At 40.3% G+C, this 56,447-nt stretch carries 56 protein-coding genes (2 of these 56 only partly in view); 36 read left to right on the forward strand and 20 right to left on the reverse strand.

Going from position 1 to position 56,447, the window contains the following annotated elements:
* The 3 genes in view from ACPUEN_RS16175 to ACPUEN_RS16185 are tightly spaced (at most 54 nt apart) and all read left to right on the forward strand, a layout consistent with a single transcriptional unit that may run on beyond the window.
* Positions 1–280: the end of a response regulator gene (locus ACPUEN_RS16175; protein WP_425636934.1), read on the forward strand. Its footprint begins 347 nt before the window's first position; only the last 280 of its 627 coding nucleotides appear in the window; the start codon falls outside the window, past its left edge; it ends in the stop codon at positions 278–280.
* Between the two features lie 2 nt (positions 281–282).
* Entirely contained in the window at positions 283–1,329 is a 1,047-nt protein-coding gene (locus ACPUEN_RS16180; RefSeq protein WP_425636935.1) for a Gfo/Idh/MocA family oxidoreductase, read from the forward strand.
* Positions 1,330–1,383: 54 nt separating this feature from the next.
* Positions 1,384–1,821 (forward strand): outer membrane insertion C- signal, encoded by a 438-nt coding sequence (locus ACPUEN_RS16185; protein ID WP_425636936.1) that lies wholly within the window; start codon positions 1,384–1,386, stop codon positions 1,819–1,821.
* 73 nt (positions 1,822–1,894) lie between these two features.
* On the opposite strand, the gene ACPUEN_RS16190 is transcribed toward ACPUEN_RS16185, so the two are convergent.
* Entirely contained in the window at positions 1,895–2,596 is a 702-nt protein-coding gene (locus tag ACPUEN_RS16190; RefSeq protein ID WP_425636937.1) for an outer membrane beta-barrel protein, read from the reverse strand.
* A gap of 131 nt (positions 2,597–2,727) precedes the next feature.
* On the opposite strand from ACPUEN_RS16190, the gene ACPUEN_RS16195 reads away from it, so the two are divergent.
* Positions 2,728–4,194: a glycine--tRNA ligase gene (locus ACPUEN_RS16195; protein ID WP_425636939.1), complete on the forward strand. Its 1,467-nt coding sequence runs from the start codon at positions 2,728–2,730 to the stop codon at positions 4,192–4,194.
* A gap of 62 nt (positions 4,195–4,256) precedes the next feature.
* Here ACPUEN_RS16195 and ACPUEN_RS16200 read toward each other — a convergent pair whose 3' ends face one another.
* The 4 genes from ACPUEN_RS16200 to ACPUEN_RS16215 all read right to left on the reverse strand — a co-directional run bounded on the left by ACPUEN_RS16200 (position 4,257) and on the right by ACPUEN_RS16215 (position 8,737).
* A complete protein-coding gene (locus tag ACPUEN_RS16200) occupies positions 4,257–5,297 on the reverse strand; it encodes a hypothetical protein (RefSeq protein WP_425636940.1) in 1,041 nt (346 codons plus the stop codon).
* Between the two features lie 198 nt (positions 5,298–5,495).
* Positions 5,496–5,834: a hypothetical protein gene (locus tag ACPUEN_RS16205; RefSeq protein WP_425636941.1), complete on the reverse strand. Its 339-nt coding sequence runs from the start codon at positions 5,832–5,834 to the stop codon at positions 5,496–5,498.
* Between the two features lie 96 nt (positions 5,835–5,930).
* Positions 5,931–6,770, reverse strand: a complete 840-nt coding sequence (locus ACPUEN_RS16210; RefSeq protein ID WP_425636943.1) for a DUF2490 domain-containing protein — start codon at positions 6,768–6,770, stop codon at positions 5,931–5,933.
* A complete protein-coding gene (locus ACPUEN_RS16215) occupies positions 6,767–8,737 on the reverse strand; it encodes a hypothetical protein (protein WP_425636944.1) in 1,971 nt (656 codons plus the stop codon). Before ACPUEN_RS16215 ends, ACPUEN_RS16210 begins: the two co-directional genes overlap by 4 nt.
* Before the next feature lie 379 nt (positions 8,738–9,116).
* On the opposite strand from ACPUEN_RS16215, the gene crtD reads away from it, so the two are divergent.
* Positions 9,117–10,589 carry a 1-hydroxycarotenoid 3,4-desaturase CrtD gene (crtD, locus tag ACPUEN_RS16220; protein WP_425636945.1) on the forward strand — a complete coding sequence of 491 codons (1,473 nt, stop codon included), beginning with the start codon at positions 9,117–9,119 and terminating at the stop codon, positions 10,587–10,589.
* Between the two features lie 152 nt (positions 10,590–10,741).
* Here crtD and ACPUEN_RS16225 read toward each other — a convergent pair whose 3' ends face one another.
* The gene (locus tag ACPUEN_RS16225) at positions 10,742–11,248 is read right to left on the reverse strand and encodes a regulatory protein RecX (protein ID WP_425636946.1); all 507 of its coding nucleotides are present in this window, start codon (positions 11,246–11,248) and stop codon (positions 10,742–10,744) included.
* 72 nt (positions 11,249–11,320) lie between these two features.
* Between ACPUEN_RS16225 and tpiA the strand changes: the two genes are divergently transcribed.
* The 5 genes from tpiA to ACPUEN_RS16250 all read left to right on the forward strand — a co-directional run bounded on the left by tpiA (position 11,321) and on the right by ACPUEN_RS16250 (position 17,276).
* Entirely contained in the window at positions 11,321–12,082 is a 762-nt protein-coding gene (gene tpiA, locus ACPUEN_RS16230) for a triose-phosphate isomerase (RefSeq protein ID WP_425636947.1), read from the forward strand.
* 5 nt (positions 12,083–12,087) lie between these two features.
* Positions 12,088–12,918 carry a 50S ribosomal protein L11 methyltransferase gene (gene prmA / locus ACPUEN_RS16235; protein WP_425636948.1) on the forward strand — a complete coding sequence of 277 codons (831 nt, stop codon included), beginning with the start codon at positions 12,088–12,090 and terminating at the stop codon, positions 12,916–12,918.
* A 356-nt stretch (positions 12,919–13,274) separates the two neighbouring features.
* Positions 13,275–14,999 (forward strand): single-stranded-DNA-specific exonuclease RecJ, encoded by a 1,725-nt coding sequence (gene recJ, locus ACPUEN_RS16240; protein WP_111609912.1) that lies wholly within the window; start codon positions 13,275–13,277, stop codon positions 14,997–14,999.
* 1 nt (position 15,000) lies between these two features.
* On the forward strand, positions 15,001–15,738 hold the full coding sequence (lptB, locus tag ACPUEN_RS16245) for an LPS export ABC transporter ATP-binding protein (protein ID WP_111609913.1): 738 nt from the start codon (positions 15,001–15,003) through the stop codon (positions 15,736–15,738).
* Entirely contained in the window at positions 15,738–17,276 is a 1,539-nt protein-coding gene (locus tag ACPUEN_RS16250) for a GH3 auxin-responsive promoter family protein (protein ID WP_425636949.1), read from the forward strand. Before lptB ends, ACPUEN_RS16250 begins: the two co-directional genes overlap by 1 nt.
* Positions 17,277–17,382: 106 nt before the next feature.
* On the opposite strand, the gene ccsA (ACPUEN_RS16255) is transcribed toward ACPUEN_RS16250, so the two are convergent.
* From ccsA (ACPUEN_RS16255) to ccsA (ACPUEN_RS16270), 4 genes are read right to left on the reverse strand one after another with little or no spacing between them, the layout of a single operon-like run.
* On the reverse strand, positions 17,383–19,905 hold the full coding sequence (gene ccsA, locus ACPUEN_RS16255; RefSeq protein ID WP_425636950.1) for a cytochrome c biogenesis protein CcsA: 2,523 nt from the start codon (positions 19,903–19,905) through the stop codon (positions 17,383–17,385).
* 26 nt (positions 19,906–19,931) lie between these two features.
* Entirely contained in the window at positions 19,932–20,348 is a 417-nt protein-coding gene (locus ACPUEN_RS16260; RefSeq protein ID WP_111609916.1) for a cytochrome c maturation protein CcmE, read from the reverse strand.
* Between the two features lie 12 nt (positions 20,349–20,360).
* On the reverse strand, positions 20,361–20,603 hold the full coding sequence (locus ACPUEN_RS16265) for a CcmD family protein (protein ID WP_211320444.1): 243 nt from the start codon (positions 20,601–20,603) through the stop codon (positions 20,361–20,363).
* An 8-nt stretch (positions 20,604–20,611) separates the two neighbouring features.
* Positions 20,612–21,286 carry a cytochrome c biogenesis protein CcsA gene (ccsA, locus tag ACPUEN_RS16270; RefSeq protein WP_111609917.1) on the reverse strand — a complete coding sequence of 225 codons (675 nt, stop codon included), beginning with the start codon at positions 21,284–21,286 and terminating at the stop codon, positions 20,612–20,614.
* 227 nt (positions 21,287–21,513) lie between these two features.
* Between ccsA (ACPUEN_RS16270) and ACPUEN_RS16275 the strand changes: the two genes are divergently transcribed.
* Positions 21,514–21,708, forward strand: a complete 195-nt coding sequence (locus ACPUEN_RS16275) for a type II toxin-antitoxin system VapB family antitoxin (RefSeq protein ID WP_425636952.1) — start codon at positions 21,514–21,516, stop codon at positions 21,706–21,708.
* Positions 21,705–22,097: a type II toxin-antitoxin system VapC family toxin gene (vapC, locus tag ACPUEN_RS16280; protein ID WP_425636954.1), complete on the forward strand. Its 393-nt coding sequence runs from the start codon at positions 21,705–21,707 to the stop codon at positions 22,095–22,097. Before ACPUEN_RS16275 ends, vapC begins: the two co-directional genes overlap by 4 nt.
* A 75-nt stretch (positions 22,098–22,172) precedes the next feature.
* On the opposite strand, the gene ACPUEN_RS16285 is transcribed toward vapC, so the two are convergent.
* Positions 22,173–22,838, reverse strand: coding sequence for a heme exporter protein CcmB (locus ACPUEN_RS16285; protein ID WP_425636955.1), 666 nt, complete (start codon positions 22,836–22,838; stop codon positions 22,173–22,175).
* Between the two features lie 177 nt (positions 22,839–23,015).
* On the opposite strand from ACPUEN_RS16285, the gene htpG reads away from it, so the two are divergent.
* The 9 genes from htpG (at position 23,016) to ACPUEN_RS16330 (ending at position 32,618) form a co-directional block, all read left to right on the forward strand.
* On the forward strand, positions 23,016–24,902 hold the full coding sequence (gene htpG, locus ACPUEN_RS16290) for a molecular chaperone HtpG (protein WP_425636956.1): 1,887 nt from the start codon (positions 23,016–23,018) through the stop codon (positions 24,900–24,902).
* A gap of 119 nt (positions 24,903–25,021) precedes the next feature.
* Positions 25,022–25,438, forward strand: a complete 417-nt coding sequence (locus tag ACPUEN_RS16295; RefSeq protein WP_425636957.1) for an RrF2 family transcriptional regulator — start codon at positions 25,022–25,024, stop codon at positions 25,436–25,438.
* Positions 25,439–25,514: 76 nt separating this feature from the next.
* Positions 25,515–25,787 (forward strand): DUF2061 domain-containing protein, encoded by a 273-nt coding sequence (locus ACPUEN_RS16300; RefSeq protein ID WP_111609921.1) that lies wholly within the window; start codon positions 25,515–25,517, stop codon positions 25,785–25,787.
* On the forward strand, positions 25,762–26,466 hold the full coding sequence (locus ACPUEN_RS16305; RefSeq protein ID WP_425636958.1) for a phosphoadenylyl-sulfate reductase: 705 nt from the start codon (positions 25,762–25,764) through the stop codon (positions 26,464–26,466). The genes ACPUEN_RS16300 and ACPUEN_RS16305 overlap by 26 nt, the downstream gene beginning before the upstream one ends.
* A 136-nt stretch (positions 26,467–26,602) precedes the next feature.
* On the forward strand, positions 26,603–27,502 hold the full coding sequence (gene cysD / locus ACPUEN_RS16310; protein ID WP_425636959.1) for a sulfate adenylyltransferase subunit CysD: 900 nt from the start codon (positions 26,603–26,605) through the stop codon (positions 27,500–27,502).
* A gap of 129 nt (positions 27,503–27,631) precedes the next feature.
* The gene (locus ACPUEN_RS16315; RefSeq protein WP_425636960.1) at positions 27,632–28,888 is read left to right on the forward strand and encodes a sulfate adenylyltransferase subunit 1; all 1,257 of its coding nucleotides are present in this window, start codon (positions 27,632–27,634) and stop codon (positions 28,886–28,888) included.
* Between the two features lie 123 nt (positions 28,889–29,011).
* Positions 29,012–31,111, forward strand: a complete 2,100-nt coding sequence (locus ACPUEN_RS16320; RefSeq protein ID WP_425636961.1) for a nitrite reductase — start codon at positions 29,012–29,014, stop codon at positions 31,109–31,111.
* The gene (gene cobA / locus ACPUEN_RS16325) at positions 31,108–31,884 is read left to right on the forward strand and encodes a uroporphyrinogen-III C-methyltransferase (RefSeq protein WP_425636963.1); all 777 of its coding nucleotides are present in this window, start codon (positions 31,108–31,110) and stop codon (positions 31,882–31,884) included. Before ACPUEN_RS16320 ends, cobA begins: the two co-directional genes overlap by 4 nt.
* Positions 31,885–32,039: 155 nt before the next feature.
* Positions 32,040–32,618, forward strand: a complete 579-nt coding sequence (locus ACPUEN_RS16330) for a precorrin-2 dehydrogenase/sirohydrochlorin ferrochelatase family protein (protein ID WP_425636964.1) — start codon at positions 32,040–32,042, stop codon at positions 32,616–32,618.
* A 48-nt stretch (positions 32,619–32,666) separates the two neighbouring features.
* Here the strand turns inward: ACPUEN_RS16330 and ACPUEN_RS16335 are convergent, their stop codons facing one another.
* Positions 32,667–33,278 (reverse strand): hypothetical protein, encoded by a 612-nt coding sequence (locus tag ACPUEN_RS16335; RefSeq protein WP_425636965.1) that lies wholly within the window; start codon positions 33,276–33,278, stop codon positions 32,667–32,669.
* A 179-nt stretch (positions 33,279–33,457) separates the two neighbouring features.
* Here ACPUEN_RS16335 and metK point away from each other — a divergent pair, with 179 nt between their 5' ends.
* The 4 genes from metK to ACPUEN_RS16355 all read left to right on the forward strand — a co-directional run bounded on the left by metK (position 33,458) and on the right by ACPUEN_RS16355 (position 37,824).
* Complete coding sequence (gene metK, locus ACPUEN_RS16340) at positions 33,458–34,711, forward strand: methionine adenosyltransferase (protein WP_425636966.1); 1,254 nt, start codon at positions 33,458–33,460, stop codon at positions 34,709–34,711.
* A 233-nt stretch (positions 34,712–34,944) separates the two neighbouring features.
* Positions 34,945–35,208 (forward strand): hypothetical protein, encoded by a 264-nt coding sequence (locus tag ACPUEN_RS16345; RefSeq protein WP_425636967.1) that lies wholly within the window; start codon positions 34,945–34,947, stop codon positions 35,206–35,208.
* Complete coding sequence (locus ACPUEN_RS16350) at positions 35,192–36,376, forward strand: hypothetical protein (protein ID WP_425636968.1); 1,185 nt, start codon at positions 35,192–35,194, stop codon at positions 36,374–36,376. The genes ACPUEN_RS16345 and ACPUEN_RS16350 overlap by 17 nt, the downstream gene beginning before the upstream one ends.
* Positions 36,376–37,824, forward strand: a complete 1,449-nt coding sequence (locus ACPUEN_RS16355; RefSeq protein ID WP_425636969.1) for a carboxypeptidase-like regulatory domain-containing protein — start codon at positions 36,376–36,378, stop codon at positions 37,822–37,824. Before ACPUEN_RS16350 ends, ACPUEN_RS16355 begins: the two co-directional genes overlap by 1 nt.
* A 58-nt stretch (positions 37,825–37,882) precedes the next feature.
* Here ACPUEN_RS16355 and ACPUEN_RS16360 read toward each other — a convergent pair whose 3' ends face one another.
* The 3 genes from ACPUEN_RS16360 to ACPUEN_RS16370 form a co-directional block, all read right to left on the reverse strand.
* Positions 37,883–38,386: a hypothetical protein gene (locus ACPUEN_RS16360; RefSeq protein WP_425636970.1), complete on the reverse strand. Its 504-nt coding sequence runs from the start codon at positions 38,384–38,386 to the stop codon at positions 37,883–37,885.
* A gap of 354 nt (positions 38,387–38,740) precedes the next feature.
* Positions 38,741–39,724, reverse strand: a complete 984-nt coding sequence (locus ACPUEN_RS16365) for a D-alanine--D-alanine ligase (RefSeq protein WP_425636971.1) — start codon at positions 39,722–39,724, stop codon at positions 38,741–38,743.
* 409 nt (positions 39,725–40,133) lie between these two features.
* Positions 40,134–40,373, reverse strand: a complete 240-nt coding sequence (locus ACPUEN_RS16370) for a hypothetical protein (RefSeq protein ID WP_425636972.1) — start codon at positions 40,371–40,373, stop codon at positions 40,134–40,136.
* 105 nt (positions 40,374–40,478) lie between these two features.
* Here ACPUEN_RS16370 and ACPUEN_RS16375 point away from each other — a divergent pair, with 105 nt between their 5' ends.
* The 3 genes from ACPUEN_RS16375 to atpC all read left to right on the forward strand — a co-directional run bounded on the left by ACPUEN_RS16375 (position 40,479) and on the right by atpC (position 42,987).
* Positions 40,479–40,958, forward strand: a complete 480-nt coding sequence (locus ACPUEN_RS16375) for a C40 family peptidase (RefSeq protein WP_425636974.1) — start codon at positions 40,479–40,481, stop codon at positions 40,956–40,958.
* A gap of 151 nt (positions 40,959–41,109) precedes the next feature.
* Positions 41,110–42,612, forward strand: a complete 1,503-nt coding sequence (gene atpD, locus ACPUEN_RS16380; protein WP_425636975.1) for a F0F1 ATP synthase subunit beta — start codon at positions 41,110–41,112, stop codon at positions 42,610–42,612.
* A gap of 129 nt (positions 42,613–42,741) precedes the next feature.
* The gene (gene atpC / locus ACPUEN_RS16385; RefSeq protein WP_146916634.1) at positions 42,742–42,987 is read left to right on the forward strand and encodes an ATP synthase F1 subunit epsilon; all 246 of its coding nucleotides are present in this window, start codon (positions 42,742–42,744) and stop codon (positions 42,985–42,987) included.
* A 203-nt stretch (positions 42,988–43,190) separates the two neighbouring features.
* Here atpC and ACPUEN_RS16390 read toward each other — a convergent pair whose 3' ends face one another.
* A complete protein-coding gene (locus ACPUEN_RS16390; protein WP_425636976.1) occupies positions 43,191–44,519 on the reverse strand; it encodes an alpha-L-fucosidase in 1,329 nt (442 codons plus the stop codon).
* 159 nt (positions 44,520–44,678) lie between these two features.
* On the opposite strand from ACPUEN_RS16390, the gene rpsU reads away from it, so the two are divergent.
* From rpsU to ACPUEN_RS16410, 4 genes are all read left to right on the forward strand, one after another.
* On the forward strand, positions 44,679–44,873 hold the full coding sequence (gene rpsU / locus ACPUEN_RS16395; protein ID WP_091692504.1) for a 30S ribosomal protein S21: 195 nt from the start codon (positions 44,679–44,681) through the stop codon (positions 44,871–44,873).
* Between the two features lie 128 nt (positions 44,874–45,001).
* The gene (locus tag ACPUEN_RS16400; protein WP_425636978.1) at positions 45,002–45,886 is read left to right on the forward strand and encodes a tyrosine-type recombinase/integrase; all 885 of its coding nucleotides are present in this window, start codon (positions 45,002–45,004) and stop codon (positions 45,884–45,886) included.
* Positions 45,887–45,921: 35 nt separating this feature from the next.
* The gene (gene hpf / locus ACPUEN_RS16405) at positions 45,922–46,227 is read left to right on the forward strand and encodes a ribosome hibernation-promoting factor, HPF/YfiA family (protein ID WP_111610109.1); all 306 of its coding nucleotides are present in this window, start codon (positions 45,922–45,924) and stop codon (positions 46,225–46,227) included.
* Positions 46,228–46,296: 69 nt separating this feature from the next.
* Entirely contained in the window at positions 46,297–47,805 is a 1,509-nt protein-coding gene (locus ACPUEN_RS16410; protein WP_425636979.1) for an ArnT family glycosyltransferase, read from the forward strand.
* Position 47,806: 1 nt separating this feature from the next.
* Here ACPUEN_RS16410 and ACPUEN_RS16415 read toward each other — a convergent pair whose 3' ends face one another.
* Positions 47,807–49,477, reverse strand: a complete 1,671-nt coding sequence (locus ACPUEN_RS16415; protein WP_425636980.1) for an ArnT family glycosyltransferase — start codon at positions 49,475–49,477, stop codon at positions 47,807–47,809.
* Between the two features lie 119 nt (positions 49,478–49,596).
* On the opposite strand from ACPUEN_RS16415, the gene ACPUEN_RS16420 reads away from it, so the two are divergent.
* From ACPUEN_RS16420 to ACPUEN_RS16430, 3 genes are all read left to right on the forward strand, one after another.
* The gene (locus ACPUEN_RS16420; protein ID WP_425636982.1) at positions 49,597–50,583 is read left to right on the forward strand and encodes a glycosyltransferase family 2 protein; all 987 of its coding nucleotides are present in this window, start codon (positions 49,597–49,599) and stop codon (positions 50,581–50,583) included.
* Between the two features lie 22 nt (positions 50,584–50,605).
* Positions 50,606–51,487 (forward strand): lysylphosphatidylglycerol synthase transmembrane domain-containing protein, encoded by an 882-nt coding sequence (locus ACPUEN_RS16425; protein WP_425636983.1) that lies wholly within the window; start codon positions 50,606–50,608, stop codon positions 51,485–51,487.
* 75 nt (positions 51,488–51,562) lie between these two features.
* Positions 51,563–52,738, forward strand: a complete 1,176-nt coding sequence (locus ACPUEN_RS16430) for an ATP-binding protein (protein ID WP_425636985.1) — start codon at positions 51,563–51,565, stop codon at positions 52,736–52,738.
* Between the two features lie 22 nt (positions 52,739–52,760).
* Here the strand turns inward: ACPUEN_RS16430 and ACPUEN_RS16435 are convergent, their stop codons facing one another.
* From ACPUEN_RS16435 to ACPUEN_RS16445, 3 genes are all read right to left on the reverse strand, one after another.
* Positions 52,761–53,207, reverse strand: coding sequence for a hypothetical protein (locus tag ACPUEN_RS16435; RefSeq protein ID WP_425636986.1), 447 nt, complete (start codon positions 53,205–53,207; stop codon positions 52,761–52,763).
* On the reverse strand, positions 53,204–53,800 hold the full coding sequence (locus ACPUEN_RS16440; RefSeq protein ID WP_425636987.1) for a hypothetical protein: 597 nt from the start codon (positions 53,798–53,800) through the stop codon (positions 53,204–53,206). Before ACPUEN_RS16440 ends, ACPUEN_RS16435 begins: the two co-directional genes overlap by 4 nt.
* A gap of 642 nt (positions 53,801–54,442) precedes the next feature.
* Positions 54,443–55,609 carry a hypothetical protein gene (locus ACPUEN_RS16445; RefSeq protein WP_425636989.1) on the reverse strand — a complete coding sequence of 389 codons (1,167 nt, stop codon included), beginning with the start codon at positions 55,607–55,609 and terminating at the stop codon, positions 54,443–54,445.
* 220 nt (positions 55,610–55,829) lie between these two features.
* Between ACPUEN_RS16445 and pyrF the strand changes: the two genes are divergently transcribed.
* Positions 55,830–56,447, forward strand: the 5' portion of a protein-coding gene (pyrF, locus tag ACPUEN_RS16450) for an orotidine-5'-phosphate decarboxylase (RefSeq protein WP_425636990.1). The gene runs 198 nt beyond the window's last position; the window shows 618 of its 816 coding nt (coding positions 1–618); it begins with the start codon at positions 55,830–55,832; the stop codon falls past the right edge of the window.

Raw genomic sequence — 56,447 nt, forward strand, 5'->3', positions numbered from 1 at the left:
TGAAGTTTTTGAAGGCCGTCACGTCTTGAATTTTGACAGGGTGAAAAAACAAGCCCTTCAAGGTGCATATTTTGATGCATTCCGTTCACGATATAAGCTTTCGCGACGCGAAACAGAAATAATTCATCTGATCAAGGACGGAATTCAGAATAAGGAAATTGCTCAAATGCTCAATTTGAGTAAACAAACTGTAGAAACACATCGCAAAAATATCCACTCGAAGCTGCAGGTTAGCTCCAGAATAGAGCTCGTCAATAAGGCTCACGAAATGAATATTTAATCATGAGTAATCCTATCAAAACTGCTATTGTAGGCTTCGGTTCAGTGGCTGAAAAAATGCATGCGCCACTTATTGATGTGTGCCCTGATCTCGATTTGGTCGCTTCAGTGGAGCGACGTACCAATCGCTGTGAAGAATTATATGAAGGAGTAACTACGTATAGGAGCCTGGAGGAACTACTAGCGGCAGATGCGGCAGATTTGATAATCATCACCACACCGAACGAATTTCACTTTCCGATGGCAAAGCAATGCCTGAATTCCGGAAAGCATGTGGTTGTGGACAAACCCGTGACGATTTTTTCTCACGAAGCTGAGGAGCTTCATAAGTTGGCTGAGAAAAAAGGGTTGATTTGCTCGGTCTTTCATAACCGTCGCTACGATGGAGATTTCATGACCTTGCAGAAGTTAGTTCGAGAAGGAGATCTTGGCGATTTGGTCTATTTGGAATCACATTTTGATCGCTTTCGCCCGGATATTACAGAGAACTGGAGAGAGAAGGAAGTTCCAGGAAATGGGATCACCTTTGATTTAGGGTCTCACTTGATAGATCAAGTAGTATTACTTTTTGGGCTTCCAAATTGGGTTCAAGCAGATATTCGCATGCAACGAACTGGCGCCGTGGCTGATGATTACTTTGATATTATTTTGGATTATGGGTCGCTAAAGGCGCGAGTGACCGCAGGTGCTCTTGTGAATGTGCCTACTCCTAAGTTTTTGCTTTTAGGGAAAAATGGATCCTATCAAAAGTTTGGTTTAGATGTCCAAGAAGCGGCGTTTAAAGCAGGTGAAAAGCCAGAAGGCCCAACTTTGGGTGTGGAAACAGAGGAGAAGTGGGGGAAAATTTTCCTCAGTGAGGAGACAAAAGCTTATGAAACTATTCCAGGGAATTATAGAATTCTGTATCAGAATGTTGCTGATGCTATCTCAAAAGGAACAACTCTTTTCATCACAATTCCTCAGACAATCAGTGTTTTGAAGATCATAGAGGCCTCTTTTGAAAGTGCTAAGTCTGGGAATAGGATATCAAAAGAAGATGGAGGTTGGTAATAGATTTAAGTCTGGCTCTTTTTTAGGGTAAGGTTTGGAAATAATTAAACCGACATGAAAAAAGTACTCTTATTAACATTTGCAGTTTTTGCATTTATATCGATTTCTAAAGCCCAAGTTTCAGTAGGCCTCAATTTTCAGACTTCAGATACATTCATAACAGTGGGTACAGATCCAGACAAAGAATTCTTTGGCGAAGCAAGACTAGGGATTGGTCATGACATCGGGCTGGAACTGATGGGTGGCTATAATTTCGTGCGAAAAAGTGAAGTCAATGCCTATGTGGGTGCCGGTTTGGGATTACTTGGTGATCATCACCACAAGCATCACGACGATCACAACGATATCTATGTCGCAATACCTGTAGGCGTACTGATTAAGCCATTTAACACTAAGAATTTGGGGTTTTTGATAGAAGCAGCACCAGTGATTGCCAATCATTCCCATACTTACCTCAGAGGAGGGATAGGAGTGAAGTACACGTTTAGATAGAAAAATAAAACCATCAACAACCAAAAAAGGTCAACCCAGCGATGAGTTGACCTTTTTAAGTTTTAGAGAAGGCTTATTTGTTATTTAGGAAAAAAGAGACGCCGAGATTGATAGCGGAGGCATTAAGATTAAATCCAAAAGAGTTTTGGTTGGTTTCAAAATCCTGTAATTCAGTGTCTCGATTTTGACCATAATGTGAATACTGAAGGATATTAGCAGAAAGCTCTATCGCAATCCAATTTTTCGGGAAATAGGCTAGTCCAGCCTGTATGGAGCCCTGAATCTCATTAAACTTGTTTTCGGCTTCTTCGAATTGACTAGAGTTTTCGCTACTTCTATATTCCTTCCGATTGTTCAGAGTAGCATTCACCTCCCCGAATGCTGAAAAATTGTCACTAAATTGGATGTACTTTCTAGCAAAAGCTCCAGCTCCGAAGGAACTATTTTTAGTTGTCGTATAATCAGTTATAGAATTTGATCCTGATAACCAATTACTTTCAGAAGTGCCTTTTGAAGAGCTTAAAATCAGCATAGGTCCAACAACCCAATTATTACTTAAAGTAAATCCTACTTTAGGGTTGAATGTAAATGAGTTGGATTTGCCATCTGTAGTTGAGTTTACTGTAGATGGAGAGCTTATATTTGAGTTTGAATTTGAACTACTATTCATGTAATTCAAATTTCCTCCCAGCATAATACTCCCTTTTTGAATCTGAGCATTTGCCGCAAAAGTGAAGAGCTGAAACAAGAATAATCCAAGTAAGAATCTTTTCATTGGTAAAGGATTTAGTTTAGGTTTCAGGGTTACACGATATCTATAGTTTTTTAGTTGCAGTATATTCTTCCAAACCTTTAAGACTTTCATTTTTCTACGGGGATTCATTCATTTTCCCTATTTTTGCGCCTATGGCAAAAACAGCAACTCCTGCGGAAAACGCGCAATTGAAAGATATTATTTCCCATGCTAAAGAGTATGGATTTGTTTACCCTAGTTCTGAGATCTACGATGGCTTGCAGGCTGTGTATGATTATGGTGCTTATGGTGTAGAGTTGAAAAACAACCTGAAACGCCTGTGGTGGGAGACTATGACACGGGTACAGGACAATATTGTGGGGATCGATGCAGCTATTTTTATGCACCCTACCACTTGGAAAGCTTCCGGTCACGTAGATTCATTCAACGATCCTATGATCGACAACAAGGACTCAAAGAAGCGCTACCGTGCGGATGTTTTGGTTGAAGAGCATGCTGCGGTATTTGAAAGAGCTGGTGATATAGAAAAGGCAAATGCCTTGACTGGAGCTTTGGCAAGGTTGCTGGAAGCAGAAGATCTTGAAGGTGTAAGAGATTTGATTACCAATGAAGGCATCAAATGCCCTATTTCAGGTACTTCCAACTGGACAGATGTTCGTCAGTTCAATCTGATGTTCTCTACTCAGGTCGGTTCTGTTGCAGAGGATTCTACTACGATTTACCTAAGACCAGAAACTGCTCAGGGTATTTTTGTCAACTTCCTGAATGTGCAGAAAACGGCAAGAATGAAGGTTCCTTTCGGAATTGCTCAGATCGGTAAGGCTTTCAGAAATGAAATCGTAGCCCGTCAGTTTATCTTCAGAATGCGTGAATTTGAGCAAATGGAGATGCAATTTTTCGTGCGTCCTGGCACTGAGCTGGAATGGTATCAGAAATGGGCTGATATGCGGATGAAATGGCATTTGGCTTTGGGTACTCCTGCAGAAAAACTGAGAAAGCATGATCACGAGAAGCTGGCTCACTATGCCAATGCAGCGATGGATATAGAATTTGATTTCCCATTTGGCTTCAAAGAAGTGGAAGGTATCCACTCCAGAACTGATTTTGATCTTAAATCACACCAAGAGTTCTCCAGAAAGAAGCAGCAGTATTTCGATCCGGAAGTGAATCAGAATTACATTCCGTATGTAATCGAGACTTCTATCGGAGCAGATAGATTGTTCCTACTGACACTTTGCAATGCATACACAGAAGAGAACACTGAGGAGAAAAGCAGAACTTACCTTAAACTACATCCAGCTATCGCTCCAGTAAAGGCGGCAATTCTTCCTATCACGAAGAAAGACGGCTTACCGGAAAAAGGAAAAGAGATCGTGGAATTGTTGAAATATGATTTCAATATCATCTATGAAGATGCCGCTTCAATCGGTAAGCGTTATGCGCGTCAGGATTTAATCGGAACGCCATTCTGTATCGCAGTAGATCATCAGACTTTAGAAGACAATACGGTGACTATCCGTCACCGTGATACAACTGAGCAGGAGCGAGTTCCTATCTCTGAACTTCATGGAAGAATCGCTGAAGCGACTAGCTTTCGAAGAGTATTCGAGAAGTTGTAAGAAACGGAAAGGCATAAAAAAACCTCTGAGAGTGATCTCAGAGGTTTTTTGTATTATCTTTTTTAATTAATAGGACAGCCTAAATATACAATATTTGTGTTTTCTCCTTTAAGAGAATATGGTCCTTCATTAATATCTAATGTCAATAGATCATCTACTAGAGCAACACCATTGATAGCTACCACTTTAGTGTCAGTCCAGATATTAGCTTTTCCATCATTAGCATTTCCTGCACCACAATCAGGGACTAATCCTTCAAATGCAAATGTAGTCGGCGAATCAGAAGAACAGCTAACATCGCCTGTCCAATGGAATACAGTTCCATTTCCTGTTACTCTATAAATTTTTCCATCAGCACCTGTATATGAACCATTAGTTGGAATATCATTAATGATTTGTGGGAAGGTAAAGTCAATGGATACTTCAGCTTCTTCACTGTAACTATATTCAAATGTTACATCAACCAAGCCCTGTTCTACTGAGCTGGAATAGTCAAAAGATTCATCGTCGCAACCAATAACACACTCGCCTATCAGGCTATACGTAGTAGTTTCGGGTCCAACTATAACAATATCATCCTCAAGTATTTCTGCCTTTATGGTAACTACGTCACAAGCAGCCCATGATGCATCAAAAACAAATGTATTTGAACCACTTCCATTAGTCTGCACTGCCAATGAAGTATAAGTTTTTTCCGATGCAAATCCTTTATTGGATACTCCGGAAACTTTTATTCTTAGCTTCCTAGCAGCATTATTAGTTGCGGAATAATTCCAATTCAATTCAAATCCAGCAAGTGTGTTGTGAACTGAGTAGGTAAATACCCTGGTTTGTGAACCACTATTGTTTGAAATTTGAGCAGTTTTCACAGAATACTCAGGGTTTTCTGGATCAATGCAGAAGTCTACACAATCAGTTGATGCGTAAGTCCTTGCCTTCTCATTTCCAGCAGTTCCATAAGGAATCAATTTGAACCCGTTTTTGGCTGCAACTTCTTGCTCAAGAAGCAAGTCTTCATTTTCGTAAGTAGCCATTTGGCTACAAGCTCCTAAGAGCATTGCCGAGGTCACTAACGCCAGCAATTTAAGTGTGAGTGTTTTCATAGAATTCTGTAGGATTTATTTTAACGGAAGATATGTGTTTTTCAAACATAAAAAAAAGCCGTTCACAATATTTTCCTTGAAATAGTTTTACCACTTATAACTTCAGTACAAGTGATTTTCTCCAAATCTGGAAAAAAGTAAATCCTCTTATTTATTCTTGTGTGTAATCTGTGGTTTAGCAAATCCTTTTTCCTAGTATCACTTTACCCACAATCCTCCATCTCGTTCATTTTTCAAGGTGGAATTATCCACATAGCGAAATACGTATTGGTCAATCACCTCATCTGCTTTGGCTACAATAATTTTTTCTCCTCTAATTTTAAAAGTGGTTCTAAAAATGATATCTCCACTTGGAAGGATGTCCGCAACTCCATCAGGAGAAAGTGTCAAAGTGCTGGCGCAACCAAATTCGGGATTAGCAGCTGGATCACATCCTTCAGGGATGTAGGTATAGGTTCCCAAAACCTCCGGTTCGTCCAGTTTTTCGCAGGAAAAGAAAATTATTCCTAAAAGAGAAAATAGTAGTAAGTTTTTCATAAAAAAGCAGGTAAGTACTTTATCCTTACGTACTCCTAGCCAAAGTCGCTACATTGAATCTGACTTTTAACAAACTTCTTTTTGTGCTATTCTGGGTTAAAACACAGGCTGAAAGTCTACTGGAGGACTTTTCTTTTTTGTAAAATCTAAATTATGGTACACTGAAAAGCGGACTAAGTCTCGGTTGTTGTAATTGATTCCTGAGTCTCGTTGCTGCCAGCTTTTGGCATAGCCCACTTGAAACTGGATGTTTTCATTCAATATGTATCCCATGCCTACGAAAGCTCGGTTATCTTCGAACGGGTTACGAATGATAGTTTTTCCGGTTTGGATAAAAACCTCATTATAAAGTGATAAGAAGTAGGTTCCCGGCTGAAATTTGTAAGAATTCAAAGGGATATAGGATGCAATTTTATAGCGCCAACGATAGGTAAGTTCAAAAGGAGAACCCACATAATAATCCCTTTTCCATCGTTGTTCAGTACGTATCTGGTGATACAATTTGGCTTTGCCTACTGACTGAATAAAGAGCGCCTGCTGCCAAAATCTAAATTGATTTACAACTTTGTCGTAGGGTTGATCTTGATCAGCGTATTCTGGGGGAGCCCAGTAAAATGGCGTTACAATTCCTCCGGTGATTTCCAGATTTTTATTGATGATGTAGGCAAGTCCAAATCTCAGGTAGACTTGCCCCATATTTTCTACCAAGTGATCTCTAGTCCTTAGGTGGTACTCTCCGTAGTAAAATAACTTCTCTCCGATTCGGTATTTAGTATAGAGGCCATTCCAGAGTTCGGACCGCCGAGAAGTTATTCGCTCCTCCGGTTCGTCAGAATCCTGTTGTGCCAAAGCACCGAGTGGCAAAGCCATTAGCATAAAAAACCAAAGTGGCTTTTTCGTTTTTTTCAAAATGGGAATTAAAAAATCAAACTTCATATGGAAAGTAGTTTTTTAAGTTGATTGATATTCCCTGAGACCTTACGGATATTTCGCTCCAGTCGCTTGGTGTTTTTTCCTTCCAGCTCCAAAAGGCGAGATTCGAGCGCATCTAAGTTGATCAGGTGGAATTGTACTTCCCGGAAGTCCTGCGAATGCATGATTAAGTCGATTTCGTAATCTATGATTGCCTCAGCTGCCTGAATGAGATCTGGCTGCTGCAAATATTCGAATTCAGTTTCGAATGTAAATGGGTCCAAGGTTTTTGTAGTAAACTCCCGTCTAAGGATAGTTGCCAGATTCTCGTATCTACTAAGTTCGGGCAGCTTTTCCTCTACGAAGAGAAATAGCTCTAGTATTTCATCACCTATTTCTGCCTTTTTCAAGAATCCTTCCGTTTCATTGTACTTGTCCAAAAGTCTTTGATAGTTGTCAATGCTCAGATTTTTATGGACAGAATCAATTAGGGCTTGGTGACGATCTGAGGTTATAGTTATGGAATCTTTGATTTTGTCTTCTAGCAGTCTTTCAGTTAAAATTCGTTCTTCCAAGACATCCAACTCACTAGTTTGTCTGAAGTCGATCTGCTGCTGTTGAATGAACGCTTGCGTTTGTTCAAAAATCTCCCACTCAGCCTTGATATGTGCAAGTAGATCTATACCTAGTTTTTTTTGCTCAGAAAGCGCGGGGAACTCAAGCGTTTTTTGATTCAGATCGGTTTTATAGGTATAGGTAATTTCCTCTTTTGGGTGGAGGAAGTTTAGCCCATCCTGTAGATAATTTTCAGTATCGAAATACTTAATTTCTCCATTGCGTAGCAATTCGATGACTTGCTCATAGCTTTTAATTTTAGCCGATAGGTATTTCAAATAAGCAGCAGTGAAGGCTAAAGAATCTGAAGTATTTTGGTTCAATGAAAGAAAATCTTGCAGTGCCTTTTGGCTGGATTGAGCTTTCAGCCGATCGAAATAGTCAATTATTTGATCATAGCGCAATTGATCTTGTTTAGATACTGCATAGACAAATCTTCGAGTAGATAGCGGGTACTTTTTTAACCTGCCCTCTTCAGATAAGAAACCCTCCTCAAACTGTAAAACCCTACTTAATGCATCTTGTAGAAGAGATGTTCCCAAGTATTGCTCACGAAATTCATCACTGTCTTCGGTATAGCCATCGTTGAATATTAGCCCAAAGGCTTGATTGGAAACCCGATAATCCACTTCAAATCCTTGATTCAAAGAGTCAAGCTTCACAATAGCATTGTAAAATACTACCTCATCGAGTATTTCATTACTTAGGCTATTCACTTTGGAGAGACCGATTAAAAAGCCCTTCTCGTAGCGTCTGGTCTCATGAATAGAAAGCGTACTATCCAATGGATAGAAAAAACTCCAATTTCCCTCCATCAATCCCTCATCATTTACCTCTCCATAGATTTGATATTGTTTTTCGGGATTCCGGGAGACCAGTTTGACAGGCCCTTGTAAGCTATCCCTTCGGAAGGTCAGGCCCTGAGCCTCAAACAAGTTGATGTACTCATCATTTTCCCATTTCTTTTCTAAATAATTCCACTTTCCATTTAAACTCCCATTTTCATAGCCCGCTTGCAGTTCTACCAACTTGGAAGATAAGGTGGCTTGAATCTCCCGATTTAGAATATCCTGTATAGAAATGTTATGGGTTTCTTGGTTGTAGGACCAGGTACCGTTTTTCAGATCTTCTTCATATGAACCCCTTGCTTGCAGTTTTATAAAAAGTCCGCTCTTCAAGCTGTCCATTTTACTATAATGGAAGGAAAAAGGGCCATTGAGAATAGGCTCCATATCTGCATCCAGAGTATATGAAAGCTCAGCAGTACCTCGAAGTCCTTTAAAAGTATAACCACCTTTGTAAGCACGTGCATCCTGTGAAAAACTCGTCTGAAAGGAAAAAAAGAAAATCAAAAGGCCCAAAATCTTTTTGCTCATACTTCTTTTTTTACTAAAAGCCTGCCAAAATGACCAGACTGATTTATGAATTGGAAAACTCAAAATACAAATTCTGTAAAGCTTATTCTTGGCAGAATATTCTTTGGAACTATTAAAAATTAAAATAAATCAATCCTGAGAAGGGTGAAAATAAATCAACAATATTTTAGAGAAATTATAACTAATACAGTGATTCCTTGCATAAGTAATAAAGAAAGAGGAATTTTTTGCCCCAAAATGCATCCTAGCTTCGCGGTCCTTTCTTGCTAGTAGCGAATAGGAGCAAGTGGCGACTTCACTTTATTGGGTTTTAGTTTTTAGGACAATTTCTCATTTTTTAACTTTTTTAGAACTTCTCAGTTTCTAGTTTTACAGATATATGACCTTAAGTAGACATGCCATCATTATCGGCTCGGGAATCGCTGGAATAGCATCGGCCATTCGCCTAGCCACTAAGGGATACCAAGTAGCGGTGTATGAGGCAAATGACTATCCAGGTGGTAAACTTTCCGAAATTCAAAAGGAAGGCTATCGTTTTGATGCAGGTCCTTCGCTTTTTACACTTCCTGAGCAGGTGGATGACCTTTTTCGACTAGCTGGGAAAAAGCCTGAGGAATATTTTGAGTATGAAAAGCTTGATGTGACTTGCCAGTATTTTTGGGAGGATGGGACAAAGCTAAAAGCCTATTCAGACCTTAATCTCTTTGCTGAGGAAGTACAGAATAAACTTGGCGAACCTGCAGGGCACATCCGCGAAGCACTACAAAAGTCAGCATTTATATATGACAGCCTTTCGCCACTTTTCATGAATCGCTCCTTACATAAGTTGGATACATGGACGAATCCACAGGCGATGAAGTCATATCTGAGGATGGGGCAGTTGGGGATTTTCTCAACTATGAACGAGGCAAATAGAAAGCAGTTTTCCCACCCCAAACTGGTGCAACTTTTCAACCGATACGCTACTTACAACGGCTCGAATCCTTTTGAAACTCCTGCCACACTCAACATTATTCCACATCTGGAATTTAACATCGGGGCATTTTTTCCTAAAAAAGGAATGCATGACATCACGATGAGCCTATTCAAACTCTCCCAAGAACTTGGAGTAGCTTATCATTTTGGTCAGAAAGTACAAAAAGTACTTGTGGAAAATGGAGAGGCAAAAGGAATTAGAATTACAGGGAAAGATCACTTTGCTGAATTAGTGGTTAACAATATGGATATGGTCAATGCCTACAAGACTATTTTAAAAGAGGAAAAGCAACCCAAACTTTTACTCAAGCAGCCCAAGTCGAGTTCAGCACTCATTTTCTATTGGGGCATCAAGCGGGATTTTCCTGAACTCGATCTGCACAACATTTTCTTTTCCGACAATTACCCACTGGAATTTGAGCACATTTTCAAACGAGGGACTATCTATGAAGATCCTACGATTTATCTAAATATCACTTCCACTCATAAAGCAGATGACGCTCCAGAAGGATGCATGAATTGGTTTACGATGATCAACGTGCCCAATAACCAAAGACAGGATTGGGATCAGATGATAGCTGAAGCAAAAAGAAATATCATCCACAAACTAAACCGTGTTTTAAAAACCGATATTGAATCACTGATTGAAGTGGAAGAAATACTAGATCCTAGAACGATAGAATCCAAAACTTCCAGTGCTCAAGGGGCGCTCTATGGCAACAGCTCCAATAATAAGTTTGCAGCTTTTCTGCGTCATGCAAACTATTCCTCTTCGATTAAAAACCTATACTTCTGTGGAGGTTCCGTACATCCGGGTGGTGGGATTCCGCTTTGCTTGCTTTCTGCGAAAATTATGAGTGAAATGATAAAAGAGTAGTGGTCAGTTTACAGTGATCAATCGCAGAATAGAATAACATATGGCGCTAGTCTTCAGACTGAAAAAGAATATCTAACTAAGGAAAAGTAGGAAGACTTCATTATTATGGCCGCAAGTCTGAAAGCTTGATCAGAGATCCCAGCTGCGACTGATCACTGAGACTGTAAACTCTCCACAGCTTCCTTTACTAAATCCATCTCAAATCCCTTTGACATCAAGTATTGGGTCACTTTATACTTTTTCTTAAAGGAATCGGATTCGCGGGTGCTTTCCCATTTTTTCTCTGTCTGAGTCAAAAGCGTATCGTAATATTCCTCAGGATCGATTTCAGACAAGCCTTTTCGGATAAGTGATTCAGGGATCTCCCGCATTTTCAGTTCCATCCGAATTCTGTTCCTTCCCCATTTCTTCAGCCTGAATTTGCCTCTGGCAAAGGCTCTAGCATACCTCTCTTCATTTACAAATTCCTCCGCTATCAATTCTGTTATGATTTGCTCTGCAGGCTCATCTTTGATTCCCTTATCGTGAAGTTTCCTCCTTACTTCCCAAGGACATCGATCCTGATAAGCACAGAAAGTGGTAAGCTTTTCAAAAGCTTCTTCCTGCGACCAAGAGTTTTTTCCTGACTCATTTGGCTTATATTTTCCCCAACTGGACATTTTCCGTAATTTTAAACCAAATTAAAGTGAATCCCATTTTTATCAAACCTTATTAAATTTTCAAAACTCATTATGCGCAAGAAAATCGTAGCCGGCAACTGGAAAATGAACATGACTTTCGAAGAGGGTCAAACGCTTACTTCCGAAATTTTGAATATGATGAAAGACGAGCATTCTGGCGATGCCATTGCGGTTCTTAATCCTCCATTTCCACACATCTTCCCAGTGAAGAAACTGATAGGAGGAGCAAAAGGTGTTTTTATCGGAGCTCAGAACTGTTCTGACAAGGAGTCTGGGGCTTTTACAGGTGAAGTTTCTGCAAAGATCCTAGCTTCTTTTGGTGTACAATATGTGATCATCGGTCACAGCGAGCGTCGTGAATATTTCAAAGAAAGCAACGAGATGCTTGCTGCTAAAGTAAAGCTTGCTCTTGCAAATGGCTTGACTCCAATCTTCTGCTGTGGAGAATCTCTTGAGATCAGAACTGCAGGGACACATGAGCCAAACGTAAAATTCCAGTTGACAGAAGGTCTTTTTGACTTGAGTCCGGAAGATTTTTCCAAAATAGTCATTGCTTATGAGCCAATCTGGGCGATTGGTACGGGCAAAACAGCAAGCTCTGAGGAAGCTCAGGATATGCATGCGGCCTTGAGAAGACACATTGCTTCTAAATACGGAAAAAACATCGCTGATAACACTTCTATCCTTTACGGTGGTAGCTGTAATCCAAAGAATGCACAGGAGCTTTTTGCGAAGCCTGATGTGGATGGCGGATTGATCGGCGGAGCTTCTTTGAAGTCCCGTGACTTCGTAGATATTATCAAATCATTCTAAAAAAAATGGATTACCTGGAGTTTAAAATCAAGTGCCTGGAGCAATTCCGGGAAATCCTTATCGCTGAATTATCCATGATAGGCTTTGATTCCTTCCTCGAAACTGAGGAGGGAATCGATGCTTATACGCTGGAGTCAGATTTTGATCGGGCGGCTTTCGATGAAGTGATCGCCCAATATAAAGTGGATGCAGAAATCACTTTGGAAGAAGGCATAATGCCAAAAGTCAACTGGAACGAGGAATGGGAGAAAAATTACGATCCCATTGCTGTAGATGACCTAGTGTATGTTCGGGCTTCTTTTCACCCAAGTAAGCCTGAGTTCAAACATGAGATTGTCATCAATCCTAAAATGTCTTTTGGCACTGGGCATCATGCGACGACTTTTCAGATGCTTCGTCACCAAGGGAAGATAGATCACCAAGGCAAAAGAGTTCTTGACGTAGGGTCTGGAACAGGGATTTTGGCAGTAATGGCTCATTTGCTGGGAGCTAGCGAAGTTGAGGCTTTTGATATCGACGATTGGTGTGTGGACAATGGAAATGAGAATTTTGACCTAAACGGACTCACTACACGTATGGAGTTAGGAACAATCCGCGAAGTGAATCCTAAGGGTGAGTTTGACATCGTACTAGCCAATATCAATAAGAATGTGCTTTTGGATGAGATGAATATTTATGGTGATTTGCTTAATAAAGATGGATTCTTGTTGCTAAGCGGGTTTTATACACAGGATATCGAAGACCTAAACGAATGTGCAAAGCCACTAGGTTTGGAGTTGATTGCACAGCAAAGCAAGGATAATTGGGCGGCGCTGATTTTGCAGAAAAAAGCTTGAAGACAGGAGACCGAAGACGGAAGTAACTTTACAACCTTGCCACGTTAACACCTTACAACTTTAATGACCGAACTGATTATTTACGCTGTAGTTTTTGTGTTGCTGATTGGGCATTGTCTTTTAGCTGGAAAAATGTATCGAACTGTGCATGAGGATTCCACCCTGACTCTGGCTGAGAAAAATGATTGGAAACTGAAAGCCCTTATCTTCCCTGTTTATTTTTGGGAAAAATATAAAAAGACGAAAAGCTAGTATTAATTGGTTTTGAGTAAACTTTTAGGCTTCAAAAGCCGATTATAGAACGAGTACTTTTAATTTATAAAATCACAAGAAACTTAGTTTACTAAATTAGCTTCATGGAGTACCTCTGGAAACAAAAGCCCAAAACCTCGCAACTGGCTGTAGATGTGTTGAGCAAGGCCATCAATGTCAATCCGACTTTGGCCAACATGCTGATTAATCGAGGGGTGGAGAGTTTTGAGCAGGCGAAGAGCTACTTCCGCCCGTCGCTGGTGATGCTTCACGATCCTTTTCTGATGAAGGATATGACTGAAGCAGTGGACAGAATTCAAGATGCAATTGCCAGCGGGCAAAAAATCATGGTCTATGGTGACTATGATGTGGATGGTACGACCGCAGTTGCACTGATGTATGGTTTCCTAAAAACCTTCTATTCAGATGTGGTTTTTTATATCCCAGACAGATACAAAGAGGGCTATGGCATTTCCGAAAAAGGAGTTCGATTTGCTGCAGAAAATGACATAAAGCTAATTATCGCGCTGGATTGTGGAATCAAGGCAATCGAGAAAGTTGCTTTGGCAACCGAACTTGGGGTAGATTTCATTATTTGTGATCACCACACGCCGGGCGAAGAGCTTCCTGCTGCTATTGCCGTATTGGATGCCAAACGAAAAGATTGTAATTATCCCTATAAAGAATTGAGTGGGGCTGGGGTTGGCTTTAAGTTGATCCAGGCGATTGCGATGAAGCGCGGCATGGACAGTTCCTTATTGGATGCCTATTTGGATTTAGTCGCCGTGAGTATCGCAGCAGACATCGTTCCGATTACTGGTGAAAACAGAATTCTTGCTTATTACGGACTTGATCGTCTGAACAACACCCCGCGACCTGGCCTGAAAGCGTTGATGTTGAGCAGCAATCTGGAAAAGGACATTGGGATCTCAGATGTGGTTTTCAAAATTGGGCCAAGAATAAATGCCTCAGGAAGACTAGAGCATGCAAAAGCTTCAGTTGAGCTTTTGATTTCTTCGGATTTGGAAGGTGCGATGGAGAGGGCCAAAGTGGTAGACGAGGTGAATGCTACGCGAAGGAATTTTGATGAAAATATCACCAAAGAAGCCTTTGAAATGATCGCTTCCCGGGAGGAATTGGAAGAATGGAATTCTACGGTACTTTTCAAAGATGACTGGCATAAGGGCGTAATTGGGATTGTGGCTAGTCGCTGCATTGAAAAATATTACAGACCAACTATCATTTTGACGGAATCAAACGGGAAAGCAACGGGAAGTGCGAGATCTGTAGTGGACTTCAATATTTACGAAGCAATAGAAGAGTGTTCAGATTTATTGGATCAATTTGGTGGCCATATGTACGCAGCCGGCTTGACACTTCCTGTTGAGAATGTGATTGCTTTTCAGGAGAAATTTGAAGCTGTGGTAAAGCGTAGAATTGAGGAAGTCCATCGTAAACCAGTGATAGAAGTTGATGATGAATTGCTTTTAGATCAGATTAATTACAAGTTTTATAATATCTTGAAGCAAATGGCGCCTTTTGGGCCAGGAAATACGGAGCCGATTTTCCGAATTGCGAATGTATATGCTGAAGATGTGACTGTTCTCAAGGATAAACATCTGAGATTCAAAATAGTACAGGATGGGCAGGTGACTACGCCGGTTTGTCTGGGATTTGGGATGGCAGATCGGGCAAAAGATCCTGACTTGACAACCGTAAATATGCTCCGCGGAAAAATGCGATTTGATATAGTTGCTGAAATGAGAGAAAATGTGTTTCGCGATAAGAGCAGTTTGCAACTTTACGTGAAAGACATCAAATTTGACTGATATGATTCTTCGTGCTGAACATTTGGTAAAAATTTACAAGGGTCGCCGAGTGGTGAACGACATCTCTGTGGAGGTGAGTCAAGGTGAAATTGTGGGGCTTTTAGGTCCGAATGGAGCCGGAAAAACCACCTCCTTTTATATGATTGTAGGGTTGATTCAACCTAATGAGGGCAAGATTTTTTTGGAAGATAGAAATATCACAAGCCTGCCGATGTATAAAAGAGCCCAGTCTGGAATCGGTTATTTAGCCCAAGAAGCCTCAGTTTTCCGAAAGCTTTCGGTAGAGGAAAATATCATGGCAGTGCTGGAAATGACCAAAATGCCTAAGCAGCAGCGCAAGGAAAAAGTGGAGAGTTTGCTGGAGGAATTCAGTCTAACTCATGTGCGTAAAAATCTGGGAATGGTGCTTTCTGGTGGTGAAAGAAGAAGAACTGAGATCGCCAGAGCTCTGGCAGTTGATCCAAAATTCGTTTTGCTGGATGAGCCTTTTGCAGGTGTGGACCCTATCGCGGTGGAGGAAATTCAGACCATTGTTGCAAAGCTTAAGACAAAAAATATTGGCATTTTGATCACTGATCATAATGTGAATGAGACGCTTTCTATTACTGACAGAGCATATTTGATGTTTGAAGGCAAACTTCTAAAAGCCGGAACTGCTGAAGAATTGGCAGCCGACGAGCAAGTGAGAAAAGTATATTTAGGGTCTAATTTCGAGTTGAAACGAAAAGTATTTAATTAATGGCAGTTCTGAATTCCTTAATGACTTGGATTTTTAGAAGTCGCCTAGGTCAAATTGATAACTTTAAGCACAATCCTATTGCTGTTCAAGAAACGATTTTTAAGGAACTATTAGAAGCTGGAAAAAATACAGATTTTGGAGTTGAGCATGGCTTTTGGGAGATAAAGTCCTATGCTGATTTTGCCCGCAGAGTACCTATAAGAAACTATGATAGTTTCAAGCCATTCATTGACAAGACAATGGAAGGAAGGGAAAATGTCATTTGGAATAAGGAAATAGAATGGTTTGCGAAGTCCTCAGGAACAACTGCAAGTAGAAGCAAGTACATTCCTGTGACACATGAAAGTCTTGAAGAGTGCCATTATAAAGGGGGCAAAGACATGGTTGCACTTTATATGGCCAATTACCCTGATTCTAGAATGTTTGCTGGTAAGACCTTGACAATCGGAGGTACCCTTGATCAAAACCCGCTAAATCCTCTTGGGACCGCTAGAGCTGGAGATATCTCAGCAGTGATCATGGAGAATTTGCCTTTTTGGTCGTATTTCGTCCGAACACCTTCAAAGGAAACTGCTTTGATGGGAGAATGGGAGGCCAAAATTGAAAAAATGGCACTTGAAACCATGGACGAAGATGTGACTTGCATGGCGGGAGTTCCCACATGGACCGTGGTGCTTTTGCAAAAAGTCTTAGAGCTAAAAAAGGCTAAGAATATTACAGAAGTGTGGCCAAATCTGGAGATATTTTTCCATGGTGCGGTAGCTTTTGGTCCTTATAGAAGTCTTTTCAAAGAGCTGATTCCATCGGAAAAAATGCGATATATGGAAACATACAATGCTTCTGAAGGATTTTTTGGGATACAGGATCAGAAAGATTCTGATGAGTTATTACTGCTTTTGGATTATGGTATTTTCTATGAATTCATTTCCATGGAAGAATGGGATAATGAAGACCCAGAAGTGATTCCATTGTCTGAAGTAGAAGTTGGAAAGAATTATGCGTTAGTGATTACCACCAATGGTGGACTTTGGAGATATAAAATTGGGGATACAGTAAAATTCACTTCTACGGCACCTTATCGATTTAGAATTTCAGGTCGGACACGTCATTTCATCAATGCATTTGGCGAGGAAGTGATTGTAGAAAATGCTGAAAAAGCGATCCAATTCGCAGCCGAGCATACAGCTGCCATGATTTCTAATTTCACAGCTGCTCCCGTGTATTTTGAAGGGTCTGGATCGAAGGGTGCGCATGAATGGATCGTGGAATTTCAAAAAGAGCCATCTGATCCAAATGAGTTTGACAGACTAGTTGATGAGCATTTGAGAGAAATAAACTCTGATTACGATGCTAAGCGTCACAAAGGACTGGCATTGAAAGAACCAATCATCCATCATGCTCCACATGGCTTATTTGAAAAGTGGATGAGAAAACGAGGGAAATTGGGAGGACAGCATAAAGTGCCACGACTTTCCAACTCCAGAGAATATCTGGATGAGATTTTGGGGATGATGGAAAGTTCAAAACCCGTAGGTTGATATTTAGTATTTTGCAATAACAACAAAGCCCGACGATATCGCCGGGCTCCGTTGTTTTATGATTTTAGCTTTCAACTTTCAGACTTTTGATTTCTGACTTCAGCTTTTAAACTTCCATTCCCTTATCCCGCATCTTTTTGAACTCATCAAATCTTCTAAAGATCGCTACAGTGAATCCAGCAAGCATAATGATAGTTCCTATCCAAAGTATGTTGATATAAGGCTTTACAATAGCCTTCATTACGACATAGTCTTTTTGGTACTGATTGACCTTGAAGACAAACTTATTCTCTTCAGGCAAGATATTTTCCAAACTCACTTTGATTCCCAATTCGTTATCGATCACCGGCAGTTTACCTACTTGGTTGTTTCTGATAATGAAAGTTGGCTGAATCAATTTCTCTATGTCGTAATCCAAAATTCTAAGATTAGCTCTTACTGCCACGTCTCCTTCTTGAAGCACATAACCATCCAATTCTTGAAGCACATCAGCGCCATCAAAGTAGGTCACATAATCTGCAATGTGGAACTGCTCCCCAGGTGCTACTTCATAGTTCTCATCTTCTTTCCAATCCGGATCCTCAGAATCATTCATGGCTGCTACGTAGGTATACAGATCCTTGTCGATAAAGATTCTGGAAGCTGGAGAAGAAATCAATCCGCCCATGCCCTCATTGAATTGAGACATTGGGCTAAGTGAAAACTTCAGGACTTCATTTTGGTAATATTCAATCTGGAAATAGTCATTCTCTTCCAACACGATATCTACTTTATCTCCTTTTTTAAAGTGATCTTTATAATCCTCCAAAGCGAGGGCTTCATTTACTTTCCCGGTAGGTTCAAGAATCTTTGCCGGAACATATTCAGAAATTCCTTTTACCTTCTTCTGACGTCCACGATAGATCACCGTATAGTCCTTCATCTGAGTTGGTTTATTGATCCAAAGCAACACATGCTCCTTGTTCAGTTCGTCTTCCCAGCTGTTGCTATAAGTCAAGCCAGACATATTGATGGAAATGGTATCAGAATAGCCTGAGCTGAACATAATTCCTATCAAAATCATCCCCAAACCAATATGTGCCAAAGAGCCTCCAGCAAGTTTGAAGGTAGATTTCTTTAGAATTTTGGCTAGAATCACCGCGTTTGCAGTAATTGTAAATGTACCGGCAAGCACGATGATCATATATTGCCAATCAAAGACTTTGGCCAAAACGATAATCGCCGCCGAAAGTAAAACTGAAATGATGTAAGGAGTCAAAAGCGCATCTTTCAGTGCTTTTTTATCCATTTTTTGCCACCAGAAAAACTGACCAACGGCAGTTAGCATAGCCAAGGCAACTGCAAACCACAATTGAAATTTGGTGTAGAACTCGATCTGATCGGCTGGAGGAGCCATATTCGATATGCCTCCGAAGCTCTCTACCATCGCATTCCAAGCTGGAATGGAAGTAGGAAGAATTACCTGAAATGCCATCAATGCAAGGGTAGTTGCACCAATAAACACCCAAAACTCACGGGAATAAACTGAAGCTTCTTTCTCTGAAGTCGGAATATGTTTCCAATTGATCACGCAAAGGACTACAGCTACAACTAGGAAGAAAAGCATGTAGATCAGTAACTGACCAGAGAGTCCAAGGTCGGTGAATGAGTGCACTGAAGCATCTCCCAAAACCCCTGATCTCACCAAGAAAGTGGCATAAAGCACCAGGATAAAAGTCATAATCACTAAGACAATCGAAGTCTTCAGCGCTGTAGCACTTTTCTTATAGGTGATCATGGTGTGAATAGATGCTACCAGAATAAGCCAAGGCACATACACGGCATTTTCTACCGGGTCCCAGTTCCAATACCCACCAAAATTCAACGTCACATAGGCCCAGTACGCTCCCATGATAATTCCCATTCCTAGGATCATAGCTGAGAAAATCGCCCAAGGTAAAGCTGGACGAATCCATTCAGAGTATTTTTTGGTCACTAATCCACCCATCAAAAAGGCGAAAGGCACTAAGGTAGAAGCGTAGCCCAAGAACAAAGTAGGAGGATGAATCACCATCCAGATATTCTGCAAAAGTGGATTCAATCCCGTTCCATCTTCAGGAACAAAATCAGGATTCATTTGGAAAATCGGTGCCTGTGTGGCATCTCTCAGGAGAATGAAAGGAGAGCTTCCTATTTTCAAATCACCAATCACCACTCCCAAAATCATCGAAACCAAGAATGCTTGCACGAGCGCAAACACCACCATGACCGGAGCTTCCCAGAACTTATTAGTGAAAATCAGGATTGTGCCAAGCACCACGTTCCAAAATATCCAAAGGATAAAAGCTCCTTCTTGACCTTCCCAGAAACTGGAAATCATGTAATGTACTGGCAGTGCCTCCGAACTGTGAGAGTAAGCGTAAAAATATTCGAATCGGTGATTGTAGATTATCTCAAAAAGTGAAAAAGCAATCATCACAGCAGAGATGCCGTGAACTCCGAAACTGATTCTACTGAATTTCTTCCAACTTGCTTTGTCGATTTCGTTGGCGCGGAAATATTGAATGTAAGCGTATGCGGTAGTCAGTGCACTGACGAAGGCCACTATGGTCATGAAGTGGCCAAGATTACCGATAAAGGTATTGATCATGGATTTTTTATTCTAACTGCTCTTACTCACATTCCTGCCGCCTGCACTTCAGTTTCCTGATATTTTGAAGGGCATTTCATCAGGATTTTATCGGCAATAAATATTTCATCATTCTTATAAGAACCGATCACTACAACAGATTCTGAGCGGGTGAAATCCGCAGGAACGGGCTCGTTGTAAAACACTTCCTGCTCTACACCTTCGTTGTCCACCAACATAAATGTGAAAGAAACTTTATCTTCCCGAACGTTCAGACCAGTTACTTCTCCACTAGCATCCTTTTTCAGTTGTCCTACTACGTGAATTGCCTTATCGTCCCCGTCTTGCTTCATTTCTTTGGCAGTAGTAAAGCTTTCGTAGCTACTTGCATCCCCGATGGAAGTCATGATGATGACTATTGCTATGGCAATAATTCCTAAACCTATTATGTGTCCTTTCTTCATTAGTTCTGAATTTTAGGAGTGAAGATTTTTTTCAAGTTTGCTGATCTTGCGATCCGTGCTGATTAGGTAAACGGTGATCCCTGCAAATATAATTGCGATTACACCTACCAAGACGTAGATTTTGCCATTTGATCTCATCAAGTCAGCCATTTCCACTGAGTTATTGGTGTAGTCGGCTTCAGTGACAGGGATTTTCTCTTGTGCCAAAGCAGAAAGACTGAAAACCAAAAGCGCTATTGTCAATAATTTTTTCATCTCTTCTATTAAGAATTAATCATTCGGTCTTCAATTGTTCTCTCCACCCTACGCATTCTGACGCGTACAGTTGCGATCCAACTTCCCAATAAAGTCCATCCGATAATCGCTGGATAGAAAACTGCCCGAAGTTTGGAGTCTAGATCATAGGCATTGAAGCCTGGATTTCCACCATTTCCTGGGTGCAAACTGTCTGTTAATCTTGGGAGTACAAAGATAAGGGGAATAAAAGCTGCGAATGCGAAAATGTTATAAATGGCTCCGATACGTGCTCTCTGCTGCGAATCAGTCAGTGAATTTCTTAGTATTAAATATGCGAAATACATCAAGATCCCAATGGCCGATGCATTTTGCTTCGGGTCTCCACTCCAGTAATCTCCCCAAGTGAATTTGGCCCAGAGCATACCAGTCACAATTCCTAAAACTCCAAATAAAATGGCAGCATTGGTGAACTCTATGGCCAAATCGTCATTTCGAAGGTCATTAGTTCGCAGATACTTGATGCTATAATACACTGCTACTACTAGCATCAGGATCATTCCAAACCACATGGTCACGTGAAAGTGAAGGGCACGGATAGTTTCGTTGAGGATAGGAAGTCTTGGCGCTTCCATCAGCAAGCCTGCGATTAGCGTGTACAGCAGCAGGGCGATTGCAAGAATTTTCCACCAGGATTGGCGCATAGGGCATTTTTGCTAATTCAAGCGCAAAAATAAGGCATAAGTTCCTGAAAACGGTGCTTTTTGTGAAGTCTTTTGAATGGAAATACGATATAGGAATTACGATTTACGGGTTTGTAAGAACTCCGAGCATTTTTCTTTAATCCCAGCCTTGTGGAAATCATTTTTCAAATTTTAGAATTGAGAGCAGAAGTATTTTAATGTGTATATTTAATGAAATCATACACATCATGAGAACGAATATAGAAATAGATGAAAAGCTAATGGAGGAAGCTATGAAAGCTTCTGGCTTGACTACCAAAAAGGCAACCGTAGAAGAAGGATTGAGGTTAATTCTTACCTTGAAAAAGCAGAAACGGATCAAAGAATTCCGTGGAAAAATGAATTGGGAAGGTGATCTGGATAAAATGAGAACCGATTCATGATCCTCGTAGATTCTTCAGTCTGGATAGATTATTTCAATGGAAAAGTGAATGCACAAACTGATTTTTTGCATAAGTCACTTGGGACGGAAATTATCTGCACTGGAGATTTGATTATGACGGAAGTACTCCAAGGATTTACTTCTGACAAAAGTTTTTCAGAAGCACTGGAATTTTTTGAAGAGCTTCACTTTTTCCATTTAGGAGGAAAAGAATTAGCGCTTGCAACGGCTGAGAATTTTAGGTTATTAAGGATAAAAGGAGTCACAGTCCGCAAAACAATTGATTCTGTCATAGCTACTTTTTGCATCAAAACTGAAATTGAACTCTTACACAATGACAAAGACTTTGATCCCTTTGTAGTTCACTTGGGATTGAAGTCGATTTTTTGAGAAATAAATGGAGGTTCAGGATACGACGAGTTGTTGAGTAATCTTCCAATCTTTCAATTTTCCAATCTTTCAATCTCAAGATCTCCACAAATAAGGAAACAGAATATATCCTGTCACAGCGACAATCGTATTGATCGCTAAAAGTGTGAATAGATAATCCATACTTACACTCCAATCCAGTCCATCCATCGCATTTTTCGATATCCGGATGGCCATCAGCAAAATCGGGATGATTACCGGAAAACTAAGAATTGCCATCAGGCTGGCATTGTTTCCTGCTTTGGAAGCAATCCCACTCACCATGGTCAAACTAGCCGAAAAACCCATTGCTCCTAAAACCAAGTTGAGCAAAAATAAGCCTTGGTTCTGAACTTCATTCCCCAAAATCATTGAAAAAACCCCATAGCCCAAAAGCGCTAGAATCAGCGTTAGACCGGTGTTATAGATGATCTTCGAAAGAATAATCGCTTCTGGAGAAGCAATCATATAATAATAGAGTTGGCGGCCTTGATGCTCCTGTACAAAGCTTTTGGCAACAGCATTCACAGCGGAAAACAGAATTATGATCCAATACAAGGCATTCCAGGTGGGAGTGGAAATATTTCCGTCCCTAGCTCCTACACTTAAATAGGTGATAAAAACTGCCGAAACCACATAAAGCAAAATCCCATTCAGCGCGAATTTCTGTCGCCATTCGAGGGTGACTTCTTTGCTAATTAGAACTGAGATTTCTTTCCACATCACCCAAAGGTAAGTCAGAAGTATGAAGTGAGAAATCTGAAACCAAGAAATTTCAGATTTTTCAATTTAGATTTCTGACTTTCATTCACTGCCAAAATGACACCAAATCTCCTTTGGAACAACAGTTGCAATTCTGTGCCCGACAAACATTGTATTTAACTAAACTAATTTATAGCCATGCAGGAAAAAGGCACGATCTCGATTCATACCGAGAACATTTTCCCAATTATCAAGAAGTTTCTCTATTCTGATAACGAGATTTTTCTAAGAGAACTTGTATCCAACGCTGTCGATGCGACACAAAAAATCAAGAGACTTGCGACATTAGGTCAGTACACCGGCGAGCTCGGAGACACGACTGTAGAAGTTAGCTTCGATGAGAAAAAGAAAACCATCACCATCTCTGACCGAGGTCTTGGGATGACTGCTGAGGAAATCAAAAAGTACATTAACCAAGTTGCTTTCTCAGGTGCTGAGGAATTCGTTGAGAAATTTAAGGACGCCAAAGATGCAAATGAGATCATTGGTAAGTTCGGTCTAGGCTTCTACTCGGCATTTATGGTCGCTGATACTGTAGAAATTGATACACTTTCATACCAAGAAGGAGCAGAAGCTGCTAAGTGGACTTGTGATGGTTCTACCTCTTTCGAGATTTCCAAAGGAAAGAGAAAAGAACGCGGGACGACTATTACCCTTCATATCAATAAAGATTCTGAAGAATTTCTCGACAAATGGAAGCTCCAGGGAATCTTAGACAAATACGCGAAGTTCCTTCCTGTTCCGATCAAATTTGGCACAAAAACCGAATCTGTTGAAGATGGAGTGGATGACAAAGGAGAGAAGAAATGGAAGTCTGTAGAAGTTGATAACTTCATCAATACCACTGCTCCGATTTGGACTAAGTCTCCAAGTGATCTGACTGATGAAGATTACCTGAAGTTCTACAAGGAGCTTTATCCAATGTCTGAGGATCCGCTTTTCTGGATTCACTTGAATGTGGATTATCCATTCAACTTGACGGGAGTTTTGTATTTCCCGAAAGTGAAAAATGAATTTGAACTTCAGCGAAACAAGATCAAGCTTTATAGCCGTCAGGTATTTATCACGGATGAGGTAAAAGATATCGTTCCTGAGTTCTTGATGTTGCTTCATGGGGTGATTGACTCTCCGGATATTCCTTTGAACGTTTCCAGAAGCTTTTTGCAAGCGGATGGAAATGTGAAGAAAATCAATTCATACATCACCAAGAAAGTAGCTGATAAGCTAGCTGAGCTTTACAAAAAAGATAGAAAAGCATACGAGCAGAAATGGGGCGATATCGGACTTTTCGTGAAATACGGAATGATCTCCGAGGATAAATTTTATGAGAAAGGAAAAGACTTCGCTTTGCTTAAGAATACCAATGGCGAGTTCTTCACTATCGAAGAATACCAGTCTAAAATAAAGCCGAACCAAACAGATAAGAATGATCAAGCGGTCATCTTATATGCGACTGATTTGGACAAGCAGGATAGTTTTATCCAATCTGCCAATAAAAAAGACTACGATGTCTTGGTGATGGATTCTCCGATTGACAGTCACTTTATCCAAAACCTGGAATCCAAACTGGAGAAAACACAGCTGAAGCGTGTAGATGCTGATGTGGCTGAGAAGCTGATCCAAAAGGATGAGACTTACGCCAACTTGCTGACTGAAGATCAAAGCAAAGAGGTGAAGGAAATCTTCGATAAAGCGATCAACAACAAAACTTACACAGTAGAAGTGGAAGGCTTGAGTCCGGAGGAACTTCCAGTGACGATCACCATGGAAGAATTCATGCGCAGAATGAAGGAAATGGCTGCTACTGGTGGCGGAGGAATGGGCTTCTACGGTTCTCTTCCTGATGCTTATAAAGTAGCCATCAACGGAAATCACCCAGCAGTAGACAAAGTCTTGAAGGCTGAGACTGAAGAGGAGAAGATCAAAATAGCTAAACAATCATTTGATCTAGCCCTTCTTTCTCAAGGTCTGCTAACAGGTAAAGACCTGACTGCATTTGTAAAGAGAAGTGTGGAATTGCTTTAAATAATAGCAGGATATTATAAATATTAAAACGGGTATGGTTTCATACCCGTTTTTTTTGTCATATTTATAAAAGCCTAGTACGGTACTAGGGTATTCCCCGAAATAACTTATTTTTGTATATGCTTTCTAAAAAGACAAAATACGCCCTACATGCCTTGACTTATCTTGGGAGGCACAAAGATGAGAAGACAGTTCTGATCCAAGAGATTGCCGAAGAGCATGGGATCTCACATAAGTTTTTAGAGAATATCCTTTTGGAGCTCAAAAAGGCTGGGATGCTGGGAAGTAAAAAAGGAAAAGGTGGAGGCTATTACCTGATCAAGGAACCCAAAGATATTCCCCTTTCCCGAGTGATTCGACTTTTAGATGGCCCCATTGCCATGCTTCCTTGCGTGAGCTTAAACTACTACGAACCCTGCGATGAATGTAAAAATGAGGCTATTTGCGGAATAAATCGGGTGATGATCCAAGTAAGAGATGAGACGCTTAAAATACTGGAAAACAAAACCTTAGAAGATATTCTAAGAGAAGAGTAAAATTTTTTTACCATAAACCCTATATATTTTATAGGGTTTATATACTTTTGTACTTTATGCTCGTAACAAACCTTGTATGATTTTAGACCAACCACTCAAAAAGCTGTTTGCTAGCAAGCCGGGGAAAGATAGCAATGCCAAGAGCTTGCTTAAGTCTATTTCTTGGAGAATTGTCGGGACAATTGATACCATCATTATTTCCTATTTCATAACCGGGGAATTTGTGATGGCACTGTCTATTGGTTCTGTGGAGGTTTTCTCCAAAATCATCCTGTTCTATTTTCATGAGAGAATCTGGGAATCTGTACCTAAAGTAAAAGAAGATGACACTCAAAAAGAATATGCATGAGTTAGAGGCTCAGCTGAGTAGGCTGAGTGCTCAGGAAGGACTGGCTTTGATAGCCGATCTTCTTCCGGGAAAAGTGACTTTTTCTACCTCCCTAGGTCAGGAGGATCAGGTGATCACGCAGCTGATTGCTGATGCGCATCTGCCTATTTCAATATTTTCTTTGGACACAGGAAGGCTTTTTCCAGAAACCCTTGACCTGCTATCTAGAACTGAAGCTAAATACAAGCAAAACATAAAAGTATATTACCCTACTACTTCCTCTGTAGAGAATCTTGTAGGTGATATAGGGATCAACGGGTTTTATGACTCTGTTGAAAATAGAAAGTCCTGCTGCTTTGTTCGCAAAGTAGAACCGCTTCGAAGAGCTCTTGCTGGAAATGAAGTTTGGGTGACGGGACTTCGCGCTGAGCAATCCGCTAACAGATCCGATATGAAGCGTATCGAGTGGGATGAAGGAAATCAAATTTTGAAGTTTAACCCCTTATTGGATTGGACTTTTGATCAAATGATAGCATACATCGACGAGAAAAACATACCATATAATCCGCTGCACGACAAAGGTTTCGTCAGCATAGGCTGTGCTCCATGTACTCGCGCGATTTTGGAAGGCGAAGATGCTCGTGCAGGCCGTTGGTGGTGGGAAGATTCGAAAAAAGAGTGCGGGCTGCATAGCAGATAGCAGTTGTCAGTTAACAGCATGCAGATAAAAAGTCAGAAAGTTGAAGTATAAAATCAGAAATAAAAAGGTCAAGATATAATTGTATGGTTCCAATTTCAAAGGTCTCGTCAATCGTACTTCGTAAATCATAAATATTATGAACAACCTATTAATACCTAATCCAAAGGAAGCAGAATCGATCCACATCATTCGTGAAGTGGCGGCGCAGTTTGAGCGTCCGGTTTTGCTTTTTTCTGGAGGAAAAGACTCGATCACGCTGGTTAGGCTAGCACAAAAGGCTTTTTATCCAGCTAAAATCCCTTTCCCTTTATTGCATGTGGACACTGGGCATAATTTTCCGGAGACAATCGAATTTAGAGATAAACTGGTGGCAGAGCTAGGATTAGAGCTGATTGTAAGAAATGTACAGGATGCGATCGATCAGGGAAAAGTTCGTGAGGAACGCGGAAGATATTCCAGTAGAAATTCCCTTCAGACTACCACACTTTTGGATGCCATCGAAGAATTCAAATTCGATGCATGTATAGGTGGTGCGAGAAGAGATGAGGAAAAGGCCAGAGCCAAAGAAAGAGTATTCTCAGTAAGAGATGACTTTGGTCAGTGGGATGAGAAGAATCAGCGTCCAGAGCTATTTGATATGCTAAACGGTAAAATCCATAATGGACAAAACGTTCGTTGTTTCCCGATTTCCAACTGGACTGAATTGGACGTGTGGGAGTATATCAAAACTGAGAATATTGAGATTCCATCGATCTATTTTGCGCATGAGCGCGAGGTATTTATGCGTGATGGATTGATCTGGACTGCCAATGAGCATGTTTTCCGTGAGGAGCATGAGGAAGTAATGGTGAAAATGGTTCGCTTCAGAACTGTAGGAGACATGACCTGTACTGCGGCTGTGTTTTCCGAGGCAGTTTCCTTGGATGATGTGGTTGGGGAAATCAGAGATTCTTCCATCTCCGAGCGAGGTGCGAGAATCGATGATAAGCGATCCGAAGCCGCGATGGAAACGAGGAAGAAAGTCGGATACTTTTAGAAAAAGTATAAAGTCTCAGGTACACAGTTTACCCGACACCACGCGTTATGCTGCTTTTACAAAAGCAGCATTAATCTAGTCCAGTTGCTGGAGAAGCAGGACAACAGAACAACTCAAAAACTGAACAACATGTCTGAAAATAGAAAACTTATAAAAATCGCTACTGCAGGATCTGTCGATGATGGCAAGAGCACGCTGATCGGGCGATTACTTTACGATACTAAATCATTGACTACAGATAAAATCGAAGCAATCGAGCGAAGCTCTAAGCAACGCGGATACGATTACTTGGATTTTTCTCTTGCAACTGATGGCTTGGTAGCTGAGCGTGAGCAAGGCATTACCATCGACGTGGCACATATTTATTTCAATACCGAGAAAACCAATTTCATTGTTGCTGATACTCCTGGTCATGTGGAATATACCAGAAACATGGTGACGGGAGCATCAACATCTCAGGTGGCGATCATCTTGATCGATGCGAGGAAAGGTGTAATCGAGCAGACTTATCGTCACTTCTTTATCGCCAATTTACTTCGAATCAGCCATGTGGTGGTAGCTGTCAATAAGATGGACTTGGTGAATTATGATGAGGAAGTCTTTTTGAAAATCAAGGCAGATTTTGATGTGTTAGTTTCAAAATCAGATTTCACAGAAGATCAGATCAACTTTATTCCTGTTTCGGCTTTGAAAGGTGAAAACATCGCCAGACATTCAGAAGAAATGCCTTGGTATGTTGGAAATACACTATTGGATCATTTGGAGGTTTTGGAGGCAAAAGATTTGGAAGAAAGCACGGTGGCTAGGTTTCCTGTTCAGTATGTGATCCGTCCAAAGACGGAAGCTTGGCATGACTTCAGAGGTTTCTCAGGAATGCTCTATGGAGGAAATCTGAAAGTGGGTGATGAGGTGACGCTTTTACCTTCTTTGAATACTTCTAAAATCAAAAGCATTCACTACTTCGATCAGGAAATTCAAGAAGCAGCTCCAGGAAGTTCCATAGCAATCACTTTGGAAACAGAAGTTGACTTGAGTCGCGGAGATATGTTGGTGAAAAGCTCAGCAGTTCCACGCAGCGAGAAGCAAATTACTGCTACGATATGTCAGGTGAACAACAAGGCATTGACAGTTGGGAAAAAATACATTTTGCAACATGGAGTGAATCGAGTGATGGCAAAAGTAGATCAAATAGAATCTAGAATTCACACGGATTTCACTGGGGGCGAAGATGCTCATTCACTAAAATTAAATGACATCGGACGCGTGCATTTCCGACTTAATAAGCCGATTCACTTTGATACTTATAAATCAAATAAGTCAAATGGAAGCTTTATCCTAATCGATGAAGCAGAGTACGATACGGTAAGTGTGGGGTTCATTGAATAATTGAGCCAAACAATTTTGGGAATCTAAAAATCATAGATAGTGAGCTTTTAGCTGACAGTTTGAAGTTCTTTAAACCTCGTAAATCCCAAGTCGTAATTCACAAATTTATTAACCTATTAAGCCATGCAAAGTTTTAGAACAGAACTTGAAAATAATATTGTAGAACAAGACATTATTGACCTAGAAAAGAAAATTGCGCTTTTCAACGGTGGTAATATCGACGAGGAAAAATTCCGTAGCCTTCGTCTGGCACGTGGCATATACGGGCAGCGTCAGCCAGGTGTTCAGATGATCCGGATCAAACTACCTTATGGGCGCGTTTCTTCCGATCAATTGCGCAGGATTTGCAAAGTTTCTGACGAATACTCTACTGGAAGATTACACATCACTACTCGACAAGATATTCAAATTCACTACGTGAGTTTGGATCGTACGCCTGAACTATGGGCGGAACTGGAACGAGATGATGTTACCATCCGTGAAGCTTGTGGAAATACCGTAAGAAACGTGACTGCTTCTGAAACGGCAGGCATCGATGCCAATGAGCCATTTGATGTGACTCCTTATGCAGACGCGACTTTCAAATACTTTTTGAGAAACCCTATTTCTCAGGAAATGGGAAGGAAATTCAAGATTTCCTTTTCTTCTTCTGATGAAGATACAGGACTAAGTTATCTGCATGATTTGGGTTTTATCCCAAAAGTGAAAGTGATTGACGGAAAGGAAGTTCGTGGGTTCAAAGTGATGCTTGGTGGCGGTCTTGGATCTCAGCCAAGGCATGCGGATGTGTTTTCAGAGTTTGTGGAAGCAGATCAGATAATTCCATTTGCTGAAGCTGTGATTCGGATTTTTGATCGCCATGGAGAGAGAGCAAAGAGAATGAAAGCCAGAATGAAGTTCTTGATCAAAGACATGGGGCTGGATGCATTTTTGGATTTGGTAGAAAGCGAAAAAAAGGCACTTCCATTTAAGTCATATCCTATCGATCATGAATCTTATGATGCTGCGCAAAAATTACCTGATGCTCCATCTGCGAAAGTTGAAGAAGAGCTTGGGTTGGACTTTGAGCACTTCAAACTCACCAATATTTTGTCTCAAAAGCAAAAAGGGTTTGTGTCTGTTGGCGTTAGAGTAACTCTTGGAGATTTCTACACAGATCAGGCTAGAAAATTGGCGGACTTGGTGGAAAAATATGCAAGCGCTGAAGTTCGATTTACCCTACGTCAAAACTTCCTGATCCGTGATGTTCGCGAAGATTTGGTTCCTTATTTCTATAAAGAATTAAAGGAAATTGGGTTGGCATCTGCAGGCTATAATTCCTTGGGAGATATCACGGCTTGCCCAGGTACAGATACTTGTAATCTTGGTATCGCCAGTTCTACCGGAATTGCAGCTGAACTTGAAAAAGTAATTCTTGCTGAATATCCTCAATACCTGAAAAACCAGGATTTAGTGATTAAAATTTCAGGCTGTATGAACGCTTGTGGTCAGCATAACATGGCTCATATTGGTTTTCAGGGCATGTCCATGAAATCTGGGAAAGTCGTCATTCCAGCGCTTCAGGTTCTACTTGGAGGTGGAAATATGGGTGATGGAAACGGACGTTTTGCTGATAAAGTGACTAAAATCCCAAGTAAAAGAGGTCCTCAGGCATTGAGAATCTTACTTGATGATTTCGAAGCAAATGCAAATGGACAGGATTTCCTAAGCTATTATGACCAGAAAGGTCAGATTTATTTCTATGAATTATTGAAAGAATTGGGTGATGCTTCTACAGTGACTCCAGCCGATTATGTGGACTGGGGAAATACTGAAGAATACAAGATTGCAGTCGGAGTAGGCGAATGTGCCGGAGTGGTGCTAGACTTGGTTGCAACCTTGCTATTGGAGGCGAAGGAGAAAATTGATATCGCTCAAAACTGTTTGGAAGAAGGACGTTGGTCTGATAGCATTTACCATCATTACGCTGGTTTGATCAATGCTGCCAAAGCGATTTTGCTTAGCGAAAGTGTAAGCACTAATTCTTATGCCAATATCATCAAGCAGTTTGATGAAGTATTTGTAGAAAGTGGCAAAATCAATCTAGGTGGAACTTTCGCTGAGAAAATCTACCAGATCAATCAGAACGAGCCTACTGAAGAATTTGCAAATGCTTATGCGGCTCAGGCATTGGAAATTTATGGATTGCTGAAAAGCTACCGAGAGGAAGAGGTAACTGCATGAAGATCATAATTCAACCGAAAGTAACGCTCGTTGGAGCTGGTCCAGGTGATCCAGAATTGATCACTCTGAAAGCTGTATTGGCTCTGAACAAGGCCGATGTGGTTTTGTATGATGCGTTGATCGATCCAGTTTTGCTTGAGCATGCGCCTGAAAGTGCAGTTAAGATATTTGTTGGAAAGCGAGTTGGGAAACATTCTTTTCCACAAGAAGATACCAGTCAACTTTGCGTTAGCTTAGCTAAAAAGCATGGGCATGTGGTACGACTCAAAGGTGGAGATCCATTTGTTTTTGGCCGAGGCTCGGAGGAAATTGAATACATAGAAGCCTTCGGAATCGCTACAGAAGTAGTGCCCGGGATTACTTCAGCGATTGCTGTTCCAGCTTCAGCTGGAATTCCGGTAACCAAGCGGGGTGTTTCTGAGAGTTTTTGGGTCGTGACAGGCACCACCTCAGCTGGTGAACTTTCCAGAGATTTGGCTTTGGCTGCCCAGTCAACGGCTACCGTTGTGGTATTGATGGGAACGAGGAAATTATCTGAAATTTCGAAGGTTTACCGTAAGTTTGGAAAAGCTGAATTACCAATAGCGATCATCCAAAGTGGTACTACTCGTGATGAAAAGATTACAGCAGGCTTTATTTCAGACATTGTTCAGAAGGCTGAAGCAAGCAAAGTTGAGGCTCCCGCGATTATCATCATTGGCGAGGTAGTTCGTGAAAGCATGAAGTTGGCTGAGGTTTATCGGGAAGCAATTTCAGTGGCTGGAAGAAAGTAGACGGAAGACCGAAGTAGTGTAGAGTTTCAGAGACAGGATTACTTTCTAACTTTAAATTATTACCACTTTCCAACTAAATTTCGAACATCGAATGATGAATTCTGAATATTGAATTTCAGGAAATCTCAAATTTGAAATTTTTAATCTCAAATCCCATGAACCATCTATACCCCATATTTCTCAAAGTTCACGAACTTAATACACTCCTAGTTGGGGGCGGGTTTGTCGCCACTGAGAAATTAGAATTCTTACTTAAATCCAGTCCTCATGCGCAAGTGACAGTGGTGTCTCCGATGTTTAGACCTGAGTTTTTAGAGTTAGCAGAAAAGGCAGAAACGGTTACGCTGGTTACAGATGTTTATCATGAAAAATATCTGGGGGGAAAACATATGGTGATCGCAGCTACAGATGACAAGGCTGTCAATCGGCAGATTCGTGACGAAGCCAAAGAGCGATTTTTATTAGTGAATGTGGCCGATACGCCAGATTTATGTGATTTCTACTTGGGTGGAATTGTCACTAAAGGCAATCTTAAAATAGCGATCAGTACGAACGGAAAATCCCCAACTGCGGCCAAACGACTTCGACAATTATTGGAAGATGTGCTGCCAGAAGAATTGGATGATTTGCTGGATAACTTAAATGCTTATCGAGATACCCTGAAAGGGGACTTTGAATATAAAGTGAAGGCGATGAATGAAATTACAGAGGGGTTTGTGAAGAAGAGAGCTTAAGGTTGATTGAGCAAAGAATTTTCTAGTGCATAAATTCTGAAATCTAAATCAATCTTCAATAGCAATAAAAAGCAGTTTTTCACTTGTGCTATTAGTGGTCAAATAGAGTTTATTACTTTTTATCTCGTATGATTCCACCGATTGTATTGCCTCCAAAAAATCATTTTCAAATCCTAATACCGGGAAAGTGTATGAGGCATTATTCGGTATAAACTCAATTCCTTCTTCAGGAGTAAACATTGAGAGACTTCCTGACTCACTGCTGGAATAACATCCTGTGATTTTATTAGAAAATGTCCTTAGGTTAAAAGCTGCTAGATTCTCACATTCTGATATTTTAGAGTCCTCATTAGAAAACTGAAGCGTTACTTTGAATACATTATCGTAATCTTCCCCACCAAGTGTAAATACTGCGGTTCTAGCAAGGCAAGTCAGGTAGTCTAATGATTCATTATCGTTGGTGATGGTCTGAAATCCTGCAAACTCCCAGCTGCTAAACAAATCATAAACGCCGGACTTCTCTCTCAGGTCATAGCAGCAAATGTCTTTAGGATTACATCCCGAACCGATGGGAAGTGGCACAAAGGGTTCTGGATCTTCAATTTCTTTAGAGCATCCTACTAGCAGAAGAGTCAAGATGATATAAATAAGATTTCTCATAATGCTCAAAGGAATGAAGAATACCTTTTTATTTTAAACGTAGTGATAAGTTAACCTATTTTGGGTTAAGGAGATAAAATTCACCTACTTTAAAACTGACCTAGTTTTTCAATTTTTTATTTCAACCAGTTACCGTATTTTTGAGGTTCCTTTACTATACGCATTACCAACATTTATTTATGGCATATTTATTTACCTCGGAGTCTGTTTCTGAGGGGCATCCAGATAAAATCGCAGATCAAATTTCTGACGCACTGATTGATAACTTTTTAGCATTCGACCCAAATTCCAAAGTAGCTTGTGAGACTCTCGTAACAACTGGACAGGTTGTTTTAGCCGGTGAAGTAAAATCAGAAATCTATTTAGATGTGCAGAAAATCGCCAGAGATGTAATCAACCGAATTGGTTACACCAAATCTGAATACATGTTTGAAGGTAATTCCTGTGGCGTGCTTTCAGCAATTCATGAGCAGTCTCAGGATATCAATCAGGGGGTTGACCGTCAGAGCCCGGAGGAGCAAGGCGCGGGTGATCAAGGGATGATGTTCGGTTATGCGACTAGCGAAACAGAAAACTACATGCCATTGGCTTTGGATCTTTCGCACATGATCCTTCGTGAATTGGCTGAATTGAGAAGAGAAAATAAGGATATCACTTACATCCGTCCTGACTCCAAAGCTCAGGTGACTATAGAATATTCTGATGATAACGTGCCTCAGAGAATTGAAGCGATTGTGGTTTCTACGCAGCACGATGATTTCGACGAGGAAGAAAAAATGCTTGCCAAAATCAAGTCTGATATCATCACTATTTTGATTCCAAGAGTAATTGCGAAGCTGAAGCCAGAGCTTCAAAAACTTTTCACCTCAGAAATCAAATATCATATCAATCCAACCGGGAAGTTTGTAATCGGTGGGCCGCATGGCGATACTGGTTTGACTGGTCGAAAAATCATCGTGGATACCTACGGAGGTAAAGGCGCTCACGGTGGAGGAGCTTTCTCAGGTAAAGATCCATCGAAAGTGGACCGCTCTGCTGCTTATGCTACACGTCATATTGCAAAGAATATGGTCGCTGCAGGACTTGCAGATGAGGTTTTGGTACAGGTTTCCTATGCAATTGGCGTTGCAAAGCCTATGGGTATATACATCAACACTTATGGAACTGCCAAAGTGGATTTGAATGATGGAGCGATCGCAAAGAAAATCGAGGAGCTTTTTGATATGCGTCCTTATGCAATTGAGCAGCGCTTGAAGCTAAGAAATCCTATCTATGAGGAAACTGCTGCTTATGGTCACATGGGAAGGCAAAATGAAGTTGTGACCAAAACATTCCTATCCCCATATAGAGATGAGATCAAGCTCGATGTTGAGCTTTTTACATGGGAGAAATTAGACTATGTAGATCGTATAAAATCCGCTTTTGGATTATAAAAAGATTAAGCCTCTCGAATGTCGAGAGGCTTTTTTGATATTATTCGAGTGTTTTCATTACCCTTTTTCAACTCTTCATTTATAGTTTTAGGTATTTCAAATTCATTCAACTATTTATTCAATAAAATAACTGTAGTTAATTTTGATTTCTATTTTTTTTTTTGATTTACTGAGACGTCATTTCTAGTTCATCGGTGAATTTTTCTAAATTTTTAAACACAATCTAAAAAATCATGAAAAAGAAAATTTCAATTTTACTAGTTAGCCTTATTGGCTTCTTCCTATTGTCTTTTGACAATTCTAACGCACAGGAAATTTCTACAGGAGAGGGAATTGCCCTTGCAGGTGTAGTATTAGGTGTTTACAATGCAATTGATGAGAATTGCGATGATAAAAGAAAAGAAGGTACCCTTCAGACACGATGTAAAGACGGTGATTGCGTGACCGTAAGTTGCATTTCATTCAGAAAAGCTTGTGATAATGCTGATGGTTGTTAGTAAGAATAAGAAGGCCTATAACAAATGGGCCTTCTTACTTTTTTTGATTTTAATAAGTCTTTTCTCCTGCCAGTCAAATGAAATTAAGATTACCAATGATTCCAAAAGTTTTGAATGGTCTCAGATTTCCATAGATACTCTCGAGATTGCACCTTCACGCGCCTCACAGCTTGGGTTTTTCCAGGTGAAAGGAAGTGCGGTGTATTATGTAGATCAAGCATATGGTTTCATTGCGGAGTTTACGCAATATGGTGACTCCAAAGGCGTTAAAAAACGAGAACTTGATGGCCCTGAGGAGCTTCAAGGAATTTCTGAATTGATTCCTACTCTAGAGGGCTTTATTATTCGCCACGATTGGGTATTTTATTATTATGATCATGATTGGAATTTTTTGAGAAAATCTGTTCTACAATTTCCTTCATCGGTAAGCTATGATGAGATAATGGATAATCCCAAGGGTGAATATATTGGGATGTATGAATTACAAAATTACAATGCGAGGACAGTTGAGCTACCAGATGGAGACTTATTGACCAAATTGGACGTTGAGCACCCGATTTTTAATGCTTTTATCTCACGTGCTTATTATCGAGATAGTAGGGTTTTAGGGAAAATCGATATGCTTTCTGGCAAAGTGAAAGAAATTAAGATTACTAGGCCAGCTACCTATGAGGCATTCAACTTTGTCCCTTTTCACAATAAATTTGATTTTGATGTGACTAATACTAATCTTATTTATGTCACTCATGAAATAGATTCGCTTATTTATGTTTATGATCAGGATTGGAATCTCAAAGAATCGTTTGGGGCTGCAGGCAAAGAAATGAATACCAACTACACCCAGTCCCAAAATCTGGATGTGGCTTTTGAAAGCAATCATTTCTATGCTTCAAGAAAAAGTGAAGGATTTTACAAAGATATCTTCGTGGACGAGGAGAATGAGCTTGTTTTCCGAACCTACCGCCAAGGCAGTGATCGCCAAGATCTTTTAGATGAAACTTACAATCCACTCCGATTGCAAATCTTCAAACGAAACAAATTAATAGGAGATTATTCTGTACCAGGTAAATTCAAAATCCTCGGGAAGGTAGGAGTTCAATATATTGCTGATGGATTTTTTGACGAACAAAATGAGAAACAAGGATTTTATATTTTAATACTTAACTAATGGGAGCATTGAAGTATTTGGTGTCCTTGTTTTTGATCCTAAGTTCACTGAGCAGCTTTTCTCAAGGATTGGTCAGAGGTAGAGTGACCAATTCAACTTCTGGAGCACCGGTACCTTTTGTCAATATCATCATCACGGACTTGGTGAAAGGTACGGTGAGCAATTTAGATGGTGATTTTAATTTCCGCCTCCCGACAAATGCTCAGGATGGTATGGAAGTGGTATTCTCACATATTGGCTTTGAATCTAAGACTCTTAAAGTTCAAGATCTAAAAAAATCTTCTCTTGAAGTGAAGTTGATCCCAAGCGAGTATGATCTAGATCAGGCGATAGTGCTGGATTTTGATCCAAAGAAAATCATGGAGCGAGCCCAAGATAATCTGGAGAAAACTCAATATGGTCAACCTCATGAAATTGATGTGTTTTATAGAGAATTGATTTGGGCCAATGATACCATTCAGGGTATGGCTAGAGCTGCAGGATATTTACATTCAGAAGGCTACCACGAGAAACATTCCAGAAAGCCTACGACAAGTGGTGATGATTACAATTTTATGGTCATTACCGATATCCAGAAAACGCAATATGGGATTCTAACTAGCAGGACGGGACGGCCAAGAGGGGCTATAGGTGACTTTATGTTTCCTTCACTTGCTTATAGACTTTGGGATTTTAAGATCAATTGGTTTGACTACGAGTTGCTCGGGGGGAAAATAATCGGTGATCGAGAAGTGTTTGTTTTAGCTGTGAGGGCTAAAAATAATGGAGTAAAAAGTAGGGCCTCCAGATGGGGGTATAGTCTGTATGGGTTACTAGAGGAAGCGGTTTTTTATATAGATCAAGAGGACTATGGAATTCACATGATGGAGCTTTACCAGAAATTTCCTGCAAAGCGAGAGATTAATGAAAAAGTCGGTCAATACTATCTTCAAAAAGAAAGAGAAGCGGTCGTTAAATTCAGAAGAGATCCAGCAGGAAAATACTTTTTCACTTATAGTAACTACCAGATGGCCTATACCGATTTTGGGTTTCAAACTGAAGAAAACCCTCTCACGCGTGAGGTTAAAGAATACGCTGAGCTTTATGTATTAGATTATAGTATGGAAGTATTAGACAATAAACAGTTGTCTGAAAAATACCAAGCTCCAGTGGCAGGAGTGTATCCGGATAGGTCCATATATTATCATCCTGATCGGTACAATGGATGGATTTTTATTGCTGGAAAAGCCAGATATCAGCCTAGCTTTTGGAAGAATTTTGACTACCCTTCCTATCCTGGTGAAAAGCAGCTGGAAGAATCGCTTTCTCAAAAAAGTACTTTGGAAGAGCAATTTGTCGAGTTTCGGAACAACCAATTTTACCTCTATCCAATGCTAAGAAGGCGACATGGTTTAAAGGAGTACGTTTGGGATCGGTCTGGATTGTTAAATCATCCAGCAGGGTATTAATAAGAAAACCGCTCAGATCTAATTCAAAGCGGCTTCAATTATAATTTTTATTCTTAGACTAGTTTTCCTGCTCTTGGATTACGAAGCCTTCCGAGCTCAGTCCACACTTCTGACTTAGCTCGTTCAGTTCTTCCTCCCATAGCTCAATGTTCGCGTCACTTTTTTTAACCTCTAGGTCAAGGGCTCGCAAATTTTCATCATCTTCATTCGTCCATTTTCCTATGGACATATTGTTTGTGAGCTCATCTACTTTTAGAGAGCTCTCTCTCCAGACTTCTACGAATTCATCGATTTGAGTTCTCATCGTCGAATACTCTGCCTCACAATTGGTTTGTTCACCATTAAAATCTATTTGGATCATTTCGGTGGTATCACCATCGGCTTTTTTGACTTCTAGTAAATATGCCTGATCTCCAATTTTTTCTGATAGGCTAATTACTTTGTCAGAGGTGTTTTTCCATTCAGCAACCAAGAACTTAAGCTTCTCAGTTTTTTCTTCTGAAGGGCTACAGCTGATAAATAATCCTAAAATTGCCACTAATAATATTCTGTAATTTTTCATGATTACTTAGGGTTTATGGTTAAGCTCATTGACCAAGAATTTCCCATAATCGGGAAAATTATTTCACGGCGTATTCAAAAACTCCATTTTAAATCGAATTATTTACGTTTCAAAAGGTTCAATGAACTATCGATAAGTTTGACTCATAAATAGTCCAAAGAGTATTCCAAGTGTAGTGTCGAATTGCCTATTGCTCATCATCCTGAGTTAGGAAATTGATATTAGTCCACTTTGTTTTTTTGAAAAAATGAAGGCTTAGTGACAAAGTAGTACTGTTCGTGGGATTGGTTGCTGTCACCGCTTGACATCATTAGCTAGGGAAATTACATAGTGATTTTTGATGCTTGACTGATGTCAAAACATCTCCTCAATCAGCTCAGTATAAAAGTCTCTCACTTCCATTCCAATTGCACGTATTTGCTGGGAAATTAGGCTAGTTTCAGTTTGGCCAGGAACTGTATTTACTTCGATGAAGTAAAATTTTCCAGTTTCCTGTTGAAGAAAGTAATCTACACGGATTGCGCCTTTGCAGTTTAGCTTTTCATAGATCTTTGGAATAATTCGATTCACACGAGCTACTTCTTCTTCGTTTTGGCGACCAGGAGTGATTTCTTCCGTTACTCCAGGAACATATTTGGACTCAAAGTCAAAAAACTCCTTGCTGCTCACGATCTCCGTGGCGGGAAGCACGGTGATTTCTCCTTTGCCCTTATAGCAGCCTATAGAAAACTCTCGACCAGAAACGAATTCTTCAACAAGTACCTGCTTATCTTCTGCAAAAGCTTTTTCCAATGCCTCAGGTAATTCTTCCCAGGTTTTCACTTTACTCATGCCGATAGAACTTCCACCGTTATTTGGTTTGATGAAGAGAGGTAAGGTCAACTCATCTTCCACTCGCTGGAGATTTTTAATACTGTTTTCAAATAACTGTAGGGATTTTGCAATATTCAATTCCTCGATATCATCTACAATAGCTTTCGTATAGCCTTTATTCATCGTGATAGCAGAGCTGAGCTGATCGCATGTGGTATATGGAAGACCGATCATATCAAAGTAACCGGCAAGTTTGCCATCTTCTCCCGGAGAACCATGAAGGATATTGAAGACACCATCAAAGGTGATTTTGTCATCGCCGATCGTGATGCTGAAGTCATTCAGATCCACCGGTATTTTTTCCCCTGAAGCACTCAAAAAATGCCAATCACCAGGATAAATCAGGATTTTGTAAACGTCGTAAAGATTGCGGTCAATGGTTTTTTCCACCACAGCCGCACTCTTCAGTGAGATCACAGACTCTCCAGTATATCCTCCTGTTACAAGTGCAATTTTTCTCTTCATAGCTAGTTGACTTAACACTGCGAATTACTCGAATTTTTTGGGATTTTCCACTGGACTGATTCCTTTCCTGCAAATTGTGGATGATATTTCCTGTATATGTTTGTTGGTTTTCCCGGAGATGTATGTTGGTTTTCCCCGCAGATCTACGCAGATAACTCCCGCAGATTGTCGCTGATCGTAGAAAGAATCAAAGTGATCGTGTTAACTCAAAAATCTGCATAAATCAGCGTTTTTTTTCTGCGCCAATCTGCGGGAAACCATACCATTCAAAGCGAATTGAACTTTTCCTCCGAATGACTCTGCCCTTATAAAGTATCAAAAAATCCGCGTAGATCAGCGCGTTTTTTCTGCGTATATCTGCGGGAAACTATTCTATTAAAATCAAATTAGCTTCTCTCTGCAGGAAATATCACTCCAACTTTATCTGATCCAGGTAGAATTTCATTCGAGTATGATCGCGTGGAAGAAAGTCAATCTTGTCAATTTTGTCCTGCTTGTGATTGTAGAATACTTCTACGTATTCATTTTCGAGAAGATAGAGATTCACCTTGTGCTTGTAATAGCGTATGCCCACGACGAAAGTGCCTTCCGAATAGATGGTATTGATTTTTTTGTGAAAAGGAAGGTTAGTGAATTCTTCTTTGCTCATATTACCAGTTGTCGTCGTTAAGTTAACGAAATGAATCCCCCTTTTGCTAAAAAAAGGTTGATTCCTGATTGACTTCGGCTTATAATTGAAAGAACAAAAACCACTATGCTGCGCAAACAATTCCGTTTCACCGCTTTTTTTCTTGTTGTTGGATTGATGCTTGCGAGTTCCTGTGCATCAAAAAGGAAGGTGACTAGTGAGCCATTTAATACGGTGATTCAGACAGCCCGAAGTTACACAGGAACGCCCTATCGCTATGGTGGTACTACTCGGGCAGGTATGGATTGCTCAGCATTGGTCTATCACTCCTTTTACTCAGTAGGGATTACAATGCCAAGAATCTCAACGGATCAAAGTAAAATGGGAAAGAGTATTCGTGCCAATGAAATAAAACCTGGCGATGTCTTGTTTTTTGCCACAGGTAGAAGAAGGAAGCAAGTAACCCATTCAGGTATTGTAACCGAAACGCCACGAGGGGATATTCGCTTTATTCACTCCTCTTCATCATTGGGTGTTTCGGAAGATTACTTAAGTAATAATTATTGGTCAAAAGCCTTTTTGTTTGCTAGGCGGATATTAGAGTAATTTTTAGGTACAAAGGCTTTTTTAAGCCAATGATGGACAATTAATTGAGAAGCTGTAGATTATTTCCCAAATATCCTTTGGGTTTAGGCATTATTGGTTAATTTTGCGGTCGAATTCAAAAAGCATATCCTTTTTACATTTCAATTATCAAATGGCAAATATTGGAAAGATAACTCAAGTGATCGGGCCCGTAGTGGACGTTTCCTTCGAAGGCGGCAAGCTGCCAAACATCCTTGACGCGGTAGAAGTTACCAAAGAAAATGGCCAAGTGGTCGTAATGGAAGTTCAACAGCACTTGGGTGAAGATCGAGTGAGAACTATTGCAATGGACTCCTCAGAAGGGATGGTTCGTGGCATGGAAGTAAGAGACCTAGGTCTTCCTATTTCAGTTCCTACCGGCGAAGGCATCAAAGGACGTCTTTTCAACGTGGTTGGAGAGGCTATCGATGGTTTGCCTGCTTTACCAGCTGGTAAGAGACTTCCAATTCACAGATCTGCTCCTCGTTTTGAAGATCTTTCTACAGCTACAGAAGTGCTTTTCACAGGTATCAAAGTAATTGATTTGATTGAGCCTTATGCAAAAGGTGGTAAGATCGGTTTGTTCGGTGGTGCTGGTGTAGGTAAAACTGTATTGATCCAGGAATTGATCAACAACATTGCAAAAGCATACGCAGGTCTATCTGTGTTTGCAGGTGTTGGTGAAAGAACAAGAGAAGGAAATGACTTGCTTCGTGAAATGATCGAGTCAGGCATCGTGACATACGGTGATGACTTCGTCCATAGCCTTGAAGAAGAAGGTGGATGGGATCTTTCTAAAGTTGATTTGAAAAAACTAGAAGACTCTAAAGCAACCTTTGTTTTCGGTCAGATGAACGAGCCTCCAGGGGCACGTGCACGAGTAGCTTTGACTGGTTTGACTTTGGCAGAATATTATAGAGACGGTGAAGGCGATGGTGCTGGTAAGGATATCCTTTTCTTTATTGATAACATCTTCCGATTCACGCAGGCAGGTTCAGAAGTGTCCGCACTTCTTGGACGTATGCCATCTGCGGTAGGTTACCAGCCAACTTTGGCAACAGAAATGGGTACCATGCAGGAGCGTATTACTTCTACTAAAAACGGTTCCATTACTTCTGTTCAGGCGGTTTATGTACCTGCGGATGATTTGACGGATCCAGCTCCAGCGACGACTTTCGCTCACTTGGATGCTACTACTGTTTTGTCTAGAAAGATTGCCGAGTTAGGAATTTATCCTGCGGTGGATCCTTTGGATTCTACCTCCCGTATCCTTTCTCCGGATATCTTGGGTGATGAGCATTACGGATGTGCGCAGCGCGTGAAAGAGATTCTTCAGCGTTACAAAGAATTGCAGGATATCATTGCGATCTTGGGTATGGAAGAACTTTCTGAAGAAGATAAGCAAGTGGTACACAGAGCAAGACGTGTACAGCGTTTTCTTTCTCAGCCGTTCCACGTAGCTGAACAATTTACAGGCTTGAAGGGTGTATTGGTAGATATCAAAGACACAATCAAAGGCTTCAATATGATCATGGACGGTGAGTTGGATCACCTTCCAGAAGGAGCTTTCAACTTGGTAGGTAGCATCGAAGATGCCATCGCTAAGGGAGAGAAAATGTTGGCTGAAGTTAGGTAAATTAGTTGTTGGTTGTAAGTTGTTAGTTTTTCGAAACCAACAACCAATAACTTACAACATGTAAATAATTCAATGTTGACTTTTATCTCTACTTACTAGAATATGGGTCTCCAAACGATATAAAATTCCATGCATTTAGAAATCGTCACACCGGACAAAAAAGTATTTCAGGGTGAAGTATCCGAAGCCAGTTTTCCTGGTGCTAACGGATCATTTCAGGTGCTGAATAATCACGCTCCGATCGTTTCGGCTTTGGCAAAGGGAACTGTTTCCTTTACCACTCCTGACGGAAAGCAATCCATGATCGTGGATGGCGGAGTAGTGGAAGTGAAAGACAATGTGATCGTATTGCTGGCTGAGAAAGTAGTCGCTTAAGCAATTCATCCGAATATATAGAAAAGGTCTCCTGTGTAAATGGGAGACCTTTTTTTGGTTTTTTGCTTAATCAGGAAGATTTTAAAGAAAGCTCGAAGTAGTCGATTTATTTTCCAATTTTTCAAATTCCAATTAAGAATAATCGAATGATGAATGTTGAACTCTGAATAAAGAAGTGAACCAAATTGTAAAAAATAATTCCTTTAATTACTTTCAATCACCTGTCCCTTTTCCCTATAGAGATCTACAGGACCATCTAACAAGACCGCCAATACAGTGATATCCTTGTCATAGACATTGTCAGGAATATCGATGTATTTCATTCCTGGGACAGCGCTCCAGTACATTTTGCCCACTTCTCTGGATTGGAGTTTAGTACCATTTCCTACTACCCAAACACGTTGGATTTTATTTTTTAGCCCTTTGATGGCTAGAGACTCATTTACCTTATAATCCAAATAGATATAAAGGATTGTCTTATCCTTCGAAAGAGTAGTAGGAGCATAGACGTGGCCATCTGGAATGCCCGCTTGGGTTTCATAGATCGCTGACTCATGCTTGGAGGTCCAGCGGCCGAATTCATTCAAAATAGTTTCTGCTTCCTCAGGGATAGTGCCATCCGGCTTTGGCCCGAAGTCCATCAGGAGATTTCCTCCCATATGGAGGCAATCGACGAAGATTCTAAGTAATTCGTTTAGGCTTTTGTACTGATCGTCGTTCCCTTGATAGCCCCAGCTGTTATTCATCGTCATGCAAAGTTCCCAAAACTCGCTATTTGGCCGCGTTACGGGTACTCCTTGCTCAGGAGTATCGTAATCACCAAAGCCAGGACCTAATCGGGAGTTGATGATCACATTTGGATTGTAGTTCTGCAGTTTCTTTTTGAGCTCCGCACTTCTCCATTCTTCTGGCTTGTGCTCCCAGTCCCCATCGAACCAATATAAGTCCGGATTGTATTGCTCGGATAATTCACCAAGTTGCTCGAAATTGAAATCAGTGAACTTCTTGAATCGGGCTGGATCATTTTTATATCGGTAAGTCACTCGTGTTTTTCTGTCATAATCTGGATGAGACCAATCCAAAACGGAAAAATAAATACCTTTTTTCAAACCTTCCTTTTCCAATGCTTTCATGAATGGACCAACCAGATCTTTTCCGGCTGGTGTTTTTTTAACGACAGAAAGATCGCTGGCTTTGGTATCCCAAAGTGCAACTCCATCGTGATGCTTGGCAGTGAGGACAGCGTATTTTGCACCGCTGGATTTGATGAGTTTTGCCCACTTTTCAGGGTCATATTCCGAAGCAGTGAACCCATCCAATTGCTTCATGTAATCCTCATAGCTGATATAATCGTTGAAGAACGACCAGGATTCGTCAATGCCATTGACAGAATAAATTCCCCAATGGATGAAAATGCCCAACTTGGCATCAGCAAACCATTCCATTTTCTCAGGAGTTTCTTGGGAAAATGCTGCGGTAGATTGAGTGAAAATTAGGAGTAGAATGCCTAGCGCTAGAAAGGATCTTTTCATGGAAATGCTGATGTTCACGATAAACTAATTGAGATTCAAGATAAAATTAGGCAAAATGCCCTATATATCAAGAGCCTTGAAAAGAGTTTATTATGAGTGGTCCTATTGTTTTTAGAATATTATCAATACCTTTGTGCCCACGAAAGGGGGTGTATAGATATGATCATAGTTAACGTAAAAGAGAACGAATCAATCGAGAAAGCGCTGAAGCGTTTCAAAAAGAAGTTTGACAAGACTGGTGCAGTCCGTGAACTTCGTGCGAGACAAGCTTTCACTAAGCCTTCCGTAGTAAGAAGAGCCCAAGTCATCAAAGCAGCTTACAAGCAGCATCTTCAAGAAGAAGCAGCGAAGTAATCAGTTTTGACTTCCGATATCAAACGCACTTGCCATCAGGCAGGTGCGTTTTTTTATGACCATTTACGATTTTGTCCGACGATTATTCACTTATTTTCTCCTAACTTATCTACCGAGTTACGTGACATATGATCGATTCTTTCATCAATTATTTAGAGTTTGAGAAAAAAGCAAGTCCACATACTGTGGATGCTTACCGCCGTGACTTGAGGCATTTCGAAGAGTTTGTATCGCTTTCATTCGAAATAAATGAAATTTCTGAAGCTACTCATCCTGAACTCAGAGCATGGGTAATTGATCTGGTAGATAGCGGGTTAAGTACTACTTCGGTCAACCGGAAAATCGCCACACTAAGGTCCTATTACAAGTTTTTGCTGCGATCACGGATCATTTCTACTGATCCAACGTATAAGTTAAAGGGTCTTAAAAACCCAAAGAAACTTCCTGAATTTGTACAAGAAGAGGCCATAAAATCCGTTTTAGATGAAAGCGTCTATGAACCTACTTTCGAAGGTCAGCGAGACAAAATGGTGATGGAGTTTCTTTATCTCACTGGTGTCAGGCTGTCTGAGTTGATTGGTTTACAATGGTCGGATATCAATTTAATAGAGGATTCGGTGAAGGTGTTGGGAAAGAGAAAAAAAGAAAGAATAATCCCTATTACAAAAGGCTTAAAACAGAATATTTTGCTGTATAAAAAAGTATTTGAAGAAAGGTTTTCTAAAGTTGGTCAAACTGACTACTTTATTGTCAGCAATCAACAAAAGCAAAGTTACCCTATGATGATTTTTCGTATCGTCAGGCACTATCTAGATCTTTTCGCGCAGACATCCAAGCGCAGTCCTCACGTTTTGCGACATACTTTTGCTACTCATTTGCTCAACAAAGGTGCTGATCTGAATGCTGTCAAAGATTTGCTAGGTCATGCAAATCTCGCGGCCACTCAGGTTTACACGCACAATTCCATGGAAAAACTTAAGGCTGTGTTCGAACAGGCACATCCGAAAGCATAAATAAATAATTTGTTCACCACTAAATGCAAATCAATATGAAACTGCAGATGCACTCCATCCATTTTGACGCCGATCGCAAACTGATCGACTTTATTCAGAAAAAAGCTGACAAACTGGATACTTACTATGATCAAATCATAGACGGAGAGGTTTTTTTGAGGCTAGACAAAAATGACAACAACGCAAATAAACTAGTAGAAATCAAACTGAATGTGCCAGGAAAGCAATTCTTTGCCAAGACACAGGCTGATTCCTTTGAGGCGGCTTCTGACGATGCCATAGAGGGATTGAGAAGACAGATCAAGAAATACAAAGAAAAAGTTGTCCTGGCTAAACAGTAACGGATAAGGATAGTAATTTTGAGGCACCTCTCAGTTTCTGGGAGGTGCTTTTTTTTGATACATCACCTTATGCAGAAGTCACCGAATTACTCTCTTTACTTTTGGTTGGCCAGTTGTGGGCTGATCTTCGCCAAGGTTTTATTTACCCTGAGGCCGGAGATAGACCTGTTCACTGAAGAAGCCCAATACTGGCTTTGGTCTCAGAATATGGCTTGGCATTATTATTCCAAGCCGCCATTGGTAGCGGTGCTCAATTATATTAGTACGGCTATTTTGGGCAATACCGAACTGGGAGTAAGGGTAAATGCCATTTTATGCGGCTTAGGCATGTCCTGGGTGACTTTTCTTTTTGGCAGACATCTCTATTCCGCTAAAGTCGGTTTTTGGTCAGCTATGATTTTGCAAGCCATGCCCATGTGGTGGCTGGCTTCTACTTTTCACATGACTGACAGCTCTCTTACCTTCTTCTGGGCGCTGAGTATTTATATGGCCTATAGAGGAGTGGAGGATGGTAAAAAGTCCTGGTGGATATGGGCTGGGCTAGCTGCTGCATTTGGGTTGATGGCAAAAATGGTTATGATCCTCATTTTTCCATTTCTCTTTCTGTACCTCATATATATTAAAAGCTTGAAGACTCAGAGCAAGAATTTCATCTTGTTTGTGTTTATCACTTTATTAGGTTTTATCCCGGCTTTGATCTGGAACTGGCAGAATAACTTTGACACGTTTAGGCACTTGGCTGCCCTCAGCGGTGGTGGCGGTGGTGAATCCAAAACTTTTGATGTAGGAAAGTCCTTTGGGCAATTCTTCGAATACCTAGGAGGTCAGCTGGCGATGATTTCGGTGTTTCTGTTTCCTTTATTTGTGGGAGCTTTTAGAAAAGTAATTCAAAGCCAAGACCGAGCAAAGGTCTATTTGCTTTTACCTGCTTTGATGTCTTGGGCTGCTTTCGCTGCATTGAGTTTTTTGACTTCGATAGAAGTGAACTGGCCGGTGTTTGCCTACGGGAGTTTGGCCATTCTGATGGCGGCTTGGGTGTGCGAGCAAAGTCAGAGATGGCAAAGAATCAGGAATTGGGGTGTAGGCTTAAGTATCGGTTTACCGCTGTTTTTCCTTCTTCCTGATTTTACTTTGCTGAAAAGTATTGCTCCTATCAAAAAGGCTGAGAAATCCGCTTTCAGAAGAATGGCTGGCTATGAGCCTTTAGCCGAAAGACTCGTCACATTAAGAGATAGTTTGGGAATTGAAGACGCGTATATCTTTTCAGAAACCTATCACATGGCCTCCGAACTTTCTTTTTACCTTCCTAAACATCCTCAGACCTTTATGTTGAATATGGGTTCAAGAAGGAATCAATTCGATCTTTGGCCCGGATTGGAGCAGTTTGTAGGGAAAGATGAAGTTGGAGTTTTCGTGAGTTGGAATTACGATTCGCCAGGAGAATTTGCAGAATTTAGTGAATTGATCTACGAGGAAGAGTATCCGATCCTGTTCAAGGATGAGCCACTTAGGTTAGCCAAAATTCAGATCTGGAGAAAACTGGAAAGGTTTAATCCATATCTCCCAGAAACGTATTAATTCACATTTTCTCGAGCCAATAGTAAATCTTCCCATTTTCCTTCACCAACGAATCAAAGGCAGGATCACTGAGGTTTTGTAGGAGAAAGGGGATTTGTTTTGAATTCCAGTTGACCGAACCCACAGATATTTCGTACTGGTTTTTTGGGATTAGTCCTAAAAATTTATCCTCGACTATCAAATAAGTATAACGGGCAGCTTCACGGAGTAACTCCTCATCGGTAAGCTTCTTCTCGCTGGATATATCAGTCATATAATAATCAGGTCCCAAAAACACCCTAATTTTGCTGCTGGTGTGGATATTTCCGATAAACCCGATTTCCTCATTTGGATCTATTTCATTAGCTGATACAAATACTTCAATTTGCTCGCCTTGCTCTGGCAGGGATATTTTTGCAGTGACAGTGGATAGGAGAAAAAACAACAATAGAAATGAATAAGAAAGTGCTTTCGGAAGTTTCTCGCTTCTAATAGTCAGCATAAAGAGGTAGGTCAAAATGGCGAATCCCACTGCCAGCTGAAGATAAATCCATGCAGAACTGCCCAATTGAAAGTTTATCCAAAAGCCGAAAACTCCAACAATTAGACAAAGGGATAAGAACGCCCAAACACTGATTTTTAGACCCAATTTCCTGAATTCAAATTGTCCTTTTACAAGTAGCCAACCTATCAATACTGCTAGAATTGGAGCTACGGGCAATAAATATCGCTCATAAAACTTAGCCGTCATCGCCCCCATTCCCAGAATTGCCAAGCCCCACAAAAGTGCAAATCCGAAGAAGACTGCATTCTCTGACCATGCTTTTCTTGTACTTTCCTTGATTTTAGGAAGTACCAGTAGAATCCAGGGAATAAATATGGCAATCAAAATCCCAAGAGCAAGCAATCCATTTTTCAGGATTAATAGATAACGTGAAGTTACCCGAGCACCTACCTGGTCCTCAAGAAAGCTATCCAAATAGGTAGGTCCGTGGATTTGCCACATGGCAACAAACCAGAATAGACCAATGAAGAGAGCGACTGCTATCGAAGGGAAATGAAGGACGGTCTTAAATGAAAGTCTTTTCCAAGGGTTCAATAAGAGGTAAAGAATGCCTAGCCCACCCAAAGCCACAGCCGGAATTCCCTTTACTTCAAGAGCAAGTGCTAAACTTAAATAAAGTATCCAGAGGTATTTTTTTGGTGCTTGATCACCAAATCTGATCAAGCCTGCAAAACCAACAGCGCTAAGAGTCATCGTCAATCCTAGCAAGACATCCGGAATTGAGCGGGTTGCGGATAAAATCAAAACAGGATTTGCAGCAATTATCAGTGCTGAGATTCCAGCTATCTTCTTGTCATCAAAAAGTAATTTAGCTAGCCAATATGTGGCTCCTACAGTCAATGCTCCAGCAAGTAAAAAGAAAATCCTGGAAGAAAATGCACTGACTCCAAACAGCTTGAATCCTGCCAATACTACCCAATATGTACCAATAGGTTTGCGAAATCGAAGTTCTCCATTTCCCAAATAAGTGGTTAGGTAATCTCCGTTTTGTATCATTTTCACAGCTGCATCGGTGTAATACATTTCATCTGGGAAATGCATGTGAAAACTCAACGCAAACGGGCCAACTAGGATGGCAAATGCCGCCATAACCACCCATGGATTAATATGATACTCTTTTAAGGACATGTCGCAAAGATAAACCTATTGAACTTTGCAATGCCAAATTTTCGTTGGCTTCCGAAAGCCAATCCTAGCTTTTTTGTCCTAGGAAGTATTTTACCGTATTTTTGACAAAATTTTATCGCATGTCCAAGCCACAGATTTCCGTAGTAATCACTGTTTATAACGAAGAGGATAATATCCAGCCACTTTTGGAAGCAACTTATTCCGCTCTGGAAGCAATCGATTACGAAGTTATTTTGATAGAAGATGGTTCTACTGATAGGACTGTGGCTGAGGTAAAAAAGTATGCGAATAGCCGAACTAAGCTGATTATATTCAATAGGAATTTTGGCCAAACCACAGCTTTGGCAGCAGGAATAGACATGGCTACCGGCGAATACATTGCTACGATGGATGGGGATTTGCAAAATGATCCAACTGACATTCCAGTGATGCTTCAAAAAGCAATCGATGAGGAATGGGATGTGGTAGCAGGCCGCAGAGCGAATAGAAAAGATGGGTTTGTGCTTCGCAAAATCCCTAGTAAAATCGCCAACTGGGTGATCAGAAATACCACCAAAGTTTACTTGAAAGATTACGGTTGCACGCTTCGGGTTTACAAAGCGGAAATTGCTCAGGGAATGGGATTGTATGGAGAATTACACCGATTCATTCCTGTTTTGGCGAAGCAACAAGGTGCTAAGATGACTGAGATGGATGTGAAGCATCATCCACGGATCCATGGCGAATCTAAATATGGCTTGAGCAGAACGTTTAAAGTGATGTCGGATTTGATTCTGATGTTATTTTTTCAAAAGTACTTTCAGCGACCAATTCACTTATTTGGAGGAATTGGGATTATCGCATTTTTGATTGGTTTGTTGATCAACTTTTACTTGCTAATCCTGAAAATCATGGGTGAGGATATCTGGGGAAGACCGATTATGATTCTAGGTTTTATTTTGGTGCTGGGAGGTATTCAGTTTATCACCACGGGAATTATTGCAGAGATTATTGTCCGTACCTACTTCGAGTCTCAGGATAAGACAACCTATAGCATCAAATCTGTTTATCAGGGAGCGCTGGAATCGATAGTTGCAGTGCAGCAGGAAATAGACGGAGCCAACTAGGTTTTCATACAGCAATTAAATTTTGGCGAAAACAGAGAGTTCTCTTAAAAAGAAATTAACAACTGCCTTGAAACTGGTTTTGACCGGCTTGGCGTTGTTTCTTGTTTTTCGCAAAATCGACACCGAGCAGCTTTGGCAAATCACCAAAACAATTCATTGGCTTTGGCTAATACCTGCGGTTTTCACTTTTGTGCTCAGTAAGCTTTTTACTGCATTTCGCTTAAATCTCTATTTCAAAAACATCGGTTTAATCATCTCTGAAAAGCTCAATATCAAGCTTTACTTGATTGGGATGTTTTACAATCTTTTTCTTCCAGGCGGAATCGGCGGTGATGGTTATAAGGTTTACCTGCTGAATAAGCATTACCAAACCCCTGTCAAATCTTTGGTGCAAGCCTCACTTCTGGATCGTTTGGGAGGTTTGGTCGCCATCGTGTTTTTGCTGCTGGCTTTGATTCTTCCAGTGAATTTGACTTTGCCATTTGCTTCCCAAATTCCTTGGGAGCTTATGGTTGGAATAGCTGCATTATTGGTTTTTCCTGCTTTTTGGCTGATACAAAAACTCCTGTTTAAAGCTTTTCTGCCCTCTTTTTGGAAGGCTAATGGCTGGTCAATGGCTGGACAGCTGGCACAATTAGTATGCGCATGGTTTATTTTGAAAAGCCTTGGAGTGACCGAGAATTTTCTTGCCTATCAATTGGTGTTTTTACTTTCCTCGATCGTGGCTGTGCTGCCTCTGACTATAGGTGGAGTGGGCGCGCGGGAACTGGTTTTCGTCTATGCGCACACTTACGCAGGAATAGATGAGGCGATTGCAGTCGCTTTTAGTCTGATCTTTTTCTTGATCACAGCACTGGTATCTCTGACAGGATCTATGATTTCAATTAATTTTGACTCAAACTAGTTAAATACCTGTTTTTCAATGAAATAAATAAAAATCATCCTTGCAAATTTAAAATCAAATTTTAAATTTGCAAGGATGATTGTACGAGATTTGATATTGAAACTCCAAGAACTGATGCCTGATTTTCCGGCTATAGCTATTCTTGGACCACGGCAAGTAGGTAAAACTACCTTGGCGCAGGAGCTCGTGGAAACCATCGATCCCCAGTCAATTTATTTGGATCTCGAAAGTCCCTCAGACCGAAGCAAGCTAGCTGAGCCTGAGCAATATTTTGATCTTCATGAAGGTCGTTTGATTATACTGGATGAAATCCAGCGCATGCCGGATCTCTTTCCGCTTTTGCGTGGAGTGATTGACCGACGAAGAAAGAAAGGCTTGCGCTCCTGCCAATTTCTGATCTTAGGTTCCGCTTCTTTGGATCTCATCCGCCAATCCTCCGAATCACTGGCGGGAAGGATTGCTTATGAAGAACTCCCCGGTTTTAATGTATTGGAAGTCTCTTCAATAGAAGGGCATGTTGATAAGCTTTGGCTACGAGGAGGTTTTCCAGATAGTTTTCTTGCGAGTTCGGATAGATCTAGTATGACCTGGAGAGGAAATTTCATCACTACCTATCTGGAAAGAGACATACCGCAGATTGCAGAATTTGTGCCTGCCAATCGTCTTCGCCATCTTTGGACCATGCTTGCTCATCAACAGGGACAGTTGATCAATCTTTCTAAACTTGGAGCAAGTCTGGATCTGACTTCACCGACAGTGAAAAGCTATGTGGAAATGCTTGAAGATCTTTTGCTGATTCGTTCTGTCAGACCTTGGCTGGTGAATGTGGGTAAGCGTCTGGTGAAGTCTCCCAAAATCTACATCAGAGATTCGGGAATAACACATGCTTTATTGAACCTGACCAAAATTGATGATCTGCTGGGACATCCAGTAGTAGGTGGAAGCTGGGAAGGGTTTATTATCGAAAATATAATTTCAGTCTTGCCAAAAGGAGCTGATTATGGATTTTATCGCACCTCGGGCGGAGCAGAACTTGATTTGGTTTTGAGTCTGAACGGTGAAATCTGGGCGATAGTAATCAAGCGAACCTTGAGTCCAAAGCTCTCAAAAGGCTTCCTGAATGCTGTAGAAGATATATCAGCGGATCATCGCTACTTCATCTATGCCGGCAAGGATGAATTTCCCTTGGGAGAAAATACACGCGCAATTGGGCTTTCAGGATTTATGAAAATGATTAAGGAAGGCTTTTGAGGCCTTCCTTTTATTTTAGCTGCTACTTCATCATCACATCTAGAGGAAAGTAATTTGGTAGATGGTTTTTCCCTACACCCTCTTTTGTTACTTCCCACCTTATTTCCTTACTGCTTGGGAAGTAGGTAATCTTGATTTCGCTAATGGCAAGAGAATATGCACTCAGAATCGTTCCTGTAAATACATTTTCGGATATTCTATTCAGAGAAATAGAATATTCCTCGTAGCTGCAGTCCATTCTATTTCCATTTTCAAATACTCCGCAATGCTCACCTTTGAAGCTGGTGGGTGTAGTTCCACGAACAGCTTTTTTCGGACTTAATGAGATTACAAAATTTCTTCTTCCATTATCCAAATCCCAACGATAGGTACCAGAGATGTCTTGAGAGCTGGAATCATGGGGAAAGAGAAGAAGCAGCCCAAACAAAACAGGGAGGCCTATTTTATACCTATTGAAATGTGAAATCATTTATGTATTTCTGTAATAATACCAGACTTAAGCTCAACTAATATGATGATTGAATCTTCATCATCATTGACCAATCCCTTTTCAGACGTAGTTATTCTTATGATCCCATACTTTTCTTTCGTCCCATAATATGTTTCAATTTCTAGTCCATAGGATGGAAATAGCTTTGCCACAGCCTTGTGATGATCTCCTATTTTTATAAAATCTTTCCCATTCCCTACTGAAAACTTGGAGTCTTTCAAATAGAATGCATCCATTTTTTCATTCAGAAAATAGAATTCATTTTGCCTATAGGTGATTAATCTGGCCATCTTTTCACCTATCTCATAGTAGTAATCCTCGTTTTTATCAGGGTTAGGAAATTCTTCTAAAAACGAGGAAATAGTAGTATTAAGAAAGCTAAATTCTTTGTCAGATGATTCGGAAGACTTGATTATGAGATAGTTAATATCGAAGGTCGGGATAGAGGTGTCCTCATTGTACCCTTGTACTTGACCAAATGTACTTGAGTGGACGGAGAAAGCAAGAACTATAAGAATCGAGAAATTCTTCATTGCTGAATCCAAGCATAGTTTTGTCAATAGCTCTCTCATTTGAGTCCCATTTGTTAACCGTTTGATTTTTGAGCGTATTTATTATAAAAATGAGCTAACCCAAAAACTATGATTCCTGAAGAGAAGATCGACCCGATCAGCTGAAACCAAATAGGTATAGAGCTAGGAAATATGGCAGCAAAAATGAAGTCTAAGATCAAGAGGAAAATAAAGCTTACAATTAGCCGTACTTTAAATCTTTTATCAAGCCTTTTAAACATATCAATAATTTAATTGCGATTCTAAAGTAGTCCCAGATTCAAGTAATAAGTGCAACACTAAAGATTTAAGGAAGGAAGCCTAGGCTTCCTTCCTTAGGCTGAAGAATTAAATTAGTGTTGTCATGCAAAAATTCAATCATCTCAGCCCAGAGCAAAGGTACCAAATCGAAATTCGGTGCTTTGTGAAGCTTTTCTAAGCCATTCCGGATCCCTAATTATACTAATTGCCCGAATCAAATTTTTCTCTAGTTTTTGATAAATTGTTTTTTTGGGATTTGTCGGTGTTACTAACCGCTTAAATAACTGGACTGGTTTTGTTGCCTAAACTAGGAGTGATATAAGAGTAAATATTTTAAGTACTTCTTATTGATTTTCAAATAGTTATTTTGGTTTTCTAACCTTAGCTTCGATATTCACTCACTTAATTTTTCTGTAACGTAAATAAACTAAATGTCAAAGAATCTTCATTTTCAAGTTCTGTGTCATTTAAGATATACATGCCTTCTTTTCCAAAGTGAATGTATAAATGATTATAATCAGAGACATCCATGGTATGCATTTCATTACCTGATTTGTCTAAAAAAAGCAGGTAATTTTTATTTCTTGGATCTAACATTTTAAAAGAATTAGCCGCCAAAGATTCATAATCAACTTCTGATAAAGCTTCTCGATAATGTCTCACATAAAGTTCTCGAAAGGGATCATAATAGACAGCAAAAAAAGAATTACTTGAATAATATTCCTTTTTCCATTCTCCCATTTTTTCACCAGATCGATTTGCTAAATCAACGAAATGTTCTTTTGGAGTGGCCTTTATTCTTTTCATGGTTTCAAAATCTTTGGTGATAATTAAGTCGTCCAAGATAGGGTAGTTGATAATATATTCTTTTGATTTCTCGTCGTAATCGAAGGAGATCAAAAGGTCATATGCGTTTACATTTTTGCCTAAATATTCTTCAGGAAGCAACATCTTAGATTCAAACTCTTTCAAGCTATTTTTAAAAATCCCAAAGGTGTTTTCAAGGTTTTGATAGGTATAAGGTGGTCTGGCGTATGCTTCTAACATATTCAGAAGAGTAACAATATTCTCTTCTTTTGAAGCAAATTTGAGGAATCCAGATTGAGGCTTTGGGCTGGAATTCATTATTCTTGCCATTTTTTGACTAGCTGTCACTTTGGAATTTTCAATCTCATAAATTTCATCATTTATCCTGTCAAAGTAGAGAAATTCATTTTTGGATACAGGTAAAAAATGATTTTGCGCTGTAGAGGTGCCTCCCCGGAAGTTTTCTATTTCATTCAGCTTTATCATAGAAATAGGTTGTCCTCCATTCTGTAAATCAAAGGTGCCTATTCCATCACTTGTCTGAATATAGAAATAAGAATCATTTTCGTCTGAGAAGAAAATAGGGTTTCCTTGAAGCTTAGGAAATCCACCTGAAATATCAAGAGTTATTGCTTTAGCATAATTAATCTTCAGTTGATTTTCACTCCGAGTCCCTTGCTCCTCAGAAACGTTTTTGTTGCAGGAGCACAAGCCAAGGATTAATGGAATAACGAAAAAGAGTCTGTGTAAATAGGATTTCATTTTCTGTTTTGATTAGTAAAATTTAGTATTGCCCAGACAAAATGCATAGCTAATTTGAGTAGTCTATTATGAATAAAAGTTCTCTTAAAATATTAAAAACATTCCAATTCAAACTAATTTTTCCGCGAAATATTTGAATTTTCCTGGCTCAATTTAGGATGCTTTTCATCCCTTTTCTATGCCATTATGGTTTCTTACCTTTGCCAAAATCTTAATCTTCATGACCAGAGCAGAGCTTTTCACCCAAATTCAGAAAAAATCATCCTTTTTGTGTGTTGGACTTGATGCAGATATCAATAAAATCCCTGCACATCTGAAATCTGAGCCGGATCCGATCTTTAGCTTTTGCAAGGAGATAATCGAGGAAACTGCGGATTATGCTGTGGCTTACAAGCCGAATATCGCTTTCTTCGAGGCTTTGGGGCCACAAGGTTGGGAGACGCTGCAGAAGGTAAATGAAATAATACCGAAGGAAATTTTCACGATTGCAGATGCTAAGCGCGGAGATATAGGAAACACTTCTAAGCTCTATGCAAAGGCATTTTTTGAGAAAATGGACTTTGATTCAGTGACCGTTGCACCTTATATGGGTGCTGATAGTGTAACTCCATTTCTAGAATTTGAAGATAAATGGGTGATTCTCTTGGCTTTGACTTCCAATGTCGGCTCTATGGATTTTCAGTTGATCAAAGATGAAAATGGGAAACCACTTTATCAGTCTGTCTTGGAGAAAAGCCAAGAATGGGGTACGCCAGAAAACCTCATGTACGTGGTGGGCGCTACTCGTGGCGAGTTGATTGGCGAAGTGAGATCAGTTGTGCCAGATCATTTTTTCTTG

The organism is Algoriphagus yeomjeoni, assembly GCF_049821175.1.
Taxonomy (GTDB): domain Bacteria; phylum Bacteroidota; class Bacteroidia; order Cytophagales; family Cyclobacteriaceae; genus Algoriphagus; species Algoriphagus yeomjeoni_A.

Excerpts from the sequence above, each read along its gene's own strand:
- ACPUEN_RS16180 (WP_425636935.1), top strand. The coding sequence starts at position 283 with ATGAGTAATCCTATCAAAACTGCTATTGTAGGCTTCGGTTCAGTGGCT.
- ACPUEN_RS16185 (WP_425636936.1), top strand. The coding sequence starts at position 1,384 with ATGAAAAAAGTACTCTTATTAACATTTGCAGTTTTTGCATTTATATCG.
- ACPUEN_RS16190 (WP_425636937.1), bottom strand. The coding sequence starts at position 2,596 with ATGAAAAGATTCTTACTTGGATTATTCTTGTTTCAGCTCTTCACTTTT.
- ACPUEN_RS16195 (WP_425636939.1), top strand. The coding sequence starts at position 2,728 with ATGGCAAAAACAGCAACTCCTGCGGAAAACGCGCAATTGAAAGATATT.
- ACPUEN_RS16200 (WP_425636940.1), bottom strand. The coding sequence starts at position 5,297 with ATGAAAACACTCACACTTAAATTGCTGGCGTTAGTGACCTCGGCAATG.
- ACPUEN_RS16205 (WP_425636941.1), bottom strand. The coding sequence starts at position 5,834 with ATGAAAAACTTACTACTATTTTCTCTTTTAGGAATAATTTTCTTTTCC.
- ACPUEN_RS16210 (WP_425636943.1), bottom strand. The coding sequence starts at position 6,770 with ATGAAGTTTGATTTTTTAATTCCCATTTTGAAAAAAACGAAAAAGCCA.
- ACPUEN_RS16215 (WP_425636944.1), bottom strand. The coding sequence starts at position 8,737 with ATGAGCAAAAAGATTTTGGGCCTTTTGATTTTCTTTTTTTCCTTTCAG.
- crtD (WP_425636945.1), top strand. The coding sequence starts at position 9,117 with ATGACCTTAAGTAGACATGCCATCATTATCGGCTCGGGAATCGCTGGA.
- ACPUEN_RS16225 (WP_425636946.1), bottom strand. The coding sequence starts at position 11,248 with ATGTCCAGTTGGGGAAAATATAAGCCAAATGAGTCAGGAAAAAACTCT.
- tpiA (WP_425636947.1), top strand. The coding sequence starts at position 11,321 with ATGCGCAAGAAAATCGTAGCCGGCAACTGGAAAATGAACATGACTTTC.
- prmA (WP_425636948.1), top strand. The coding sequence starts at position 12,088 with ATGGATTACCTGGAGTTTAAAATCAAGTGCCTGGAGCAATTCCGGGAA.
- recJ (WP_111609912.1), top strand. The coding sequence starts at position 13,275 with ATGGAGTACCTCTGGAAACAAAAGCCCAAAACCTCGCAACTGGCTGTA.
- lptB (WP_111609913.1), top strand. The coding sequence starts at position 15,001 with ATGATTCTTCGTGCTGAACATTTGGTAAAAATTTACAAGGGTCGCCGA.
- ACPUEN_RS16250 (WP_425636949.1), top strand. The coding sequence starts at position 15,738 with ATGGCAGTTCTGAATTCCTTAATGACTTGGATTTTTAGAAGTCGCCTA.
- ccsA (WP_425636950.1), bottom strand. The coding sequence starts at position 19,905 with ATGATCAATACCTTTATCGGTAATCTTGGCCACTTCATGACCATAGTG.
- ACPUEN_RS16260 (WP_111609916.1), bottom strand. The coding sequence starts at position 20,348 with ATGAAGAAAGGACACATAATAGGTTTAGGAATTATTGCCATAGCAATA.
- ACPUEN_RS16265 (WP_211320444.1), bottom strand. The coding sequence starts at position 20,603 with ATGAAAAAATTATTGACAATAGCGCTTTTGGTTTTCAGTCTTTCTGCT.
- ccsA (WP_111609917.1), bottom strand. The coding sequence starts at position 21,286 with ATGCGCCAATCCTGGTGGAAAATTCTTGCAATCGCCCTGCTGCTGTAC.
- ACPUEN_RS16275 (WP_425636952.1), top strand. The coding sequence starts at position 21,514 with ATGAGAACGAATATAGAAATAGATGAAAAGCTAATGGAGGAAGCTATG.
- vapC (WP_425636954.1), top strand. The coding sequence starts at position 21,705 with ATGATCCTCGTAGATTCTTCAGTCTGGATAGATTATTTCAATGGAAAA.
- ACPUEN_RS16285 (WP_425636955.1), bottom strand. The coding sequence starts at position 22,838 with ATGTGGAAAGAAATCTCAGTTCTAATTAGCAAAGAAGTCACCCTCGAA.
- htpG (WP_425636956.1), top strand. The coding sequence starts at position 23,016 with ATGCAGGAAAAAGGCACGATCTCGATTCATACCGAGAACATTTTCCCA.
- ACPUEN_RS16295 (WP_425636957.1), top strand. The coding sequence starts at position 25,022 with ATGCTTTCTAAAAAGACAAAATACGCCCTACATGCCTTGACTTATCTT.
- ACPUEN_RS16300 (WP_111609921.1), top strand. The coding sequence starts at position 25,515 with ATGATTTTAGACCAACCACTCAAAAAGCTGTTTGCTAGCAAGCCGGGG.
- ACPUEN_RS16305 (WP_425636958.1), top strand. The coding sequence starts at position 25,762 with ATGACACTCAAAAAGAATATGCATGAGTTAGAGGCTCAGCTGAGTAGG.
- cysD (WP_425636959.1), top strand. The coding sequence starts at position 26,603 with ATGAACAACCTATTAATACCTAATCCAAAGGAAGCAGAATCGATCCAC.
- ACPUEN_RS16315 (WP_425636960.1), top strand. The coding sequence starts at position 27,632 with ATGTCTGAAAATAGAAAACTTATAAAAATCGCTACTGCAGGATCTGTC.
- ACPUEN_RS16320 (WP_425636961.1), top strand. The coding sequence starts at position 29,012 with ATGCAAAGTTTTAGAACAGAACTTGAAAATAATATTGTAGAACAAGAC.
- cobA (WP_425636963.1), top strand. The coding sequence starts at position 31,108 with ATGAAGATCATAATTCAACCGAAAGTAACGCTCGTTGGAGCTGGTCCA.
- ACPUEN_RS16330 (WP_425636964.1), top strand. The coding sequence starts at position 32,040 with ATGAACCATCTATACCCCATATTTCTCAAAGTTCACGAACTTAATACA.
- ACPUEN_RS16335 (WP_425636965.1), bottom strand. The coding sequence starts at position 33,278 with ATGAGAAATCTTATTTATATCATCTTGACTCTTCTGCTAGTAGGATGC.
- metK (WP_425636966.1), top strand. The coding sequence starts at position 33,458 with ATGGCATATTTATTTACCTCGGAGTCTGTTTCTGAGGGGCATCCAGAT.
- ACPUEN_RS16345 (WP_425636967.1), top strand. The coding sequence starts at position 34,945 with ATGAAAAAGAAAATTTCAATTTTACTAGTTAGCCTTATTGGCTTCTTC.
- ACPUEN_RS16350 (WP_425636968.1), top strand. The coding sequence starts at position 35,192 with ATGCTGATGGTTGTTAGTAAGAATAAGAAGGCCTATAACAAATGGGCC.
- ACPUEN_RS16355 (WP_425636969.1), top strand. The coding sequence starts at position 36,376 with ATGGGAGCATTGAAGTATTTGGTGTCCTTGTTTTTGATCCTAAGTTCA.
- ACPUEN_RS16360 (WP_425636970.1), bottom strand. The coding sequence starts at position 38,386 with ATGAAAAATTACAGAATATTATTAGTGGCAATTTTAGGATTATTTATC.
- ACPUEN_RS16365 (WP_425636971.1), bottom strand. The coding sequence starts at position 39,724 with ATGAAGAGAAAAATTGCACTTGTAACAGGAGGATATACTGGAGAGTCT.
- ACPUEN_RS16370 (WP_425636972.1), bottom strand. The coding sequence starts at position 40,373 with ATGAGCAAAGAAGAATTCACTAACCTTCCTTTTCACAAAAAAATCAAT.
- ACPUEN_RS16375 (WP_425636974.1), top strand. The coding sequence starts at position 40,479 with ATGCTGCGCAAACAATTCCGTTTCACCGCTTTTTTTCTTGTTGTTGGA.
- atpD (WP_425636975.1), top strand. The coding sequence starts at position 41,110 with ATGGCAAATATTGGAAAGATAACTCAAGTGATCGGGCCCGTAGTGGAC.
- atpC (WP_146916634.1), top strand. The coding sequence starts at position 42,742 with ATGCATTTAGAAATCGTCACACCGGACAAAAAAGTATTTCAGGGTGAA.
- ACPUEN_RS16390 (WP_425636976.1), bottom strand. The coding sequence starts at position 44,519 with ATGAAAAGATCCTTTCTAGCGCTAGGCATTCTACTCCTAATTTTCACT.
- rpsU (WP_091692504.1), top strand. The coding sequence starts at position 44,679 with ATGATCATAGTTAACGTAAAAGAGAACGAATCAATCGAGAAAGCGCTG.
- ACPUEN_RS16400 (WP_425636978.1), top strand. The coding sequence starts at position 45,002 with ATGATCGATTCTTTCATCAATTATTTAGAGTTTGAGAAAAAAGCAAGT.
- hpf (WP_111610109.1), top strand. The coding sequence starts at position 45,922 with ATGAAACTGCAGATGCACTCCATCCATTTTGACGCCGATCGCAAACTG.
- ACPUEN_RS16410 (WP_425636979.1), top strand. The coding sequence starts at position 46,297 with ATGCAGAAGTCACCGAATTACTCTCTTTACTTTTGGTTGGCCAGTTGT.
- ACPUEN_RS16415 (WP_425636980.1), bottom strand. The coding sequence starts at position 49,477 with ATGTCCTTAAAAGAGTATCATATTAATCCATGGGTGGTTATGGCGGCA.
- ACPUEN_RS16420 (WP_425636982.1), top strand. The coding sequence starts at position 49,597 with ATGTCCAAGCCACAGATTTCCGTAGTAATCACTGTTTATAACGAAGAG.
- ACPUEN_RS16430 (WP_425636985.1), top strand. The coding sequence starts at position 51,563 with ATGATTGTACGAGATTTGATATTGAAACTCCAAGAACTGATGCCTGAT.
- ACPUEN_RS16435 (WP_425636986.1), bottom strand. The coding sequence starts at position 53,207 with ATGATTTCACATTTCAATAGGTATAAAATAGGCCTCCCTGTTTTGTTT.
- ACPUEN_RS16440 (WP_425636987.1), bottom strand. The coding sequence starts at position 53,800 with ATGAGAGAGCTATTGACAAAACTATGCTTGGATTCAGCAATGAAGAAT.
- ACPUEN_RS16445 (WP_425636989.1), bottom strand. The coding sequence starts at position 55,609 with ATGAAATCCTATTTACACAGACTCTTTTTCGTTATTCCATTAATCCTT.